This is a genomic window from Sphingomonas sp. PR090111-T3T-6A (assembly GCF_000383095.1).
Classification (GTDB): domain Bacteria; phylum Pseudomonadota; class Alphaproteobacteria; order Sphingomonadales; family Sphingomonadaceae; genus Solisphingomonas.
In genome coordinates this window covers 1-46,238 of sequence record NZ_AORL01000002.1, presented here as the reverse complement: position 1 = coordinate 46,238, position 46,238 = coordinate 1, and the positions used below count along the sequence as shown (strand labels likewise).

Annotated in this window: 35 protein-coding genes; 19 read left to right on the top strand and 16 right to left on the bottom strand. The window is 67.2% G+C overall.

What is annotated here, in order from left to right; genetic code table 11:
• The first annotated feature begins 361 nt into the window (after nucleotides 1–361).
• The 3 genes from ST3T6A_RS21740 (at nucleotide 362) to ST3T6A_RS0100440 (ending at nucleotide 1,128) form a co-directional block, all read left to right on the top strand.
• A complete protein-coding gene (locus ST3T6A_RS21740; protein WP_019830915.1) occupies nucleotides 362–508 on the top strand; it encodes a hypothetical protein in 147 nt (48 codons plus the stop codon).
• Nucleotides 505–735: a hypothetical protein gene (locus tag ST3T6A_RS0100445; RefSeq protein WP_019830914.1), complete on the top strand. Its 231-nt coding sequence runs from the start codon at nucleotides 505–507 to the stop codon at nucleotides 733–735. Before ST3T6A_RS21740 ends, ST3T6A_RS0100445 begins: the two co-directional genes overlap by 4 nt.
• 105 nt (nucleotides 736–840) lie before the next feature.
• Entirely contained in the window at nucleotides 841–1,128 is a 288-nt protein-coding gene (locus ST3T6A_RS0100440) for a DUF1488 family protein (protein ID WP_019830913.1), read from the top strand.
• 8 nt (nucleotides 1,129–1,136) lie between these two features.
• Here the strand turns inward: ST3T6A_RS0100440 and ST3T6A_RS21300 are convergent, their stop codons facing one another.
• Nucleotides 1,137–1,274 (bottom strand): hypothetical protein, encoded by a 138-nt coding sequence (locus ST3T6A_RS21300; RefSeq protein ID WP_019830912.1) that lies wholly within the window; start codon nucleotides 1,272–1,274, stop codon nucleotides 1,137–1,139.
• A 133-nt stretch (nucleotides 1,275–1,407) separates the two neighbouring features.
• The gene (locus ST3T6A_RS0100430; RefSeq protein WP_019830911.1) at nucleotides 1,408–1,863 is read right to left on the bottom strand and encodes a MarR family winged helix-turn-helix transcriptional regulator; all 456 of its coding nucleotides are present in this window, start codon (nucleotides 1,861–1,863) and stop codon (nucleotides 1,408–1,410) included.
• A gap of 95 nt (nucleotides 1,864–1,958) precedes the next feature.
• Here ST3T6A_RS0100430 and ST3T6A_RS0100425 point away from each other — a divergent pair, with 95 nt between their 5' ends.
• The 3 genes from ST3T6A_RS0100425 to ST3T6A_RS0100415 are packed head-to-tail and all read left to right on the top strand — an operon-like array spanning nucleotide 1,959 to nucleotide 6,093.
• Nucleotides 1,959–3,095, top strand: coding sequence for an HlyD family secretion protein (locus ST3T6A_RS0100425; protein WP_019830910.1), 1,137 nt, complete (start codon nucleotides 1,959–1,961; stop codon nucleotides 3,093–3,095).
• Nucleotides 3,092–4,651 carry an MDR family MFS transporter gene (locus ST3T6A_RS0100420; RefSeq protein ID WP_019830909.1) on the top strand — a complete coding sequence of 520 codons (1,560 nt, stop codon included), beginning with the start codon at nucleotides 3,092–3,094 and terminating at the stop codon, nucleotides 4,649–4,651. The genes ST3T6A_RS0100425 and ST3T6A_RS0100420 overlap by 4 nt, the downstream gene beginning before the upstream one ends.
• 8 nt (nucleotides 4,652–4,659) lie before the next feature.
• Nucleotides 4,660–6,093 carry an efflux transporter outer membrane subunit gene (locus ST3T6A_RS0100415; RefSeq protein ID WP_019830908.1) on the top strand — a complete coding sequence of 478 codons (1,434 nt, stop codon included), beginning with the start codon at nucleotides 4,660–4,662 and terminating at the stop codon, nucleotides 6,091–6,093.
• A 28-nt stretch (nucleotides 6,094–6,121) separates the two neighbouring features.
• On the opposite strand, the gene ST3T6A_RS0100410 is transcribed toward ST3T6A_RS0100415, so the two are convergent.
• On the bottom strand, nucleotides 6,122–7,183 hold the full coding sequence (locus tag ST3T6A_RS0100410) for a Glu/Leu/Phe/Val dehydrogenase family protein (RefSeq protein WP_019830907.1): 1,062 nt from the start codon (nucleotides 7,181–7,183) through the stop codon (nucleotides 6,122–6,124).
• A 127-nt stretch (nucleotides 7,184–7,310) separates the two neighbouring features.
• Between ST3T6A_RS0100410 and ST3T6A_RS0100405 the strand changes: the two genes are divergently transcribed.
• Nucleotides 7,311–7,775: an Lrp/AsnC family transcriptional regulator gene (locus tag ST3T6A_RS0100405; RefSeq protein WP_019830906.1), complete on the top strand. Its 465-nt coding sequence runs from the start codon at nucleotides 7,311–7,313 to the stop codon at nucleotides 7,773–7,775.
• A gap of 9 nt (nucleotides 7,776–7,784) precedes the next feature.
• On the opposite strand, the gene ST3T6A_RS0100400 is transcribed toward ST3T6A_RS0100405, so the two are convergent.
• The gene (locus tag ST3T6A_RS0100400) at nucleotides 7,785–9,818 is read right to left on the bottom strand and encodes an elongation factor G (protein WP_026359299.1); all 2,034 of its coding nucleotides are present in this window, start codon (nucleotides 9,816–9,818) and stop codon (nucleotides 7,785–7,787) included.
• A 289-nt stretch (nucleotides 9,819–10,107) separates the two neighbouring features.
• Between ST3T6A_RS0100400 and ST3T6A_RS0100395 the strand changes: the two genes are divergently transcribed.
• A complete protein-coding gene (locus ST3T6A_RS0100395; RefSeq protein ID WP_037537313.1) occupies nucleotides 10,108–12,537 on the top strand; it encodes a heavy metal translocating P-type ATPase in 2,430 nt (809 codons plus the stop codon).
• A gap of 62 nt (nucleotides 12,538–12,599) precedes the next feature.
• Nucleotides 12,600–13,049, top strand: coding sequence for a Cu(I)-responsive transcriptional regulator (gene cueR, locus ST3T6A_RS0100390; RefSeq protein ID WP_019830903.1), 450 nt, complete (start codon nucleotides 12,600–12,602; stop codon nucleotides 13,047–13,049).
• Here cueR and ST3T6A_RS22100 read toward each other — a convergent pair.
• The 3 genes from ST3T6A_RS22100 to ST3T6A_RS0100375 form a co-directional block, all read right to left on the bottom strand.
• Complete coding sequence (locus ST3T6A_RS22100) at nucleotides 13,046–13,171, bottom strand: hypothetical protein (protein WP_019830902.1); 126 nt, start codon at nucleotides 13,169–13,171, stop codon at nucleotides 13,046–13,048. The genes cueR and ST3T6A_RS22100 overlap by 4 nt on opposite strands.
• 129 nt (nucleotides 13,172–13,300) lie before the next feature.
• Entirely contained in the window at nucleotides 13,301–16,279 is a 2,979-nt protein-coding gene (locus ST3T6A_RS0100380) for a TonB-dependent receptor domain-containing protein (protein WP_019830901.1), read from the bottom strand.
• 34 nt (nucleotides 16,280–16,313) lie between these two features.
• The gene (locus tag ST3T6A_RS0100375) at nucleotides 16,314–19,307 is read right to left on the bottom strand and encodes a glycosyl hydrolase family 28-related protein (protein WP_026359296.1); all 2,994 of its coding nucleotides are present in this window, start codon (nucleotides 19,305–19,307) and stop codon (nucleotides 16,314–16,316) included.
• Nucleotides 19,308–19,547: 240 nt separating this feature from the next.
• Here ST3T6A_RS0100375 and ST3T6A_RS0100370 point away from each other — a divergent pair, with 240 nt between their 5' ends.
• Nucleotides 19,548–20,096 carry a gluconokinase gene (locus tag ST3T6A_RS0100370; protein ID WP_019830899.1) on the top strand — a complete coding sequence of 183 codons (549 nt, stop codon included), beginning with the start codon at nucleotides 19,548–19,550 and terminating at the stop codon, nucleotides 20,094–20,096.
• A 31-nt stretch (nucleotides 20,097–20,127) separates the two neighbouring features.
• On the top strand, nucleotides 20,128–20,997 hold the full coding sequence (locus ST3T6A_RS0100365; RefSeq protein WP_019830898.1) for an alpha/beta hydrolase: 870 nt from the start codon (nucleotides 20,128–20,130) through the stop codon (nucleotides 20,995–20,997).
• A gap of 45 nt (nucleotides 20,998–21,042) precedes the next feature.
• On the opposite strand, the gene ST3T6A_RS0100360 is transcribed toward ST3T6A_RS0100365, so the two are convergent.
• The 3 genes from ST3T6A_RS0100360 to ST3T6A_RS0100350 all read right to left on the bottom strand — a co-directional run bounded on the left by ST3T6A_RS0100360 (nucleotide 21,043) and on the right by ST3T6A_RS0100350 (nucleotide 26,163).
• Nucleotides 21,043–24,057 (bottom strand): glycosyl hydrolase family 28-related protein, encoded by a 3,015-nt coding sequence (locus tag ST3T6A_RS0100360; RefSeq protein WP_019830897.1) that lies wholly within the window; start codon nucleotides 24,055–24,057, stop codon nucleotides 21,043–21,045.
• Nucleotides 24,058–24,136: 79 nt separating this feature from the next.
• A complete protein-coding gene (locus tag ST3T6A_RS0100355; RefSeq protein ID WP_019830896.1) occupies nucleotides 24,137–24,814 on the bottom strand; it encodes a FadR/GntR family transcriptional regulator in 678 nt (225 codons plus the stop codon).
• Complete coding sequence (locus tag ST3T6A_RS0100350) at nucleotides 24,811–26,163, bottom strand: GntP family permease (RefSeq protein ID WP_019830895.1); 1,353 nt, start codon at nucleotides 26,161–26,163, stop codon at nucleotides 24,811–24,813. The genes ST3T6A_RS0100355 and ST3T6A_RS0100350 overlap by 4 nt, the downstream gene beginning before the upstream one ends.
• A gap of 315 nt (nucleotides 26,164–26,478) precedes the next feature.
• On the opposite strand from ST3T6A_RS0100350, the gene ST3T6A_RS18975 reads away from it, so the two are divergent.
• Complete coding sequence (locus ST3T6A_RS18975; RefSeq protein WP_019830894.1) at nucleotides 26,479–26,754, top strand: helix-turn-helix domain-containing protein; 276 nt, start codon at nucleotides 26,479–26,481, stop codon at nucleotides 26,752–26,754.
• A 25-nt stretch (nucleotides 26,755–26,779) separates the two neighbouring features.
• On the opposite strand, the gene ST3T6A_RS18970 is transcribed toward ST3T6A_RS18975, so the two are convergent.
• On the bottom strand, nucleotides 26,780–27,349 hold the full coding sequence (locus tag ST3T6A_RS18970; RefSeq protein WP_019830893.1) for a 3'-5' exonuclease: 570 nt from the start codon (nucleotides 27,347–27,349) through the stop codon (nucleotides 26,780–26,782).
• Between the two features lie 208 nt (nucleotides 27,350–27,557).
• On the opposite strand from ST3T6A_RS18970, the gene ST3T6A_RS0100335 reads away from it, so the two are divergent.
• Nucleotides 27,558–28,409: an RMD1 family protein gene (locus ST3T6A_RS0100335; RefSeq protein ID WP_019830892.1), complete on the top strand. Its 852-nt coding sequence runs from the start codon at nucleotides 27,558–27,560 to the stop codon at nucleotides 28,407–28,409.
• A 7-nt stretch (nucleotides 28,410–28,416) separates the two neighbouring features.
• Here ST3T6A_RS0100335 and ST3T6A_RS0100330 read toward each other — a convergent pair whose 3' ends face one another.
• Nucleotides 28,417–29,832: an aldehyde dehydrogenase family protein gene (locus tag ST3T6A_RS0100330; protein ID WP_019830891.1), complete on the bottom strand. Its 1,416-nt coding sequence runs from the start codon at nucleotides 29,830–29,832 to the stop codon at nucleotides 28,417–28,419.
• 162 nt (nucleotides 29,833–29,994) lie between these two features.
• Here ST3T6A_RS0100330 and ST3T6A_RS0100325 point away from each other — a divergent pair, with 162 nt between their 5' ends.
• A complete protein-coding gene (locus ST3T6A_RS0100325; RefSeq protein WP_019830890.1) occupies nucleotides 29,995–31,956 on the top strand; it encodes an autotransporter domain-containing protein in 1,962 nt (653 codons plus the stop codon).
• 213 nt (nucleotides 31,957–32,169) lie between these two features.
• Nucleotides 32,170–32,511: a hypothetical protein gene (locus ST3T6A_RS0100320; protein WP_019830889.1), complete on the top strand. Its 342-nt coding sequence runs from the start codon at nucleotides 32,170–32,172 to the stop codon at nucleotides 32,509–32,511.
• 22 nt (nucleotides 32,512–32,533) lie between these two features.
• Here the strand turns inward: ST3T6A_RS0100320 and ST3T6A_RS18965 are convergent, their stop codons facing one another.
• The 4 genes from ST3T6A_RS18965 to ST3T6A_RS20665 form a co-directional block, all read right to left on the bottom strand.
• Complete coding sequence (locus tag ST3T6A_RS18965) at nucleotides 32,534–34,207, bottom strand: sensor histidine kinase (RefSeq protein ID WP_019830888.1); 1,674 nt, start codon at nucleotides 34,205–34,207, stop codon at nucleotides 32,534–32,536.
• A 1-nt stretch (nucleotide 34,208) separates the two neighbouring features.
• Complete coding sequence (locus ST3T6A_RS18960) at nucleotides 34,209–34,562, bottom strand: response regulator transcription factor (RefSeq protein WP_268869711.1); 354 nt, start codon at nucleotides 34,560–34,562, stop codon at nucleotides 34,209–34,211.
• A gap of 109 nt (nucleotides 34,563–34,671) precedes the next feature.
• On the bottom strand, nucleotides 34,672–35,316 hold the full coding sequence (locus ST3T6A_RS0100305) for a response regulator transcription factor (protein WP_202804552.1): 645 nt from the start codon (nucleotides 35,314–35,316) through the stop codon (nucleotides 34,672–34,674).
• A 78-nt stretch (nucleotides 35,317–35,394) separates the two neighbouring features.
• Entirely contained in the window at nucleotides 35,395–35,868 is a 474-nt protein-coding gene (locus ST3T6A_RS20665; RefSeq protein ID WP_157602233.1) for a hypothetical protein, read from the bottom strand.
• A 74-nt stretch (nucleotides 35,869–35,942) separates the two neighbouring features.
• Here ST3T6A_RS20665 and ST3T6A_RS0100295 point away from each other — a divergent pair, with 74 nt between their 5' ends.
• From ST3T6A_RS0100295 to ST3T6A_RS0100280, 4 genes are all read left to right on the top strand, one after another.
• Nucleotides 35,943–39,005: a sensor histidine kinase gene (locus tag ST3T6A_RS0100295; protein ID WP_037537299.1), complete on the top strand. Its 3,063-nt coding sequence runs from the start codon at nucleotides 35,943–35,945 to the stop codon at nucleotides 39,003–39,005.
• The gene (locus ST3T6A_RS0100290; RefSeq protein WP_019830883.1) at nucleotides 38,998–39,627 is read left to right on the top strand and encodes a response regulator; all 630 of its coding nucleotides are present in this window, start codon (nucleotides 38,998–39,000) and stop codon (nucleotides 39,625–39,627) included. Before ST3T6A_RS0100295 ends, ST3T6A_RS0100290 begins: the two co-directional genes overlap by 8 nt.
• A gap of 190 nt (nucleotides 39,628–39,817) precedes the next feature.
• Nucleotides 39,818–40,732: an MBL fold metallo-hydrolase gene (locus tag ST3T6A_RS0100285; protein WP_019830882.1), complete on the top strand. Its 915-nt coding sequence runs from the start codon at nucleotides 39,818–39,820 to the stop codon at nucleotides 40,730–40,732.
• A gap of 1,260 nt (nucleotides 40,733–41,992) precedes the next feature.
• On the top strand, nucleotides 41,993–46,081 hold the full coding sequence (locus tag ST3T6A_RS0100280) for an NACHT domain-containing protein (RefSeq protein WP_019830881.1): 4,089 nt from the start codon (nucleotides 41,993–41,995) through the stop codon (nucleotides 46,079–46,081).
• Nucleotides 46,082–46,238: the final 157 nt, after the last annotated feature.

Here is a 46,238-nt window from a genome sequence, read left to right as displayed (position 1 = left end):
CCGATACTTTTCTTGCCCCGGATTTGACCTCGGGGGACCGTTTAAAACGATCTCAAAAAGTTCGTCCGGATGCGCCTTGACGCATCCGATCCTGCAGTTCGGGTCATTCCGTTAAACCACTGTAGCGGTTCGAAATTTCCCCGTTGGAACCGGCCGTTGAAGGCGTCGTCCGCTGCGGTGAGAGGCCCTCTATAGGCACTCCCGAGGGCCGTCAACGATTCGAATGAACTTTTTTCGACAATCGCAAATCAACCCTGTCACGCGTCGCATCCCACCCCCTTTCCGTCGCTCTTCGACAGCGGGCGGCCATTCCGTGATTCCCCTGCCCGCGCTATGACCGGCGGGCATCGGAGGAACATATATGACGAAACGGACTATCGCCGCGATCGGCCTGCTGCTGGCGAGCCTGGCCGCCACGGCCTGCAACACGGTCAAAGGGGCCGGCGAGGATGCGAAGTCGGTCGGCCGGGTCTTCTCGGATCATCCGAACGGCAACGCCAACAAGTGACCGCCGGCGAGTTGCGCAACCTGCTGGTGACGGTTCTCGCCAGCGCGCTTGGGGGCGGCCGGGCGCGCTGGCGCAAGGCCGTTGCCGACATCAAGGTCTATCCCCTCCACACGCATCCGCATTGCAACTGGGAAGTGCGGGCCGCCGGCAACGCCCGCGAGATCGCCGAGGTCGAACGTGCGGTGGATCGGCTACGCGCGGACCATCCCTTCGTCGAGCAAGGCTGAGCCCGCCTTCCCTGTCCCACATAGGGGCATGGCGCCCTCCTCCCCGTCTTGCGGCACATGACGGGCGGGCGCAGCCTTTCCCCTCGGGATATCCGGGGGGGCGCCTTGAGCCAGACGGGCATTCACTTCCAGCCGGGCAGCGCTCGCTGGGTCCATGAACGCAACGGCATCGTCTTCCGTGGCATCGCGGACGGAAAGGCCGTGGACTTCCTCATCACCAGCGAGGCCCTGGCCCAGCTTTCGAAAGGGCGGGCCGGCCATCTCGGCCGGGAGGATGCGCTGCGCGTCTTCCATGCCTTCGAGGCGGACATTCATCGCATGGCCGGGCGGGAATTTTCCCGGCGCAGCGCCCCCTCTCCGATGCTGTTCGGCTGGCGGGACGTCCGCGACTGATCCGCGTGTCAGATCGTGAAGAGGCTGAAACCCATCAGCAGGAACAGCGTCACGCTCGCAAAGACGAAAAGCGCCAGCACCGCATCGTCGGACACAACCGTCTCGTGCACCGCGCAATCTTCCGCTTCACCCATATAGGCCCCCATCCCTGCCTCAGCCCTCTCCCCACCGGAGAGCCGCAAGCATGGAACCGGGCGTGCGCCCGCCTCCTTACCGAGGGGTGAATCGACGCGGAGCGTCGCGACGGGACTCGACCAATGTCGGCATTCCCTTGGGGAATCAGGCTTCGGCGTCGAGTTCCAGCAGCCGCGCGTTGAGCTTGTCGAGGAGCCCCACGAGCTGATCGCGCTCCTCCATCGTCAGCACGCCGAGCGTATCGACGATGAAGCGCTGCCGTTCCGGCTCGGAGGCGCGGACGGCTGCATCCCCCGTCTCCGTGATGGAGATGCGCTTGGCGCGGCGGTCGTCGGGATCGGGATCGCGGCGGACCAGACCGTCCCGCTCCAGCCCGTCTATGCCCTCGGTCACCGTCCGCGGCGCCTGGCCGAGCGCGGCGGCGATATCGATGGAACGCGTCGGCCCCATCCGCGCGATCATGATGAGCAGCTTGTGGCGGGCGAAGGAAGTGCCCTGCACGGTCATCCGTCGTTCGACCACGCGATGCGCGCGCAGATAATAGTCCCGCAGCGCATTGGCGACCCGCTCGCAGTCGGTGAGAATATCTTGAGGTTCCACAATAAGAGGGCTTGCCATATCTTCGGCTTTTGGGCAAGTCCCACGCTGAGAAACATCGTCATCGACCTGTGCCCAAAGGGAAAAGAGCCGAATCCATGGCCGATCAAACCGAATCGCCGACCGCCAACGGCAAGCGCGCCAAGCGCATGAGCCCCGGCACGAAGCGCATCCTGCTGATCGCCCTGGGCGTGGTCGCGGTGCTGATCCTGCTGTGGCTGATCCACTATGAGACCCGCGGCAAATATGTGGAGGGCACCGACGACGCCTATATCCGCGCCGACGCGGTGACGGTGAGCCCGAAGATCTCCGGCTATGTCGAGCAGGTGTTCGTCGCCGACAACCAGGACGTGAAGGCGGGCGCCCCGCTCGTCCGCATCGATCCGCGCGACTACAAGGCGGCGACCGCCCAGTATCAGGCGCAGATCGATGTCGCGCGGGCCAATGCCGACAATGTCCGCGCCGGCATCCGCGAGCAGGAAGCCGCCATCGCCGAGGCCGAGGCGCAGCTCGCCCGTTCGCAGGCGGATGCGCAATATGCCGCCGGCGAAGTCGCCCGCTACACCCCGCTTGCCGCCAGCGGCGCCGAGACGCGCGAGAAGCTGACGACGCTGCGCAATCAGGCGACGCAGGCCGCCAACACCGTCGCCGCGCAAAAGGCCTCGCTGGAGAGTGCCCAGCGTCGCATCGGCTCGCTCGAGGCGCAGATCCGTCAGGCCGAGGCGCAGGGCGAGGCGGCGCAGGCCCAGCTCGCCGCCGCCGACGTCAATCTCGGCTCGACCGTCATCAAGGCGAGCGTCGACGGCCGCGTCGGCGACAAGAGCGTGCGCGTCGGCCAGTTCGTGCAGTCGGGCACGCGGCTGATGTCGGTTGTGCCGCTGTCGAAGATCTACATCACGGCGAACTTCAAGGAGACGCAGGTTGGCCTGATGCGCCCCGGCCAGCCGGCGCATATCGAGGTGGACGCGCTGCCCGGCGTGGACCTGAAGGGCCATGTCGAGAGCGTCTCGCCCGGCACCGGCGCCGAATTCTCGCTGCTACCGCCGCAGAACGCGACGGGCAACTTCACCAAGATCGTGCAGCGCGTGCCGATCCGTATCGCCATCGATGCCGGCCCCGATGCCCGCAAGGTGCTGGTGCCCGGCCTGTCGGTGACGGTGAACGTCGATACCTATTCGGCCAAGGGCGAGATCGGCCGGATCAAGGATCAGGAGCGGAGCCGCGGCGGCCGATGAGCGACGCCTCCGCCCCTGCCGCGCCCGCGCCGCTGGAGAAGGCCGACGCTGCCGCCTGGCTGGCGGTGGCGGCAGGCACGCTCGGCGCGCTGATGGCGACGCTGGACATCTCGATCGTCAACTCCTCGCTCCCCACCATCCAGGGCGAGATCGGCGCCAGCGGCACCGAGGGGACGTGGATCTCCACCGCCTATCTGGTCGCCGAGATCATCATCATTCCCATCTCCGGCTGGCTGGAGCGGCTGTTCGGCCTGCGCACGCTGCTGCTGATCGTGGCGAGCCTCTTCGTCGGCTTCTCGATGATGTGCGGCTTCTCGACGACGCTGGGCATGATGATCGTCGGCCGCGTGGGGCAAGGCTTCACCGGCGGCGCGCTGATCCCGACGGCGATGACCATCATCGCCACCCGCCTGCCCCGCCACCAACAGCCGATCGGCAATTCGATGTTCGGCGCGACCGCCATCCTCGGACCCGTGCTCGGCCCGGTGCTGGGCGGCTGGCTGACCGAGAATGTGAGCTGGCACTACGCCTTCTTCATCAACCTGCCGGTGGGCGCCGCGCTCATCACGCTGCTGCTCGTCGCGATGCCGCACCAGAAGCCCCGCTTCGAGCTGCTGCGCGAAGCCGACTGGCTGGGCATCCTCGGCCTCGCGATGGGGCTGGGCGGGCTCACCGTCGTGCTGGAGGAAGGTGAACGCGAGCAATGGTTCTCGTCCGGCGAGATCCGCACGCTGGCGATCGTCTCGGCGGTGGGCTTCCTGTTCCTGTTCGCGGGGCAGGTGCTGGCCAGCAAGCCGGTGATCCGGCTCAAGCTGCTGCTGGACCGGCAGTTCGGCGCCGTGGTCGTGATGGTGACGACCGTCGGCATGGTGATCTACGGCACCTCCTACGTCATCCCGCAGTTCCTCGCGACGATCTCCGGCTACAACTCGCTGCAATCGGGCGAGATCGTGCTGCTTTCGGGCGTGCCGATGATGCTGATGATGCCGTTCACGCCGTGGATGGTGCAGAATATCGACATCCGCATCTCGGTCGGCTTCGGGCTGCTGCTGCTGGCGGTGAGCGCTTATATGGAGACCGATATCACCTCGCTCTCCACCGGCACCGCCTTCGTGGATTCGCAGCTCCTGCGCGGCGTCGGCACCGTCTGCGCGATGATGTTCCTGAACCAGGCGGCGATCCGCTCCGTTTCGCCCGAGCAGGCGGCGGATGCGTCCGGCCTCTACAACACGGCGCGCAACCTCGGCGGCAGCCTCGCGCTCGCCGGCATCGCGGTGATCCAGGATCAGCGCGTCTGGCTGCACAGCCGCCGGATCGAGGAAGCGCTCCCCGCCAATTCGGTGTTCGTGCAGGATTACATGGCCGGACAGGCGCAGAGCCTCGGCGGACAGGCGGCCGCCTTCCGCTCGCTCGGCAACATCATCTCCTCCCAGGCGCTGACGATGACCTACGCCGATCTCTTCTGGCTGCTCACGGTCGGCATCGTCTGCGTCATTCCGCTCGTCCTCTTCCTGCGACCGCTTCCCAAACATGCGAAGCCGGTCGCCGCCCATTGAGTAACGCCATGCGCCCGATCGCCCCGACCCTCGCTCTGCTCGGCCTGCTCGCCGGATGCACCGTCGGCCCCAACTATGCCGGGCCGCCCAAATCCGCCACGCAGACAACGGCCTTCGCCCGCGCCGGAGACGCCGCCTCCGCCACCGCGCCCGTCGCGCGCTGGTGGGAAGCGCTGGGCGATCCGGTGCTGAACGATCTCGTCGCCCGCACGCTGGCCGCCAACCCGAACGTCGCAGCCGCGCAGGCTCGCCTGCGGCAGGCGCGCGCGGCGCTGCGCGTGGAGCGGGCAAACGAGCTCCCCAACATCAGCGGCACCGGCTCCTATGCCCACGCCCATCTGCCGGGCATCGATTTCGGCAGCTCGGATAATGGCGGCTCGGGCAATTCCGGCGGCGGCTCGACCGATCTCGACGTCTACAATGTCGGCTTCGACGCGAGCTGGGAGATCGACATTTTCGGCGGCCAGCGCCGCGCCATCCAGGCCGCGCGCGCCACCGCCGAAGTGGCCGAGGCCAACATCGCCGATACGCAGGTGAGCCTCTCGGCCGAAGTGGTGCAGGCCTATGTGAACCTGCGCGACCGGCAGCGGCGGATCAACCTCGGCAACAATTCGATCGCGATGCAGGAGCAGATGCTGGAGCTGACGCGCCAGCGCCTCGGCCGCGGCACCGCCTCGCAGCTCGACGTGACGCGGCTGGAAAACCAGCTCGACAATTCGCGCGCCGAGATCACCCCGCTCCACGCCGAGGCCGAAGCCTATCTCGACGAGCTGGCGACGCTGACCGGACAGGCGCCGGGCGCGCTCGACGCGACGCTGACCCCGGTGAAGCCGCTTCCCCTGCCCCCGGCCGAGGTGGCGGTGGGCGACCCGGCCGCCCTCCTCCAGCGCCGGCCCGACATCCGCGCCGCCGAGCGCACGCTCGCCGCCGACACCGCGAAGATCGGGCAGGCCGAGGCCGCGCGCTTCCCGAAGGTGAGCTTCATGGGCCTCATCGGGGTCGGCGGGTCGGATATCTCCGATCTCACCAAGCTCGACGATTTCGTGGCGCTGGTGGCGCCGCAGATCAGTTGGGATTTCCTCGATTTCGGCCGCAACGCCGCCAAGGTCCGTCAGGCCGAGGGCGTGCGCGACGAGGCGGAGGCGAAATATCGCGCCACCGTGCTGGCGGCGCTGCGCGATGCGGAGGATTCCCTCTCCCGCTTCCGCTACGGCCGCATCACCGTCGCCACCCGGGCCCGCGCCAAGGCGGAAGCGGACCTCGCGCTCCAGCTTTCCGAGCAGCGCTATCGCGCCGGCACCACCACGCTGATCGACCTGCTCGACGCCCGCCGTCAGCAGATCGCCGCCGAACAGAATCTCTCGATCGCGGAAGCCGGCCTCACCGGCGATTTCGTCGCGATCCAGAAGGCGCTGGGCCTCGGCTGGGCACCGCCCGCCTGAACGCTTCAGGCGGGCGGCGCGCGCCGGGTCAGGCCGCGTCGCGCTCCAGCGCCGGGCCACCCGCGACGATGCTGCGGGCGAGCTGATCGGCAGCGAGGTTGGTCGGCAGGCCCTCCGCCGCGGCGAGGTCGAGCACGCGGCCGAGCCGCTCGCCCGTCGCCTCGACGCGGGCCACCGCGTCCGCCGTGGACCAGCCCAGATATTCCGCCGCGACGTTGATGATGCCGCCGCCGTTCACGACATAGTCCGGCGCATAGAGCACGCCCTTGTCGGCCAGCCGCGCGCCGTCCTCCGCCGTGGCGAGCTGGTTGTTCGCAGCCCCGCAGACCACGCGGGCCTTCAGCGAGCCGATCGTCTCCGCCGACAGGATCGCGCCGAGCGCACAGGGTGCGAACACGTCGGCCTCCACCGACAGGATGTCTTCGACCGGCACCGCCCGCGCGCCCGTCGCCGCGACGACCCGATCCACCGAGGCGGAGGCGACATCGGCCACCACCAGCTTCGCGCCCGCCGCGTGCAGCATCATCGCCAGCGCCTCGCCGACATGGCCGACGCCCTGCACCGCCACGGTCACGTCCTTGAGCGCGCGGCCGAGATACCGCTCCACGGCGACCTGCATCGACAGGAAGGTACCCCGCGCCGTCCAGGGCGACGGATCGCCGCCGGGGCGACCGTCCTGCGGAGGAAGCCCGGCAACGTGACGCGTCGCCTCCGCCACCGCGCGCATGTCGTCCACCGACGTGCCGACATCCTCGGCGGTGACGTAGGAGCCCTTCAGCTCCTCCACCGCCGCGCCGAAGGCCCGGAAGAAACGCCTCCGGTCGAACGCGCCTTCCGGCCGTCGCAGCACCGACTTGCCGCCGCCGAGCGGCAGGCCCGCCAGCGCATTCTTGTAGGTCATGCCCTCGGCGAGGCGGAAGGCGTCCGCCGCCATCGCGTCGGCCGAATCATAGCTCCAGACGCGGCAGCCACCCGCCGCCGGCCCGAGCGCGGTCGAGTGGAGCACGATGATGCCCTCGAGCCCCGCCGCCTCGTCGCGCACCAGATGCGCCTGCCCGGCCGAGGCCCACTCGCTCACGCTCAGAACCATGTTTCCACTCCCTTGGATCAAACTCACCTGAACATCGCCCGTTCTGGGAGAATTTTCTCACCTCATTCACCGGATATGCGCTAGGATAAGGATGGATTTTCCTCCCATCGACTATTTTCAGGTTTTTATGTCCGACGATCTCGACGAATTCGAACGCAAGATCCTGCGCGAGCTGCAACGCGATGCGAGCCAGACCACGGCCGAGATCGCGGAGAAGGTGGGGCTGTCGCCCTCCCCCTGCTGGCGGCGGATCGATCGGCTGGAGCGCGAGGGCTATATCACCCGGCGCGTGGCGATCGTGGATCGGCGCAAGGTCGGCCTCAACGCGCACATCTTCGCGCAGGTGAAGCTCAACGCGCACGGGCGCGCCAATCTGGACGAGTTCGGCAAGACGATCCGCGCCTTCCCCGAGGTGCTCGACGCCTATGTGCTCATGGGCACGGTGGACTTCATGCTGCGCATCGTGGCCCGCGACATCGAGGCTTATGAGCGCTTCTTCTTCGACAAGCTCAGCCAGCTTCCGGGCGTGCAGGAAATCAACTCCACCGTCGCCCTGTCGGAGATCAAGTCGACGGTGGCGTTGCCGATCTAAACGCCCGCTCTAGGCGATCGCCGCGCGCTGGCGGATCACCTCGCCGGTGAGCTTGGGCGAGACCTCGGCGAAACGCTCGAAGTGCGCCTCATATTGCCCCATGCCCTGCGTCAGCGAGCGGAGCTCAGCCTCCAGCCCGTGCAGCTCCGCCTCGGGGATCAGCGCCTCGATCATGTCCCAGTGCGACCAGCCGTCCTTGCCCGCCATTCCCAGCATCTGCCCGCGCCGGCTCGCCACCGCCGATCCGACCCGCGAGGTGGCGCTGCCCGGCGCGCTGATCGTCACATGGTCGACCGGTTCCAGCAGATAGGGCACGGCCGCCGCCAGCCCCTCGCTCATCGCCATCCGCCCCGCGGTGCGGAAGGCCAGCTCGGAGCTGTCCACGCTGTGGAAGCTGCCATCGACCAGCGCCACCGCCACATCCACCACCGGAAAGCCGAGCGGCCCCGCCGCCATCGCGTCGCGCACGCCCTGCTCGACGGCGGGAATCCATTGGCGGGGGATAGCCCCTCCGGTGATCCTGTCCTCGAAGCGGAAGCCCTCGCCCCGCTCCAACGGCCGGATCTCGATCACCACATCGCCGAACTGGCCATGGCCGCCGGACTGCTTCTTGTGCCGGCCACGCTGGCTGACCGGTTTGCGGATCGACTCCCGATAGGCGACGCCCGGCCGGTGCGAGGAGACGGTCACGCCGTAGCGGCGTTGCAGCCGGTCGAGCGTCACCGCCAGATGCTCGTCGTTGATCGCGTGGAGCAATGTCTCGCGCGATCCCTCGTCATGGCTCCAGCGCAGGCCGGCATCCTCCTCGGCCAGCCGGTTGAGCGCGACGGAGAGGCGCACCTCGTCCTTCTGGTCCTTCGCGGCGATGGCGAGCGCGCAATTGGCGATCACGGGCTCCGCCTCCGCGCAGCCCGCCCCGGCGCAGCGACTGCCGACACCGACGATCTCCCCCGCGATCAGGCCTTCCGCCTTGGCGATGCCGACGATATCCCCGGCCTCGATCGCGCCCACCTTGGTGGTGCCGGCGCCCTGCATCGTGGAGAGCGCGCCGGCCCGCGTCCCCGGCCCGTCGGAGCGGACCAGCTCGGCCCCTTCGGTCAGGCGGCCGCCGAACATCCGCGCGATCGCCAGCCGCCCGATCGTGCTGCCGTAGGAGACCTTGAGCACGCGAAGACCCGCCCCCTCGATCCCGAGCCGCGCGGCGGTGGCGGCGGCCTGCGGGGTGTCGTGGCGCAGCATCTTGAGCAGCCGGCGAATGCCGAAATCATTGAGCGCCGAGCCGAACAGCACGGGCACCACCAGCCCGTCGCCCGTCTCCCGGTTCAGATCGCCGAACAGGGTTTCGAGGCTGGGCGCTTCATCCGAGATGAGCTGTTCGAGCAGCGCATCGTCATGATCGGCGAGTTGCTCGAGCATGTGGAAACGCGCACTTTCCTCCTCGCCGCGCAGGCTGTCGGCGACCGGGATCTGCTTCGACGGCTTGCCCTGCTCGTAATGATAGGCCCGCTCCAGCGCGAGATCGACGAAGCCGGTGACATGCCCGCCCTCGCGGATCGGCAACTGGCGCGCGACCAGCGCCGCGCCGCTCATCGGCTGAAGCGCTTCGAGCAGTTCGGGGATGGAGCCTCGCGCCTGATCGATCTTGTTGACGAAGAGGGCGTGCGGAACGCCCATCGTCTCCAGCCGGCGCAAGATCGGTTCGACCAGCGGCGCGCGGACCGGATCGGGATCGACCACGACCAGCGCGAGATCCGCCGCGGGGAGCGCGCTCGCCGCGTCCGCCGCGAAGCCCGGCGATCCGGGTGTGTCCAGCAAAGCGAAAGGACTGTCGAGATAGGTGAACCGCATCAGGTTCATCTCGGTGGAGCCGCCTCGGGCGCGGGCCTCGGGGCTCGCATCGCCCACGCAATTGCCTTCGCTCACCGCGCCGGGTCGCTGCACCGCGCCCGCCGCATAAAGTAACGCCTCCGCGAGGCTGGTCTTTCCCGCGCCCGCGGGTCCGACGAGGGCCACGACCCTCGGGGCGCAACCGTTGCCTTCCATGATCGCTCTCCCGGTCTTCCCATTGAAACTGTTTGGCAGATCACGAGTCGCGAGAGTCCGCGCATGTTGGCTTCATGGCAAGCCCGGCCGCGCATCGCGGCCATCGCCAAAGGTTTTACGCTTTCCGGATCACCCGCGCCCGGTCCGTGATCGCCTCCCGCCGGGCGGATCGCAGCCATGCTCCCTATCATCGGGAAAGGCCTCAAAAAAATACGCGGCCCGATGCTTGACCTTCCCAATATGGGAAGCCCCATCTGAAACGGCAGTGAAGGACGACGGGATCAATTCGATGGGTTCGAGCACTGCCAGCGCCAGCCTGCGTATCGAGGGCATGTCCTGCGCCTCCTGTGTCGGACGGGTCGAACGGGCGATCCGCGCCGTGCCGGGCGTCGCGGAAGCCTCGGTCAACCTCGCCACGGAGCGGGCGGATGTCCGTTTCCATGCGGACGCCCAGCCGATCGCCGTGGTCGAGGCGATCCGGGATGCGGGTTATGCGACGACCGAGGAAACGCAGGAGTTTGCCGTCGAGGGCATGACCTGCGCGTCGTGCGTGAGGCGGGTGGAGCGGGCGCTGAAGGCGGTGCCGGGCGTCACGGATGCCGGCGTCAATCTCGCGACCGGATGGGCGACGGTCCGCCATATCGCCGGCATCGCCGACGCGACCGCCATCGAGGCCGCCATCGAAAGCGCCGGCTATGCGGCCCGGCCACTGTCTTCCGGCGACGACAGCGCCGATCGCGAGACGGAGACGCGCGATCGAGAGTTCGCCAGCCTGCGCCGCGCGCTGATCGCCGCATCCCTGCTCACCCTTCCCGTCTTCTTGATCGCGATGGTGCCGGGCTTCGGGAGCCATCCGCTGATCGAGTTCGCGCTGGCGACGCTGGTGCTGTTCGGGCCGGGCCTGCGCTTCTACCGCAAGGGCATCCCCGCCCTGCTGCGCCGCGCGCCGGACATGAACTCGCTGGTCGTGCTGGGGACGGCCGCGGCGTGGGGCTATTCGGTCGTCGCGACCTTCCTGCCGCGCGTGCTGCCGACGGGCACCGCGCACCTCTATTACGAGGCCTCGTCGGTCATCGTCACGCTGATCCTGCTCGGCCGCACGCTGGAAGCCCGCGCCAGGGGGCGGACCTCGCAGGCGATCAGGCGCCTTGTCGGCCTTCGCCCGAAAACCGCGCGCGTATTGCGGGACGGCGAGGCGCGCGACGTGCCGCTGGACGAGGTGGCGTCGGGCGATCTGGTGCAGGTGCGCCCCGGCGAACGCGTGCCCGTCGACGGCGCGGTGATGGAGGGCAGTTCGCTGGTCGACGAGGCGATGATCTCGGGCGAGCCGCTGCCCGTCCGCAAGGAGCCCGGCGCCGAAGTGACCGGCGGCACGATCAACAAGACCGGCAGCTTCACCGTCCGCGTCAGCCGCACCGGCGCCGACACGCTGCTCGCGCAGATCATCCGGATGGTCGAGCAGGCGCAGGGCTCCAAGCTGCCGATCCAGGCGCTGGTCGACAGGGTGACGGCGTGGTTCGTGCCGGCGGTGATGGCGGCCGCCTTCGCCACCTTCGCGATCTGGATGGTGTTCGGGCCCCGCCCGGCGCTGGGCTTCGCGCTGGTCAACGCGGTGGCGGTGCTCATCATCGCCTGCCCCTGCGCCATGGGGCTGGCGACGCCGACCTCGATCATGGTCGGCACCGGCCGCGCCGCCGAATGGGGCCTGCTGTTCCGCAAGGGCGAGGCGTTGCAGGCGCTGCGCGATGTCGGCGTGGTGGCGCTCGACAAGACGGGCACGCTCACCGTCGGTCGGCCGGAGCTGACCGATCTGGTCGCCGCCGAAGGCTTTGAGGTCGACGACGTGCTGGCGCTGGTCGCTGCGGTGGAAGCGCGATCGGAGCACCCCATCGCCACCGCCATCGTCGAGGCGGCGGACGCCAAGGGTCTCGCCCGTGACGGGGTGAGCGGCTTCGAGGCGCTGCCGGGCTATGGCGTCACCGCGACGGTGGACGGCCGCAAGGTCGTGGTCGGTGCCGACCGCCTGATGGCAAGGCACGGGATCGGCCTCCTCCCCTTCGCAGAGGCCGCAGCCCGGCTCGGCGAGGAGGGCAAGAGCCCGCTCTATGCCGCCATCGACGGCCGGCTCGCGGCCATCCTCGCTGTCGCCGATCCGATCAAGGGGACGAGCCCCCAAGCCATCGCCGCGCTCCATGCGCTGGGTCTGCGGGTGGCGATGATCACCGGCGACAACCGCCGGACCGCCGAGGCGATCGCCCGGACGCTCGGCATCGACGAGGTGGCGGCGGAGGTGCTCCCCGCCGGCAAGGTGGAGGCGCTCCGCTCGCTGCGCGGCGAGGATCGCCGCATCGCCTTCGTCGGCGACGGCATCAACGACGCGCCTGCGCTGGCCGAGGCGGATGTCGGCATCGCGATCGGCACCGGCACGGATATCGCCATCGAGAGCGCGGACGTGATCCTGATGTCCGGCGACGTGCGCGGCGTGCCCAACGCGATCGGATTGAGCCGGGCGACGATCCGCAACATCCACCAGAATCTGTTCTGGGCCTTCGCCTACAATGTGCTGCTGATCCCGGTGGCGGCGGGCGTGCTCTATCCGGTTTCGGGGACGTTGCTCTCGCCGATGCTCGCGGCGGGCGCGATGGCGATGTCGAGCCTGTTCGTGCTGGGCAACGCACTGAGGCTGCGGCGCGTCGCCCCGGCGCTGGCGCTCGGCTGACGCCCTTGCGGGCCGCCCCGCCTCCGCCGATATCCTCCCCTCGCAGGACACAGGATCGCCAGATGAATATCGGACAGGCCGCCAAAGCCAGCGGCGTCTCGGCCAAGATGATCCGCTATTATGAGTCGATCGGCCTCATGCCCGCCGCCGAGCGGACCGAGGCGGGCTATCGCTCCTATGGCGAGCGGGACGTGCATACGCTGCGCTTCATCCGCCGCGCGCGCGATCTCGGCTTCTCGGCCGATCAGATGACCGAGCTGGTCGCGCTGTGGAGCGACCGGGGCCGCGCCAGCGCCGACGTGAAGGCGATCGCGCTTCGCCACGTAGCGGAACTGGAACGCAAGGCGCATGAGCTTCGGGAGATGAGCGAGACGCTCAAGCACCTGGCGGCGACCTGCCATGGCGACGGCCGGCCCGATTGCCCGATCATCGAATCCCTCGCCGGCGAAGGCGTGCTCGACGACGCCCCGCGCGCGCCGCGCGGCTTCGGCCGGATCAGGGCTATCCGTTAGAGGCGCCTGGCCGCGCGAAGGCTGCGCCGGCTCTGCGCCAGCCTGCGCAGCCGGGCGCGGATGGCGACGGGGCTCTCGACGTCGGCGGCGGTGAGCGCGGGAATGATGTGGCGCGGCGGCATGTCCTTCCTCTGCCGGAAGGTGCGGGGCCTCGCCAATGAAGCCTGTCACTCGCTGAAATCGGCCACACCGATCTGTCGCGGAACAGGCGAAGGCCGCCCTCGGCTGGCGAGGGCGGCCTGTCGTCCCGATCAGAAGTTGTAGCGCACGCCGACGCGGAACATGCGGCCCAGCACGTCATAGAGCTGCGGGTTGATGTCCACGCCGGTGTTGGTCTGCGGCGAGGGGGTGGGATCGCGGTTGAACAGGTTGTCGACCTTGAAATAGACCTGCCACAGCTTGGTGACGTTGTAGGAACCGCCCACGTCGAAATAGAAGGCGCCCTTCATCTTGTTATAATCGATGGTCGGATTGTTGTTGGTCGAGACCGGGCAATTTCCGGCACCGCAGACGATGTACTGGGTTCCGAACACGCCGTCGCTGAACCAGCGCTGGGTGAGCGTGATGCTGAACTTGTCGGTGTCGTAGCTCTCGACCCCCAGCAGCTTCCACTTCGGCGTCGCGCCGCTGTTCACGCCCGCCTGCTGGATCGGGATCGCGCCCGGCAGGCCGTTGTTGGTGATATAGTTGCGCACGTTGGTCGCCAGACCGCGGATCGACAGATTGCCGTCGAGGCCCAGCGGCCGCTCCCACCGATAGCTCGCCTCGATATCGAAGCCGTCGGTGAAGATCGAGGCGAGGTTGAACGGCTGGACGTTGACGTAATTGCCCGTGTTGTCCGGCGAATCCAGGAAGAAGGAGCCACAGAGCTGGGTCACGCCGGCATGGCAGTAGTTGATCTGGTCCTGCGCCGAGAGCGACGAGATCGCGCCCTTGATCTTGATCCGGTAATAATCGAACGAGAAGCTAAAACCGGGCAGCCAATGCGGCCGCGACAGGGTGAAGCCCGCCTCGGTGTTGCGCGCGATTTCCGGCTTCAGGTTCGGATTGCCGACCGTGTTCTGCGACACGTTGACCGAGCGGTTGTTGAACGGATCGAAGACGTTCGGCACGTTGACCGAAATCGGCGCCGCGAACAGCTCGGACAGGTTGGGCGCACGCACGTCGCGCGAGGTCACCGCGCGCAGGCGGACGCCGTCCAGCGGCGTATCCCAGGTGCCGCCGATCTTCCACGTATAGACGGTGCCCGACGTGCTGTAGTCCGTCCAGCGGCCGGCCATGTTGAGGTTGGCCTTGCCGATCGCGTGCGAATCGAACAGCGGCACGTTCAGTTCGAGGAAGGCTTCCTTGACGTTATAGGTGCCGCGGCCGTCATGATAATTGCCGGCATACCAGTTGCCGCCGGCGCTGTTCAGCAGCGGATCGGCGGGATAGTCGGTGTCATAGACATTGTCGCCGGTGACGCCGTTGCCATAGACGTCGCCGTTCACCTTATAATGTTCACGCCGATATTCCGCGCCCAACGCGACCGAGAGCGGCCCCGCCCAGAGCGACACGGGCTGGCCGTTGAGGCTGAAGCTGGCGGCGTCCTGCGACTGGCGCGTGTGCTGGAACGGGCCGTGGCCAGGCTGGATATAGGCAAGCTGCTCGGCGCTGAGCGGGGCACCGCCGATGATGTTGATCGGCACGCAGCCATTGGCGCGCGCCACCGGGTCCGCGCACACGATCTGGCCGTTGAGGCTGATCGCCTGGATCGCCGCGTTGTAGCGCGGCACCAGCGTCATGTTCTGCACGCGGATGTCGGTGACATTCTCGCCATGCTCGTAATAGGCGTCGTAGCTCCAGTCGCTGCCGAGCGCGGTGAACTTGCCGTCCGCCCCGCCGACGAAGCGATACTGGGTACGCTCGGGGCTCACCTTGATGTTGGGCAGGATCGCGTTGCTCACGCCATATTGGAAGCTGGTGATCCCGTCCGCCGCGCAATCGGCCTGGATTTCAGCCGGCACGAAGGGATTGTCGCATTGCAGCGTGATGCCCGATCGCGCCATGCCCGGATTGGGCTGGTTCGACGTCCGCACCCGCGCGACGTTGACGGTGGCATAGATCTCGTTCTCGGGCGCGATGTCGAAGCCGATCCGGCCATAGCCGTTGAGGCGCTGGAGCCGCGACTGGAGCGAGGTGCCGATGCCGACATTGCCCGACAGATCGCCGCCCTGGCAGAAATTGTAGCAGCCCGCCACGGTGCCGGCCGCATTCTTCGCCGGCACGCCGTTCGAGCCGTATTGATAGGCGAAGGGATTGCCGTTGAAGTCGAAGGCGGTGCCCTGGAGCGGCCCAGCGGTAATCAGGCCATATTTGCCATATTGATAGGCCTGCGCATGTTCGCGGTAGAGATATTGCGGCGAGCCGTCATTGGTGACGCCGCGGTTGAGGAGCGTGGCCGTCGTATACCAGTCGCGCCCGCCCGGCGCGTCCTCGCCGAAGCCGCCGGCCGGCACGCCGTCCTCATGGTCATATTCGCCGCTCACCTCGACATGCAGGCGCCCGTCGAGGAAGCTCTTTCCGGCCGCCGCCTGGAAGAGATACTGGCCGTCGTCGCCATAGGTGGTCACGCCGCTCTGGACGTTGGCCTTGAAGCCCTCGAAATGCTTGTCGGTGACGAAGTTGACGACGCCACCCACCGCGTCCGAGCCCCAGGAGGCCGAGGCGCCACCCGTCACCACATCGACGCGCTTGATGAGGAGCTGGGGCATCAGGCTGATGTCCGGCACGCCGGTGACGTTGGCGCCGACGATGCGCTGGCCGTCGAGCAGCGTCAGCGTGCGGATCGTGCCGAGGCCGCGCAGCGAGAAGGAGCTCAGGCCCTGCGTGCCGCTCGACGTGCTGTTGGTGCCCGTCGTGACGCCGGTGGAGCCCTGCAGCGAGGGCAGCTCGGCGATGGTGTTGAAGATGTTGGGCTGGGCCTGCTTGGCGATGTCCGCCGTGCCGAGCACCTGCGTCGGCGTCGGCGCGGAGAAGCCGCTGGCGGTGATGCGCGAACCGGTGACGATGATCTGCTGCGGCTGGGCCTCGTCCTGCGCCGGCTGGGAGGCGCTGGGGGCCGGAGCCGGCGCGCTCGTGTCCTGCGCGTGCGCGGGGGCGATCAGCGCGAAACCGGCGATGGTGGCGCTCGCCAGCAACATCGCGCGGCGCCTCAGCGCTGCCGGAATGCGGGGCGTCGTGTCGATCATGATATCCTCCCTTTATGTTTTGATGTTGCGTCGATCAGGGCTTGGCCGCGTACAGAGCGCGGTGCGTGAGAATGAAGAGCGTGCGGCCGTCCGCGCCGCCGAACAGGATCTGGATGGGCCGTTCGGGCACCATGATCCGGCCCAGCGCCTTGCCGTCCGCCGCGTAGACGAAGACCTCGCCGTTCAGCACATAGACGCGGCCGTCCGAGCCTTGGGCAACGCCCTCGCCGCCACGGCTGGCGAACGGCTTGAGATCGGTGATCTGCCCGGCCGCGCCGACGAGGCCGCTGTAGGTGCGATTCTCCGAACCATTGACCACGAACACCCGCTCGCCCGGCTTCGCCGTCACGAAGCCGTAGCTGTCCAGCGTGTCGGACCAGCGCCAGCCGAGATGGTTGGTCGGCCCCTGCGTCAGCACCCGATAGGCGGGCAGCGCGAGGCTGCCGTCCGGCGAAACATATTCGCGGGCCTTCGCCGTGCCCGCATCTCGGACATACATGTCGTGCAGCGTGGTGAAATGCATGGTCTTGGGATCGAACTGATCCTTGAACTCGCCGTTCACCCAGGTGTTGACCGGCAGTGCGATGCTGCCCCCCGGATGCTGGCCCACCGGCGTCGGCTGGATCAGCGTTATCGGATCGGTGGTGCCCGGCTTGAAGCTGTAGACCGTTCCTTCCGGCCCGTCCGAGGACAGCACGATCAGATTGCCGGACTTGTCGAAGGTGAGGTTGACCGGATCAAGCGGCGCATCGCGCTCAATCGAGAGGCCTTCCTTCTCGCTCCAGCCATAGATGCGCTGGAAGCGGTGATCGACGAAGTAGAGCTTGCCCGAAGCATCCACGGCCGCGCCGGAGATCGAGTAGAAGCCATCCTCCAGCTTCTCCACTGGCGCCAGCGAGGCCGGAGCCGCCGCCACCGGATCGGCCGGCACGTCCAGCGTCGCGAACTCGCGCTGACGCACCGCCAGCTTGTGGGTCATGTCGAGAATAGCGTTCTCGAACGGGAATTTGCTCGCGCGCAGATAGGTGGCGCAGCCATTGGCATCGCAGGTGGCGAAACCGCTTTCGGCGTTCACATGGACGTTGCGGAAGCGGATGTCGGACGAGTTGAACAGCCGCACCGCCGTCAGCGCCGGCTTGATCGTCCGGGTGACGCGATAGCCATGATAGTTGGCGAACAGGATGTTGCGCGAGTTGCGCACCTCCAGCGACACCGTGTCGACGCCGTCGCGCACCTCCTGCTCGGTCTGGGGGGCGAGGAACTCCCAGTTCTCCACGCCGTCGAGCACGATCTCGTTGCGGACATGATGCTCGTTGGAAAGCTCATAGACATGGCCTGGCGTCTTCGTGTTGGTGACGACGAAACCCGCCTGCGCGAAGGTGTTGGGCGACCAGACATCCGCGAAGGTGCCGCCGCCGCCATCGGTCACCCAGATGCTCGGATGCTGCCCGTCCCAGCGATAGGCGGGCTTCGACATGTCGAGATGCTTGCCGTCGGCCATCAGCGTGCCGCCGCCGCCCTGGATCTTGACGTCATCGACGAGCGAGCTTTCGCCGGCCTTCCAGATCAGCGCGCTCGCCCGCGGGTTCACGCCGCCCGTGAACAGGCCGAGGCCGGTGACGATGTTGGTGCCGCCCTGCGGCGACTCCACCAGCGCCTTGGCCGGGCCGACGCCTGCATAAGCGGGGGCATTGTCCGGCAGGACGATCTGGGCCCGGCTCGGGTGCAGGCCGATCAAGACGGTGTCGGGCCTCAGCTTCAGCGTGTCGCTGACGACGTAATGGCCCATCGGGAAGTACAGCACCCGATGGCTGGCGATCGCCTGCTGGATCGCGGCCGTATCGTCGGTCGAGCCGTCGCCCTTCGCGCCCAAGCCCTTGACGCTGGTCCATTCGGACACCGGCGGCAGGTCGCGGATTGCAGGCGACCGAGCGGCCGGAAGCGAGGAAAGCGGCTCCGCTTCCATCTTCGTCGCGAACTGCCCCGCATCGCCGAAGCCGGAGAGCGCGAGGCCGTAGTTGAACGCCTTGACCCGATAGGCCGCCCCGGAACCGGCGACCGCCTTTCCGCTATCGCGGAAGCGCGCGAAGGTCGGCGTCTTGCTCGCGATCGCATTCTCGAAGCCAATCTGGGTGTAGGCGTTGCCCTCGTTCGAGATGATGACGCCGGCTTTGGCGACATTCTCGAAGCAGACGTCCTTGCCCCACAGCCAATCACCATAGCCCTGATCGATATCGATCCCGACCGGCACATCCGAGATACGGACGTTGACCAGGGTCAGCCCCGCCTCATGCTCGCGGATCGCCGCCTCGCGCTGGCCATCGAACGAGGAGTCGATCAGCGTGAACTGCCACGCCGGAGAGGTCTTCTCGGTCAGGATGCCATAGCGGCCGCCATGGAAATGCACGTCCTCCATGACGTTGCCGACCTGATAGGCCCCCGCGAGGCCCGACCCGATGCGCATATCGACATGCCGCAGGAAACCATGCTGCGCGACGCGGAAGCGCACGCCCGTCGCCGCCGGATTGCCTGCGCCGATCTCGATGTCGACATTGCTCAACGCCGAATAGAAGGTGCTCGACGTCGCATCCTGGATCTTGCGGTCGAACGGCACGCTGGTGGTCGGCGGGAAGGCGACGGTGCCGATCTGATACTGATCCTCGCCGGTGAAGCTCAGCATCGTCTTCACGCCGGTGGCGAAGCCGGGGGTGCGGTCCCCCAGAACGATCACCGGCCGCGTCGGCCCGACCCCGAAGACCCGCACCGCCGAGCGGACGAAGACCGTGCGCGTGATGCGGTAGCGCCCCGACGGCAGGAAGACGATACCGCCCTTGCCCTTCGCGAAGGCGGTGTCGATCGCCTGCTGGATCGCCGCGCTGTCGTCGGCCTTGCCGTCGCCCACGCCGTGGACCGTCACGGCACCGCCGTCCGCCGGCGCCACGGGGAGCGCGGAAGGCACGGCCAGCACCGCCGTCATGGGAGCGATAACAGCACCGAGAGCAGCCGCCGCCATCCAACGCGATTTCATGCGATCCCCGCTTGTTGTTCCAGAAGCCACAAGGCGGGTGCGCCGACGCGTCGCCGCGTGCCTCCCGCATGGAATTTGATCGGGCCTAATCGCTCTTCACGGGTGAAACAGCCGCGACCAAGGTCGTAATTGGCAAGCGTGTCGAATCCGCTTGATAACGTTGTCGGTTTTCCCCGACTGGCGGCCTGGCGAAAGCTGGGCCGCATTTTTTCGGGGCCAGCAAACACAAAGGGAAGAGACGTGCAGACGCAATCCGACACGGCCGGTTTCGGGCCGAGGGCGATCATCGTCATGGGCGTCAGCGGCAGTGGGAAGTCGACGCTCGGAGCGGAGCTGGCGCGCGCGCTGGGCTGCCGCTTCCTGGAAGGCGACTCGTTCCACGACGCAGCGGCCGTCGCCAAGATGCGCGCCGGCATACCTCTCGACGACGCCGATCGCTGGCCATGGCTGGACCGGCTGGGCGCGGGCATCCGCGAGGCGGTGCTGGCGGACGGGGTGGCGGTGGCGGCCTGCTCGGCGCTCAAGCAAAGCTATCGCGAGCGGCTGGCCGGCGCGACCGGGCTGCCGGTCGCCTTCATCCTCCCCGAGGCGAGCCGTGAGGAACTGGTCCACCGGATGAACAACCGGCCGGGCCATTACATGCCCGCGAGCTTGCTCGACAGCCAGCTCGCGACATTGGAACAGCCGGAGGCGGGGGAACCCGTCCTCGTGCTCGACGGTGCCCGCCCGCTCGACGAACTGCGCGAGGCCAGCCTCGACTGGCTGCGCCGGACCGATACGCCGCGCTGACATCCGCCGCCATCCGACAGGGAGCCCGCCCATGACCTTCCGCCGTCCCCTCCTCGCCCTTCTGCTGGCCTGTGCGGGGCCGGTGTTCGCGGCCCCCGCGCCCGAGGACGCCGCCATCCCGATCTGGCCCCACGGCGCCCCCGGATCGGAGCGCCACGCCGGCGAGGCGGAGCGGCTGGAGGACGGCGCCTATGTCCACAATGTCCACAACCCCTCGCTAACCGTCTTCCGTGCCGACGCGAAGCACGCCAATGGCGCGGCGATCATCGTCATCCCCGGCGGCGGGCACCGGATGCTCGTCTTCCAGAACGAGGGCGTGGTGCCGGCCAAGGCACTCAACCGGTTCGGCGTCACGACCTTCGTGCTGAAATACCGCCTCGCACGCGAGCCCGGCTCGACCTACACGATCGAGGGCGATGCCGCCGCCGACGCGCGCCGCGCCGTCCGCTGGGTGCGCGCGCACGCCGCCGACTATGGCGTCGATCCGCACCGGATCGGGATCATGGGCTTCTCGGCGGGCGGCGAGCTAGTGTCGCTGGTGACGGACAACCTCGCCCCCGCCACGCCCGCCGCCGCCGATGCGATCGATCGCGAGAGCGCGCGGCCCGACTTTCAGGTGCTGATCTATCCCGGCCCGCTCGGCATTCCGGGCAAGGCGGTGGCCAGCGCGCCGCCCGCCTTCATCGCGGCGGGCTCGATCGACCCATGCTGCGCGACGCCCGCGCTCGCGCTCTACGACCAGCTCCGCAAGGCGGGCGTGTCGGCGGAACTCCACATGTTCGCGGACACCGATCACGGCTTCAACCTGGCGATGCATTCCGAACGCCTCTCGATCCAGCACTGGCCGGACCGGCTGGACGACTGGCTAAACGACGAGGGCTGGCTGATCCCGCGGCGATAAAGGCCGGGCCGGGCCAAAGGCCGCCGGCCCGGCACACGGCCCGGATCAGGGCCTGGCCGCGTAGAGCGCGTGGTGGGTCAGGATGAAGAGGGTCTTGCCCTCCGCGCCGCCGAACAGGATCTGGGTGGGCCGCTCGGGCACGCGGATCTGGCCGAGTTCCTTGCCGTCGGCCGCATAGACGAAGACCTCGCCGTTCAGCACATAGACGCGGCCATCCGGCCCCTTGGTGACGCCCTCCCCGCCACGCTCGGCAAAGGGCCTGAGATCGGTGAGCTGCCCGGCCGTGCCGACAAGGGCACTGTAGGTACGGTCCTCCGAGCCGTTGACGACATAGACCCGCTCACCCGCCTTCGCCGCGACGAAACCATAGCTGTCCAGCGTGTCGGAGAAGCGCCAGCCGAGATGGTTGCCCGGCCCCTGCTGGAAGACCCGGAAGGCCGGGAGCACGAGGCTGCCATCCGCCGAGACATATTCACGCGCCTTCGCCGTGCCCGCATCTCGAACATACATCTCGTGGAGCGTGGTGAAGCGCATGGTCTTGGGATCGAGCTGATCCTTGAACTCGCCGTTCACCCATGTGTTGACCGGGAGAGCGATGCTCGCTCCCGGATGCTGGCCGGTAGGCGTGGGCTGGATCAGCGTGATCGGATCGGTGGTCCCAGGCTTGAAGCTGTAGACCGTCGCCTCGGGGCCGTCCGAGGACAACACAATCAGGTTACCCGACCTGTCGAAGGCGAGGTTCACCGGATCGAGCGGGGCATCGCGCTCGATCGAGAGGCCTTCCTTCTCGCTCCACCCATAGATGCGCTGGAAGCGGTGATCGACGAAGTAGAGCTTGCCGGACGCGTCCACCGCCGCGCCGGAGATCGAGTAGAAGCCGTCCTCCAGCTTCTCGACCGGCGCCAGTGAGGCCGGTGCCGCCGCCACCGGGTCGGCCGGCACATCCAGCGTCGCGAACTCGCGCTGACGCACCGCCAGCTTGTGCGTCATGTCGAGGATCGTGTTCTCGTAGGGGAACTTGCTGACCCGCAGATAGGTCCCACAGCCATTGGCGTCGCAGGTGGAGAAACCGCTTTCGGCGTTCACATGGACATTGCGGAAGCGGATGTCCGACGAGTTGAACAACCGCGCCGCCGTCAGCGCCGGCTTCACGCTGCGCGTCACGCGATAGGCGTGGTAATTGGCGAACAGGATGTTGCGCGAGTTGCGCACCTCGATCGACACGGTGTCCTGGCTTTCGCCGGACTCCTCCTCGGTCTGGGGGGCGAGGAACTCCCAATTCTCCACGCCGTCGAGCACGATCTCGTTGCGGACATGATGCTCGGCCGACAGCTCATAGACATGGCCGGGCGTCCTGGTATTCGAAACCAGCATACCCGACTGGGCATAGGTGTCCGGGGTCCAGACATTGACGAAGGTGCCGCCGCCGCCATCGGTCACCCAGATGCTCGGATGCTGGCCGTCCCAGCGCTTGGCCGGGTCTGCGTCGGCCGAGTGGGTGGCGTCATAAGGATCGAAGCGATGGCCGTCGGCGGTGATCGTGCCGTGGCCGCCCTCGATCTTGACGTCATCGACCAGCGAGCTTTCGCCCGCCTTCCAGATCAGCGCACTCGCCCGCGGGTTCACGCCGCCGGTGAACAGGCCAAGGCCGGTGACGATATTGGTGCCGCCCTGCGGCGACTCGACCAGCGCCTTGGCCGGGCCGACACCGGCGTAGGCCGGCGTCTTCTCGGCCAGCACGATCTGGGTGCGGCTCGGATGGAGGCCGATCAGGACGGTGTCGGGCTTCAGCTTCAGCGTGTCGCTAACGACATAATGGCCCATCGGGAAATAGAGCACGCGATGGCTCTCGATCGCCTGCTGGATCGCGGCGGTATCGTCGGTCGAGCCATCACCCTTCGCACGCAAGTCCTTGACGCTGGTCCATTCGGACACTGGCGGCAGGTCGCGGATCGCAGCCTCACGCTCAGCCGGAAGCGAGGAAAGCGGCTCCGCTTCCATCTTCGTCGCGAACTGCCCCGCATCGCCGAAGCCGGAGAGCGCGAGGCCGTAGTTGAACGCCTTGACCCGATAAGCCGCCCCGGAACCGGCGACCGCCTTTCCGCTATCGCGGAAGCGCGCGAAGGTCGGCGTCTTGCTCGCGATCGCATTCTCGAAGCCAATCTGGGTGTAGGCGTTGCCCTCGTTCGAGATGATGACGCCGGCCCTGGCGACATTCTCGAAGCGGACGTCCTTGCCCCACAGCCAGTCGCCGTATCCCTGATCGATATCGATCCCGACCGGCACATCCGAGATGCGGACGTTCACCAAGGTCAGCCCCGCCTCATGCTCGCGGATCGCCGCCTTGCGCTGGCCGTCGAACGAGGAGTCGATCAGCGTGAACTGCCACGCCGGTGAGGTCTTCTCGGTCAGGATGCCATAGCGGCCGCCATGGAAATGGACGTCCTCCATGACGTTGCCGACCTGATAGGCCCCAGCCAGACCCGATCCGATCCGCATGTCGACATGGCTGAGATAAGCGTGCTGCGCGGCATGGAAGCGCACCGCCGTCGCCGCCGGATTGCCCGCGCCGATCTCGAAATCGACATTGCTCAGCGCGCCGTAGAAGGAGCCCGAATTGGCATCCGACACCTTGTCGCTGAACGGCACGCTGCCGAGCGGCGGAACCGCCACCTTGTGCCCCGGCAGGAAGCCCGGCCCGCCGGTGAACATCATCATGGTGCCGATGCCCTTGCCGAAGCCCGGCGTGCGGTCACCCAGGAAGATCACCGGCCGCGTCGCGCCGACGCCAAAGATGCGCACCGCCGGCGGCACGAGCAGGCTGCGCGTGATGCGATAGCGGCCGGACGGCAGGAAGACGATCCCGCCCGCTCCCTTGTTGGCCGCCGTATCGATCGCCTTCTGGATCGCGGCGCTGTCATCGGCCTTGCCGTCGCCGACGCCCTGCACGGTGACCGCACCCGGCTCGGCCGGCGCCACCGCGAAGGCCGAGGGCGAGGCCGCCAGCGCGGCCGTCGAGGTGGAGAGAAGCAACGCGGCCGCGACCAGCTTGAGGTTCATGCTTTGCGCCTTATCAAGGGGATGGTGGGGCGATAATCAGGATCGCAAGCCCGAACAGCCGCGACCAAAGTCGTAAAGCTCAGGGCATCAACCGCTTGCGCCCCTGCGAGAGGTGCCAGCGCATCGCCAGCGCCGCCCCTTCCGCATCCTGCGCGCGGATCGCATCGACGATCATCTCATGCTCGGAGATCATCGCCTCGATGGCGGCCGGCGGACGCGAGCGGGAGATGTCGACGCCGGCCTTGAGGATGCGGTCCACATCGTCGTGGAGATGATCGAAGGTCGCCAGGAAGGCGGGGTTGGACGTGGCGAGCGCGATCGCGCGGTGGAGCGCCCAGTCCTCGTCATGCGCCGGGCCGCTGGAGAGGAGCGCCGTCCGCAACCCGGCCAGCGCGTGCTCGATCTCGCCCATCTGCTCGGACGAGCGGCGCATCGCCGCCAGCCGCGCCGCCTCCGCCTCCAGCACGAAGCGCACCTCATAGGTGCCGAGCGTGGCCGAGAGATCGGACATCGGCATGTGCGCGCCCAGCCGCTCGGACGGGCGGCGCTTCACATAGGAACCAGCGCCGCGCCGCGCCTCGGTGATCCCGTCCGACGCCAGCCGGACGAGCGCCTCGCGCACCACCGTGCGCGATATGCCGAACGTCTGGGCGAGCTGCGCCTCCGAGGGCAGGCGGTCGCCGATCTGGAGGCCGTCCTCGTTGATGATCGCGACGATGCGCGTATAGGCCCGGTCGGCCAGCCGCCCCTCGCTCATGCCAGCACCTGGCTCACGATCAGGATGAAGATCAGGCCCAGCACCGACACCGCCGTCTCCATCACCGACCAGGTGCGGAAGGTGTCCGCCGTGCTGGTGCCGACATAGCTCTTCACCAGCCAGAAGCCCGGATCGTTGACGTGCGAGAAGAAGATCGAGCCCGCGCCGATCGCCAGCACCAGCCATTCGGGTGAGACGCCGGTGGTCGCCGCGACGCCGGACATGATGCCCGCCGTCGTGATCGTCGCCACCGTCGCCGAGCCGGTCGCGAGACGCACGCCGACCGCCACCAGCCACGCCAGCAGGATCGGCGAGAGCCCCCCCGTCTCCGCCCAGCGGGCGAGCAGCGTCGAGAGGCCGGCGGTGACCAGCACCTGCTTCAGCGCCCCGCCCGCGCCGATGGCGAGCAGGATCGCGCCGGCGGGCTTCATCGTCTCGGTCCAGATCCGCTCCTGCACGGACGCCACCATCATCCGCCGCCCGAACAGCAGCGGCAGCGCGAGCAGATTGGTGACGAGCAGCGCCAGCACGGGATGGCCCCAGGCACTGAGCCCGCCCAGCCGCGCGCTGAGCGAGGCCGGCAGCAGCGGCAGCACCTGCGCGCTCGCGATCAGCACCACCGGCATCAGCAGCACCAGCAGCGAGAGCCAGAGATTGGGCGCGGTCGCCTCGGTCTCGGGCGCCTCGATGACGGCGTCGGAGAGCGTGATGCCGCGCGTCGTGAAGCGACTCAGGACGGGGCCGGAGAGGATTGCGGTCGGGATCGCCACGATCAGCCCATAGAGGATCGTCCGGCCGAGATCGGCGCCCAGCGTGTTGACCGCCAGCAGCGGGCCGGGATGCGGCGGCACCAGCGCGTGGAGCACCGAAAGGCCCGCCAGCGCCGGCATGACCAGCCGCAGCTTCGCCGCATCGCGCGAGCGCGCGGCTTCCGGCAGGCTCGCGGCCACCGCCATCGTGATCGGCAGGAGCAGCACCAGCCCCGTCTCGAAGAAAAGCGGCAGGCCGATCACCATCGCCGCGAGCAGGCTCAGCCAGGGTGCGCCGCGATCCCCGGTCAGGCGCAGCACGGCATGGGCCAGCGACGAGGCGCCGTTGGAGAGTTGCAGCATGGCACCAAGCGACAAGCCGAGCGCCACCACGAGGCCGGTCCCGCCGAGGATGTCTCCGACGCCCTTCTCCACCGCCTTGGCGGCATCGACGGTCGGTATTCCGGCGAGCAGGCCGACGGTGAAGGCGCCGCAAAGCAGGCCGACGAAGGGATGCAACCGCCCCTTGACGATCAGACCGACCGCCAGCGCGATACCGAGAACGGCGGAAACGACCAGGCGCGCGTCCTCGGCCGTCATCGACGCGCCTCCGCGCCGTGCCGGCCCTTCCCTGCCGCGCCGTTCCGCATGCCCCTCATCGCCCTCTCCAGACCTGCGCGGGTGATTTTCCCCGCATTCTTGATCGCCAATACCTGTATGACAGCTTTTCCGGTTGTCGCCACACCAAAATGGCGGATTGACGGGATACCCTTTTCGAACATAGCCTAAACCTGTCCAACCGATTCAGCCCCTGAAGGTGAGAATCGGATGCAGGAAGAGGCCGGACAACGGCTCAAGGATCAAGGCGCGGCTCGCCAGCGAGGCCGGATCGCCAAGGGAAGATGAGAGGGTGTCATGGACAGGATCGCCAACGGGCAGAATCACGCCGCAGAACCGGACGAGACCGCCGTCAGGCTGACGCCGACGCAGTTCAAGGTGATGCAGGGCGTCCATTCCGGCCTGCTCAACAAGCAGATCGCCTTCGATCTCGGCATCGCCGAGGCGACGGTGAAGGCGCACATGACCGCGCTGATGCGCAAGCTCAACGTCCGCAACCGCACCCAGCTCGCCATCGTCGCGCAGGCCTTCCGGCAGGGCGATCGGGAACCCCGCCCCGCACTGATGGCCTGAGGGACGGCGGCGAGTCGCCCCAGTTTCAGGCGGCGTTTTGCAGGGCGGGCTTGCCGGGCGCGGCATCCGCCCACCGGAACGCCGGACGGACGGCCCGCCGGTCCACACCCAGCGCCCCGACGAGATGCGCAAGCCAGAGTGCGTCAGGCTCCGCGCGATGGCGGCGGAGCACACCCCGATCCGCCCCCTCGACCGCACGCTCCAGCACATCGGCCGAGGGCCGCCATTCATCGAGCAATTCCGCCACATGACGGATGCGGAAAGCAGGCCGGATACCGGCCGCTTCCGACAGGGTCGCCAGCCAGACGCGGTCCAGATCATGATCGGCGATCACGTCGCGGCCGGCGAGGCAGGCGTTCAGCTCGGCCATCACCAGCTTGGCGGGCAGACCTTCGCGGTCGAGCTGATCGCGCTCGATCCCGTGCAGGGCCTGCGCCTCCGCCCTCCACGTCCAGCCGCGCCATTCGGCCTCCGGCCGGATCAGCCAGGCGCGCGACCAGCCCGCCATGTCGGCGATGCCCACCTCGATCGGATAGCTCCGGCCGTCACGCGGCAGGCAGGAGGCTTCGAAATCGATCGTGACGAGCGAGGACATCCCCAAACCTCCATGTTCCGAGACAGGGGCGGAAGGCCGACACTATACTCACTGGATGCGCCCCTTTTGACGAGCGACCGCGACTCCCTCATGACAGGCGGGCATCGTGCCGTCCCGTCCCCGGCCCATTTTGTCCTGCGTTGGGATTGTCATGACCTTCGCGCAAGGAGAGCGACGATGACACGCTCCGCCCGAAACGAAGCCGGCCATGGCTGACCCGTCCCGCCCCGCCACCGCGGCGACGCGGCCCGGAATCGGCGCGCGCGAGGTGCTGGGCGTCTCCCTGTCGGGCGGCGAGCGGACGGCGGACGTGCGCGCGCTGCTGCTCGGCACACGCATCGACACGCGCAACCTGCGGCAGTTCGTCGAGCCCGAGACGCTGACGCTGTCGGGCATCGGGGCGGCTTATGTGTTCCGCTACGGCGTCCTCGTGCTGTTCGGCGCGTCGAGCGAGATCGAGGCGGAGCTGATCGCCCGCCTGTCCGATCATGTGATCGAGCCCGTCTCCTCGCCGGAGATCGAGACGGCGTGGATCGAAATCCGCCCCGGCGGGGAGGAGCTGGTCAGCGCCGACGGCCATATCCGCCTGCGCGAGGCGACGCCCGAGCGGCTGCTGCTCACCGCCACGGTGCTCGCCCGCAGCGTCGTGCTGGCGCGCGACGAAAGCCGCATCGCCGAGGCGTTCGACCGGATCGAGCCGCTGGTCAACGAGCTGCGCACGCAGGGCCGCGCCGGCCTGCCGATCCGCCGCGTGATGCAGCATATCGGCGACGTGCTCTCGACCCAGCACCGCGTCGTCGGCCGCGCGCAGATCGGCGAGAAGCCCGACCTGCTATGGGATCATCCCGAGCTGGACCGCCTCTACGGCCGCCTCGAAGCCGAGTTCGAGCTGGGCGACCGCGCCCGCGCCATCGAGCGCAAGCTGGAGGTGATCGGCGACGCCGCCGACGTGCTGCTCGATCTGGTGCAGGACAAGCGATCCTACCGGCTGGAGATCGCCGTCATCCTGCTGATCGCCTTCGAGGTGGTGCTCAACCTCTTCGAATTCTGGCGCCACTAAGGAGCGATCAGAGCGCCGCGTTGATGATGCGGGCCTGGGTGAACTCCTCCAGCCCCTCGATCCCCTGCTGGCGGCCGATGCCGGACTGCTTCACGCCGCCGACCGGAATGTCGAAGGGCAGGTCGATCGCCTTGTTGACCCAGACCGTCCCGCTCTCGATCCGCGCCGCCACCGCAAGCCCAAGCCCGACATCGCGGGTCCAGACCGAGCCGCCGAGGCCATAGTCGCTGGCGTTGATGCGGGCGATGGCGTCGTCGAGATCGTCATAGCCGAGCACCGGCAGGATCGGCCCGAACTGCTCCTCGCGGACCAGCCGTGCCTCGTCGGGGAGGTCGCGCACGATGGTCGGCGCGATGAAATAGCCCTCGCCCGCCAGCACCTCGCCCCCTGTGACGATCCGGCCTTCGTGGCGCGTCTCGTCGAGCAGGGCGCGCAGCCGGTCGAACTGGGCGCGGTTCTGGACGGGGCCGAGCGTGGTGCCCGCCGCCATGCCGTCGCCGACCACCGCGCTCTCCGCCCGCCGGGCCAGCGCCGCGCACAGCGGATCGACCAGCGCGCGCGGCGCATAGACCCGCTTGATCGCGAAGCAGACCTGCCCGGCGTTCGCCATCGCGCTGCCGAAGATCTGCTCCGCCGCCGCTTCCACATCGGCATCGTCGAGCAGCAGCGCGGCGTCGTTGCCGCCCAGCTCCAGCACCAGCCGCTTGAGGTTGCCGGCGGCGGCGGCCATCACCTTGCGGCCGGTCGCGGTCGATCCGGTGAGGCTGACATGGTCGATATCGGGATGGGCGGCGAGCAGCGGGCCGAGATCGCCTCCGTCCGTCAATATCTGGAACACGCCCGGCGGCACCATCTCCGCCATCATCTCGCCCAGCTTCAGCGTGGCGAGCGGCGTGGTCGGTGCGGGCTTGGCGATCAGCACATTGCCCGCCAGCAGCGCGGGCGCCAGCTTCAGCGCCAGCATCAGCAGCGGATAGTTCCACGGCACGATCGCCGCGACGACGCCCAGCGGATGGCGATATTCCACGATTCGCTCGCTCGCCGTGTCGCGCAGCACGCGGGGAGGAAGCTCCAGCGTGGCGAAGTGGCGGAAGGCCGCGATCACGCCCTCCATCTCGAAGCGCGATTCCGCGAGCGTCTTGCCTTGCTCCCGCGTCAGCAGGGTCGCGAACGCCTCGATCCGAGCGGCCAGCCTGTCGGCGATCGCCACGAGCAGCGCCTGCCGCTCGTCCCACTCGGATCGTGCCCAGCGGGGGAAGGCCCGCCGCGCTGACGCTACGGCTTCCTCCATCTGCGCGGCATCGGCGCGGGGGGCGACGGCAAAGGGACGACCCGTCGCGGGGTTCACGACGTCGATCGTGGCCGCGCCCTCCACCAGCGCGCCGTCGATGAGAAGCCGATAGGGATGGGGCGATTCCTGCATGGGAGCGCCCTTTACCAGAGGCGGACGGAATCGGAACGGGGCGTGTCGCCGCGCCGCCACAGCCGCGCCGGGAAGCGCCCAACCCGGCCTCACCTGCGCTTGACGGACAGGAGCGGGCTGAACCAGCATCGCCCCCAGATAAAAGATAGAGAGGACACGGGGATGCTGAGGGGGCTGATGGCGACCAGCGCGTTGGTCGGGATGATCGCGTTTGCAGGCGCGGCGCAGGCGGCGGGGCCGTTCACGGGCGCCACCGCGTTCGGCGACAGCCTGAGCGACAGCGGCAACTATGCCGCCGGATTGGGCCTGCCGGCCCCGCTGCGCTTCACCACCAACCCCGGCCACACCGCGATCGAGGATGTGGCGAGCTTCTACGGCCTCCCGCTCAGCGCATCGGCCACCGGGGGCACCAACTATGCGGTCGGCTCGGCCGGCGTCGTCACCAACGGGCCGGGCGCGCCCGCCTTCGTGCAGACCGAGACGCAACAGATCGGCAGCTATCTCGCGGCCAATCCGAAGCTCGATCCGAACCGGCTCTATTCGGTGTTCGGCGGCGCCAACGACATCTTCTATCACGCCACCTCGGTGGGCGCGGCGGCGACGGCGGCCCAACTGATCGCGGCCGCCACCGCCGGCCTTCCCGCGCAGCAGGCGGCGGCGGTCGCGGCGCAGATCACGGCGGCAGTCCAGCAGCAGGCGGGCGTCTCCGCGCTGGAAACGCCGACGCAGGCCGGCCTCGCGATCAACGCGGCGGGCGCGCAGGAGGCGCGGCTGGTCGGCCAGATGCTCGACGCCGGCGCGCGCTATGTCGTCGTCTTCGCGCTGCCCGACATCGGCCGCACCCCGCAGGCGGCAGCGCAGGATGCCGCCGCCCCCGGCACCGCCGCCGCGCTTACCCAGCTCTCCACGGCGTTCAACCAGGCGCTCGATTCCAACCTGAGCGGCCGCACCGGGATCATTCCGGTCAACACCTTCGCCTTCCTGAACGAGGTGCTGGCCAGCCCCTCGCAATATGGCTTCGTCAACACGACGACGCCCGCCTGCACCACGTCCAGCTCGCTGACCTGCACGCCCGCGACGCTGGTCAGCGCGACGGCCGCGACCGACTATCTCTTCGCCGACGGCGTCCATCCGACGACCGCCGCCCACGCCCTCTTCGCGCAGGTGATCGAAAGCGAGATCACCGCCTCGCAACAGGCGGGCCTGCTCGCCGAGCAGCCGCTGGTGACACTCGAATCCGAGCGCAACGCCGTCTCGCAGCAATTGCTGTTCGAGCAGATGTCGCCCTCGCCGCACGCGCGCGTCTTCCTGACGGGCGGTTTCGCCCACGAGAATTTCCGGCGCGAGGCGATCCGTCCGGCCGATCATGACGACTGGCTCGTCACCGGCGGCGTGCTCGGCACGCTGATGCCCGGCCTCACCGTCGGCGCCGAGCTGACCGCCGGCCGCTCGCACCAGAACGCCGACACGCAGCTCAGCCATTTCCGCACGGGCACCCTGATGGGCACCGTCTTCGCGCAATATACGCTCGGCCACGCCTATCTGAGCGCGGAGGGCGGCGGCGGCAAACTCTGGTATGACGACATCCGGCGTACCATCGCGATCGGCCCGGCGACACGCATCGAGAATGGCCGGACGCATGGCGGCATCATCTCGGCCAATGCGACGGCGGGCTATTGGTTCGGCGGCGACGCGCTGCGCTTCGGCCCCTTCGCGCGCGGCATCTTCGAGCGGGTGACCGTCAACCGCTACAGCGAGCGGAGCGGCGACAGCACCGCGATGGTGTTCGAGGGCCAGAACCGCAAATCCTTCATCGGCGAGGCGGGTCTGCGCCTTCAGGGGACGATGGAGGCGGCGAGCGCCACGATCCATCCCTATGCCGAGATCGCCTATGCCCATGACGGCAACGCGCACCAGCGGGCGGTGCTGGTCGGCCTCACCACGATGAACGGCGAGTTCGCCGTCCCCGGCTATGTGCCCGATCGCAACTGGGGCGAGGCGCAGGCCGGCCTCAGCATGAACTTCACGCCGCGCCTGTCCGCCTCGATCGGCTATCAGGGCCGCTTCGCCGGCCATTCGAGCGCCTATAACGGAGCGAATGCGAGCCTCGCCGTGGCGTTCTGATGCCCATGGGGGTGCGCCGGAACGAAGAGGCGTGCGGCCGGGCGGCTTAAAAAAGCGAAACCGCGCGCATCCGTGATGACTATGGCAATGGGATTCGGTAGTCCGATCATGCCTTCGCTGCCCGGCGCAAGGCATTCGTCGCCCCTAGCCTGTGAGTGACCCATGCCCGCCCAGCTCGCCATGGCAAATCTCTAGAGATCGGCAGCGAGCTTCGTGCTTTTCCTGCTGGCCGCCCAACTCGCCGCTCCGCTCGCCTCGCCATCGGCGAGCAGCTCGGATCAGGACCGGGTCACCGCCGCCGAGGTGCTGGCTTACGCGCAATGGCGCAACTGCGTGCTGAAGGTGACGCACCACAAGTCGCGAAGCATCAAGGACCATGAGGCGGTGGCGGACGCCGCGATCGCCGGATGCGAGGCAAGGGAGGCGGACTACCGCTCGTCCCTCAAGGAGCTGGCCCAGCTCTATCGGCTGAAGGACCCCGACACCTTCGCGACGCGCACATCCGAGCAGGCGCGAAAGACGCTTCGCGACATGGCGCTGAAAGAGTTGAAGTAGGCGCGATCCGCCACAAGCACATCTAGCGGGAGGCCGGCAGCGAGAACCAGAAGCGGGCCCCGCCGTCGGGCTCGCTGGAGGCGCCGATCGTCCCTCCATGCGCGACGATGATCGAGTGGCAGATCGCCAGCCCGATCCCCATTCCCTCGTCCTTGGTCGTGAAGAAGCTCTGGAACAGGCGGCTCATGTCGGCCTCGGCGATACCCGGCCCATCGTCGCGGATGGTGAAGGTGACCGCGCCGCGCTCGTCCAGATCGGTGGCAAGCCTGATCGCCCCGCACGGGCTGCCCGTGGACTGGATGGCCTGGACCGCGTTGATCAGGAGGTTCACGATCACCTGCTGAAGCTGCACCCTGTCCCCGCAGATCTTCGGAAGCTCGCGGCCCAGCCGGACGGTCAGCGCGATGGAGCGCGTCTCGGTCTCGTGCCGAACGAAATGGAGCGCCTCGTCCACGATCTCGTTCAGGTCCAGGGAGACGGTGCGCGGCACATGCCGGGCGGTCATGCCGCGGATGCGCTGGACGATCTCGGCGGCGCGGCGGGCGCTGTCGGAAATGCGCGTGGTAAGCTGCGCGACCTTCTCCAGGTTGGCATCATCCCGCGAAAGCCACCTCAGGCTGGTTTCGGCATAGGTGAGAATGGCCGAGAGAGGCTGGTTGACCTCATGCGCGATCGAGGAGGCCAGCTCCCCGAGCATCGAGATGCGCGCGGCGCGCGTATAGTCCGACTGCAACTGGCGGAGCTGCGCCTCGGTGCGCAGGCGCTCGGTGATGTCCTCGAGCATGATCAGGGTGATGTCGAGCTGCTCGGGGCGCGTCGGATAGGTGACCGACAACGATACGTCGAGGAGGCGCCCGTCCAGCGTCCAGAGCTTGATGACCTCGGAATAGCTGCGATGGCCCTCGAAATGATGGATCATCACGCGCTTGGCGGTCTCCGGCGAGGCCGAGAAAAGCGGATCGACCGGCCCGATCAACTCGCTGGCGTCCCGTGCGCCGAACAGCTGCACGGCGCTTTCGTTGACGTCGGTGATCCTGACGATCTCGCAGGCGCGCAGGATGTCCGTCGGATTCGTGTCGAGATAGGCCTCCACGTTCCGCAGCCCCTTTCGGCGCATATCGTCGAAGATGTCGGCCTGGGCTCTCGAATCGACCTCGAGGAACGCGAAGGGGAGGTGGTGGATCAGGTTGTTGTACCGCGCCTCGCTGACCCGCAGCGCCCAGAAGGAGCGCTCGTCGACCGGGTCCGCGGTAACCGCCAGCAGCATGATGTCGGCGAGATCCGGATGATCGCACATCCGTGCCGTGAACAGGGTTTGACGCAGCACCAGCGATTTCATCCTGAGTTTGCGGGTATGGGGCCGGGGATGCGACGTGACGGCCGTGACGATGAGGTCGGCCAGGATGGGCCATCCCTCTCTCGGCCAGAAGCCGAGGATCGATTGCCCCAGCATTCGACGGCGGCCTGCATAAGAGCCGAAGAGGTGGACGGCATTCGCGTTCGCCTCGACGACCACCATGTTTGACAGCAGGGCCTCGATCCACCCCTCGGGGCTTTGGCCCGCCGCTACGGACTCGATGAGCGTGCGGGCCCGCGCAATGTCGAATGCCCAGCAGGCGCTATCGTGCCGGCGCATCTCCGCCTCGAACCGTTGCAGTTCGATCGGGAGCGCCGCCGCTGGAATATCGACGGTCATCTCAGCAACGCCCCGGCACACCGAGCGCGACCCGAAGCGCACGGACGAACTCGGTCGTCGCGAGCGGCTTGGTGAGATAGGCAGCCGCGCCCTCTGCTCTGGCCTGAACCATCGTCGCGGCATCCTCGGCCGACGTGACGAATATGACGGGAATATCCGAGCCCATCGTCCGAAGGCAGCATTGCAGCTCCAGCCCGCTTATGCCCGGCATCTGGACATCCGTGACCAGGCACGCGAAGGCGCGCGACGAAAAATCGTTCAGGAAGGCACCGGCGCTGGCATAGCCCTCCGCGGAAAGGCCCTCGACCTGGAGCAGGTTCAGGAGAGCGTCACGCATCGCTTCGTTATCGTCCACGACCGCGATGAGAGGCGTTTCGGGCAAAAGATGGGCCCCTTACCGGCGCCACTTGCAAGGCGCCGGTAAATCTCGCGGAATTGCTGGGGCATTGTAACCATACTATGGTCTAGGCCGCTGCTTGACGGAGCGTGCCGGGAAGCAGGTTCCAGGCGCCGATCAGCTCCCCGAGAGAGGTCGCCTGCATCTTCCGCATGACGCTGCTGCGGTGCAGCTTCACCGTCACTTCGCTGATGCCCAGATCATAGCCGATCTGCTTGTTGAGCCGCCCACGGGTCACCTCGCGCAGCACTTCGCGCTCGCGGGTGGTGAGCGTCGCATATCGTTCGGCCTGCCGGCGCACGCGCTCCGCCTCCACGCGCTGCGCGCGATCGAGTTCGATCCCCATCGACACCGCATCCAGCAGCGCCTGATCGCGGAACGGCTTGGTCAGGAAGTCGATCGCGCCCGCCTTCATGGCCTGCACCGACATGGGGATGTCGCCATGCCCGGTGACGAAGATGATCGGCTTCGCATTGCCGCTGGCGGCAAGCTGGTTCTGAAGATCGAGCCCGCTATACCCCGGCATCCGCACGTCGAGGATCAGGCAACCGGGCCGCTCGGACAGCGGAGCCGTCATCAGTTCGTGCGTCGACGCGAAGCCCACCGCATCGATCCCCACCGACTGCATGAGTTCTTCGATCGAATTCCGGACTTCGGCATCGTCGTCGACGATCAGCACCAACGGACGATCCAATTGTGCTGTCTGTTTCATCCTGCTTTCCCCGGGAGGTTGCGGCTGGAGGCGAACAAGTCTTTCATGGCGCATCACGCGGCGAAATCCCGAAACGGGTTACGCCCCGGCTCCCCGATCCGGGGTGCGCGGCTCCAGACGGATGACGCGGCGGCCATAGCGATGCGCATCGATCGAATAGGCGCCGGGCCCTTGCAGGACGAGCGCACCGGCGCTGCCGGCGGCCACCAGCAACAGCGCGCGATCCCCCTTCGCGGCGAACAGCACGGCGGCGAGCGCGACCGTCAGCAGCAACCCCATGACCCGCGTGCCGAGACCGATCGCGAGCGCGAGCGCGAGCCCACCGGCGGAAGCGATGGCCGCCGGCGCGCCGCCATCGGGCCCGGACCATAAGGACACGAGCGCGGGGAAAGCCGCCACCGCGCAGGAAAAGCGCAGCAACAGCAGGGCGATACCGGTGATGCCATCCGGATAACGGGAGATAAGTTTCACCACGTCATGCTGATAGCTGCGTCGCCAGCCGGCGACAGCCTGTATCCGGGGATGTTCCGATCCCCTGTTCGGGGGTAGCATCCTTCCCCGCTCCCGGCGATGGGACGCATGGACGAACGTCGTGGCGGAGCCTCATCGGAATTGCGGGAACGTCGATGCAATTGATCAGGGCGTTGTTCGTCGCGATGCTGCTGCTGCCCTGCGCCGCCTTCGCCGCCGCCCCGGAACGATTGCTCGCGCATTATACGCACCAGCGCTGGAGCGACGAGAGCGACGCTCCGCGGCCGGTCTCCGCACTCGCGCAGGATCATCGCGGCTACCTGTGGGTGGCGGCCGCCAGCGGCCTGTACCGGTTCGACGGCATGCGCTTCGAATGCGTGAGCACGGGCGTGGACATGATCGCAAACGGCGCGCCATCAGCGATCCTCGTGCGCCGGAACGGCGATGTCTGGACCAATTTCGAGCGTTCCGGACGCTTCGCGGTCTATCGAAACGGCCGGCTGAGCTTCCTGCGGGCGCCGGCGGCGCCGCACCGCGTGATCGCGATGCACGAAACCGGTGACGGGACGGTCTGGGTGCTGACCGAACGGGTCGGCATCCCGCTCCTGCGCTATCGCGACAATCGTTGGACCGCGTTCGGGGGCCAAGCGGGTGCGCCGCTCGACAACCCGTACAGCATGGCGGTGACGCGCGACGGCACCGTCTGGGTCTCCTTCACAGGATCGGTCGCGCGGCTGGCGCCCAACGGCGAGCATTTCGAGATCGTCAGGCGCGAGCGGCGGGCGATGGGGCGGCTGTCGCTCGATCCGCAGGAACGGGTCTGGCTGACCGACCGCCACGGCAGCTATCCGATCACCGGTCCGGCCGGGCAAGGCGATCCTCCGCCGCTGCGCCATGCCTATGCGACCGATCTCGCGCGAATCCGGGGGCGTCCCACGTTCGATCGCGAGGGCAATCTGTGGGTCCCGACTTATTATGACGGGCTACAGCGCGTGGCCCATCCCGATCCGCGCGGCGCGGCCTCCGCGGCCGAGGCGGTGGCGCAGGTCGAGCGCTTCACCACGCGCGACGGCCTCTCCTCCAACACCACGAGTCAGGCCTTCCAGGATGCCGAAGGCAATATTTGGGTCGCGACGGACAATGGGATGGACCGCTTCTGGCCCGCGACGCTGCGCTTCGAGCCGAAACTCACCGAGTCGGCGACCTACGGCGACCTCCTGCTCCGCGCCTCCGACGGCACAGTTTATATCGGCGAGGAGACCACCGTCTATCGCGTACGCCCCGGCGGCCGCCCCGAACCGATCTTTCACACCGACAAGGAACCGCGCACCCTGTGCGAAGCCCCCGACCACTCGATCTGGATCGGCCTGCACAAGGACAAGCAGGTGGTGATCTGGCGAAACGGCCACATCCGGTCGCTGCCGCACAATGTGCCGCTGGCCTATACCGCCTATGACTGCGCGTTCGATGCGCAGGGCGACTTCTGGGTCACGGCGTCCTTCGGCGGCATGGCGCGCCTTCATGCGGGCCGCTGGGAAAAGATGTTCGGCGCGCCCGGCCCTGCCTTCCTGCCCAAGGGGATGATCACCGATGCGCAAGGCCGGCTGATCGTCCAATGGAACAACGACATGATCAGCCGGATCGAGGGCACGACACGGCGTTCGATCCGGATACCGCGCGATGGCTATGCGCCGGATGATGTGACGCTGTACCTGGCCGCCCCCGATACCGTCTATGTCGCAGGCCGGTTCGGGCTGGGGCGCATCCGCAACGGACGTTTCGCCAGCATCTCCGCCCGGCGCGTCCCGCAGTTCAGCGGCGTGAACGGGATCGTCCGCACGCCCACCGGCGACACCTGGCTCGCCAGCCCGGCCGGGATATTGCGCGTCCGCACCGACGCTCTGGAGCGCGCTTTCGGCGACCCCGGCATGATCCCGCCGATGCTGGCGTTAGGCTCCATCGACGGGTTGCGCAGCCGGCCGCATTCGCACAGCCGCCAGGCCATCGTGCAGGGTGGAGACGGACGGCTGTGGATCGCCACGCAGAGCGGGACCTTGTGGCTCGATCCGAACCAGATCACACGCAGCCGGATCGCGCCGGCGGTGGCGATCAGCGCGCTCGTCGCCGACCGCACCTATCGCGACCCGACGATGGTCACGCTGCCGGCGGGCACGACCAACCTCCATATCGATTTCGCGGTGCTCAGCTTCTCGAACCCGCGCACGACCCATGTCCGCTACCGGCTGGAGGGGCTCGATACGGATTGGGTGGAGGCGGGAACCCGCCGCCAGGGCTTCTACACCAATCTCGCGCCGGGCACATATCGCTTCCACCTGATCGCCGCCAACGACAACGGCGTCTGGAACCAGCAAGGGGCGACGGTCGACTTCGTCATCCCCCCCACCTTCGTGCAGTCGCGTTGGTTCACCCTCTTATGGGTGCTGGTCGTTGGACTGCTGCTCTGGCTCGCCTACTGGGTGCGGATGGGGCAGGTCGCGCGCGATATCCACAGCCGGCTGGAGGAGCGGCTTGGCGAGCGGGAGCGGATCGCGCGCGAACTCCACGATACTTTGTTGCAGGGTGTGCAGGGGCTGGTGCTGCGCTTTCAGTCGGTCGCCAACAAGATGCCCGCCGAAGAGGCGACGCGCGCGAAGCTGGAGACCGCGCTTCGGCGCGCCGACGAGATCATGGTGGAGGCGCGCAGCCGCGTACAGAATCTGCGAACCGCCGAAGCCTCGGGCGATCTCCCCGAACTGCTCCGCGACCGGGCGGTCGAGGCGGCGTTCGATCCGCCGATCCCGATCCGGATCGTCGCGGAGGGCAAGCCGCGACTAATCGACCGGCTCGTCTCGGTCGAACTCAGCCGGATCGTGGACGAGGCTTTGCTCAACGTGGCCCATCATGCGAAAGCCGGTTCCATCGACATCATCGTCCGCTTCGGCCTGCGCCATCTCGGCGTGGAAATACGCGACGACGGCGTGGGCTTCGAGCGCGCCATCCTCGAACAGGGGCACAAGCCGGGACATTTCGGCCTGGTCGGGATGCGCGAGCGCGCCGAACGGATCGGCGGGGATCTTGAAATCGATTCCCATCCCGGCATGGGCTCCACGGTGACGATCACGCTGCCCGCGCGGCTGGCCTACGCCGATACCGCGCCGCGCCGGCAGCGCCTGTTCTCCTGGCTCTTCCGCGAAAGGACGGAATCGGACCATGCCTGATCCATCGCCGATCCGTATCCTCCTGGTCGATGACCATCCCGTGCTGCGCGAGGGCGTCGCGTCGATCCTGGAGGACCGCACCGACATGATCGTCGTCGGCGAGGCCGGTGACGGGGCGGAAGGGATCGCCCGCTTCCGCGAACTCCGGCCCGACGTGACGTTGATGGACCTTCAGATGCCGGGCACGGGCGGGCTCGAGGCGATCATCGCCATCCGCGCCGACTTCCCCGATGCGCGCATCCTGGTGCTGACCACCTATGCCGGCGACGTGCAGGCGGTGCGCGCGCTCAAGGCCGGCGCGACGGGCTATCTGCTCAAGAGCAGCCTGCGGACCGAGATGCTGGACGCTATCCTGAACGTCCATCGCGGCCGGCGGCATGTGCAGGGAGAGGTCGCCACCGGGATCGCGCACCATATCGCCGACGAGCAGTTGAGCGAACGCGAGATCGCCGTCCTGCGCCTTGTCGCGGAGGGCAAGGCCAACAAGGAGATCGCCCAGGCCCTGTCGCTCTCGGAGGAAACCGTGAAAGCGCACCTCAAGAACCTGTTCGCCAAGCTCGACGTCAGCGACCGCACCCATGCCGTCACTATCGCGGTGCGGCGCGGCATCATCGAGCTTTGATCCGCGGGATCGAGGAATGCTTGCCGCCGTCCCTGACCTTCACTCCGGGTATCGGGACGCCCCGCAAACGGAATGACAGGACCTATCCCCTGGTATGGTCCACCCATCCCTCGACCCAAATCGACCGCTGACACGCCTCAACCTAGCCTGCCGATGCGGTGATGAAGCCTGCGGTTGAGAGGACAGGGTTATGAAGCTGGACAATATCCCACATACCGATGGTTCGGGGGTCGAGGAGCTGGTTCCGTCGCGCTACGCGCTGCGGATCGGCGAGATCGACGTGCTCGTGGTCAGCGATGGCGTGCTGCCTCTGCCAACCGAGACGATGTCCACCAACGTCGACCCGGCCACCCGCGTGGCCTGGTTCAAGGACCAGTTCCTGGGGCCGGACGCCTTCGACTGGGCGCTGAACGTGCTCGTGGTGCGCAGCGGCGAGCAGGTCATCCTCGTGGACGCCGGTCTGGGCGGGCAGTTCCCCGGCTTCCCGCGAGCCGGGATGTTCCCCAGGCGGCTGGCGGCGGCCGGCATCGATCTCGCGTCGGTGACCGACATCGTCATCACGCACATGCATATGGACCATATCGGCGGGCTGCTCGTCGACGAGGTGAAGAACCGGCTGAACCCGGACGTGCGTATCCATGTCGCGGCCACCGAGGTGGCGTTCTGGGAGTCGCCGGATTTCTCGCACACCGAGATGCCGTCGCCGGTGCCGGACGTGCTGCGGACCACCGCCGCGCAGTTCATGGACGCCTATCGCGGCCAGGTGCGGACGTTCGACGAGGACTATGAGGTTGCGCCGGGCGTGCTCGCCTGGCGTACCGGGGGCCACACCCCCGGACACAGCGTGGTCCGCCTGACGTCGGGCGGCGAGCGGCTGACCTTCGCGGGCGACGCCATCTTCCCGGTCGGCTTCGACCACCCCGACTGGCACAATGGCTTTGAACATGACCCAGAGGAGTCCGTTCGCGTCCGTATCCGTCTTCTGCGAGAGGCGGCAGAGACGCGTGAACTGTTCGTGGCCACGCACCTGCCGTTCCCGTCGGTCGGCCGGATCGCGGTGGACGGCGATGCCTTCCGCTGGGTTGCCGGCTTCTGGGACTATTGAGACCCTTCCGGATTAAGACCGATCTGGGGCGTGTATTCATAGCAGTTGCGAGCCGCGCCCCAGTTCGTGCCAGGGAATCGATCCCGATCAGAAAAACGAACTTTTCAATCGCCTTTTCCTGACCAAGTAGAGGAAGGAGAAGGAAATGTACGACTTCGATTTGATAGCTGGTTGATGTGCCGATGGATTTTAGCGGCGCTCACACCTGACGACGATTGCGTATCAAGATTGAGCATGGCGGGAACGCAAATCGCTCCCATCCCGACATCCGATAGCTAGATCACCTCGAAACGCTTGGCCAAAGCTCCCATGCGTGACCCACGTTTACGCGCTTCCGCTGGGAAGCGTCGTGGGTCTTTGCCAAAGATGTCTTGGGATTATGGTGCGCCTACAGGACAATTTAAAATAAAAAAACGCATTGATTAGATTATATATCAATATAATTCTGCATAATTCAGTTACGCATTGTCGCACAAGCCTCCACTTTTGCTACCTAATTCTATACCGCCGACGCCCGAATATGTCCATACCCGTCGCTGTTTTGCGCATTATCTGCCGATCATGCTCCAAGGCTTTACCAATATGGAATTGTGGGATGCCGAAGGAAGAAACCTCCTAATCGGTGGAAGCGATCGGGCGTTCATAGACGAACCGCTCTAGGCGTTCCCGCCGGACCGCCCGCCGCCAGGCGCAGGGATAAGCCGCCTCGTCGAGGTCGCGTGGCGATCGAGGATCCGACCTTAGACCGGTGACTTATGGCCGGTAAGCGACTGGCAGGTTCCGGGCGAGAGACCCAACGATCGGCCCTTCATTTAGGTCAGCAACTGCCATCGGGCATCCGACTGCTAATCGGACGGCTGCTGACTGCGGGTGGCCGGTTCCGGCCTTGCGGGTTTGCGATGACTTAGGAAAGAAAGCGGCCGGTCACATTAAGAAGACCCGAGAGTCCACAGGGTCAAAGGGCACCCACCCGCGATCCCTAGTTTCGTGACCCGCGCGGCCTTTGCACGCCGTCGCCAGTACATATATTGCCGCGAAAAGGGTGATGAATGACGACAGTATTTGACCAGGTGCGGGGACTGATCGAGCGGCTGTCATCGGAGCCGGTGTGCGAATAGTGCATCGCCGAGCGGCTGCGCCTTTCGGCAACAAGCTAAGCCATCATCAAGGCGCGCGAGTTGGCCGGCGCGCACGGGCAGGCATTGGAGGTCTGTTCGCTGTGGGGTGGCTCCCGCACGCTGATCCCGCGGGTAGCCTGACATGGCGACCGTGACCGCATCGGCCCCGGCAGCCGATCTGGCCGACAACGCCAGTCCTTGGCCAACGTCCGCCTATTTCCCGCGCCGGCTCGCGATCAGCGAGGAGCATATGTTCGACAACCGCGTCGACGAAGTCGGGCTGCTCGCGCTGGGCGGCAACAAGATCGTGCTCGGTGAACCAGGCATGGGCAAGAGCGAGCTGATGCGCGAGATCGGGCGGCGGCTTGGGAGCGAGCCAGTCACGGCGATCCGCTTTATAAACGCTAGGAATCCGGTCAAGCTGGTGCCTGCGGGCAAGCCATTGCTGATCGACGGTCTCGATGAAGCAATGTCGCGGCGTGAAGGCGACGCTATCGACGCGATTCTGGCGCAGCTCGAAGAAGCGGGCTCACCGCCGTTTGTCCTCTCGTGCCGATCGCGCGAATGGCAGGCACGCAGCGTGACAAATTTGCGCCAGCTCTACGGAGTCGAGCCACGCATCCTGACGCTTGAACCATTCGATCGCAACGAAGCTCGCGCGTTCCTCCTCGCGCAGCATCCGAACGTGGATGCCGATCACGTGCTCGATCACCTCGCGCGTCACAGCCTCCAAGACCTTTACCGCAACCCACTGACGCTTGGCTTGATGGGACGGGTTGGGGAAACCGACACGCAATTACCGGCGACGCGCGCAGCATTGTTCGAGCGCGTCTGCACTTTGATCTGGCCCGAACATGATCCTGATCGGCAGGACGAGGGCCTCGCCCAATTAACGCAGGACGAAGCCCTCGACGCCGCCGGCGCAATCGCCGCCGGACTGCTGTTCGATGGTGCCGAGGCCGCCACCGCCGCGGGCGCTGCGCATGTGCAGCAAGGCGATGCCCGGCTCGCCGATCTGGAGGTCTTGCCTAGCGCTAAGGCCGCGCGGGCAATCTTTTCCTCCAAGCTGTTTCACAGTGTCGGACCGTCGCGCGCCAAGCCGATCCACAAAGTCATCGCCGAATATCTCGGTGCGCGATGGCTCGCACGTCAGGCGGCGACACCGCGCGCGCAACGGCGCGTGCTCGCTCAACTGCATGGCAGCGGCGGCGTTCCGGCGAGTCTGCGTGGGCTCCATGCCTGGCTCGCCTTTCATAGCCCGGCGATGGCCGAGCGGGTCATCGCCGAAGACCCCTATGGCGTGCTGCGCTACGGCGAGGCTGCGGCGCTGACCCCTCATCTCGCGGATTGCCTATTCGAGGCGCTATGTCGGCTCGCCGAGGACGATCCCTATTTCCGAGCGGCGGACTGGGACAGCAAGACCGCGGCTGGGTTAATGATCCCAACGCTCAAACGCAAGATAGAGGCGATCATTGCCTCGGCGGCGAGCAGCGCGCACCTGCGCTCCCTGCTGATCGAAGGGCTCCAAGGCACGCACCTCGCGGCCGAACTTGCCGATACGTTGGAAGCGATCGTGCTCGCGCCTGAGCGCTTTTATCGCGAGCGCGATGATGCGGCCGAGGCCTTACTGCCGCACCGTGATCGGACTTGGTGGCAAGCGACGATCGCAGCGCTCACCAATCAGGCCGGCGAGGATGCGCCGCGGCTTGCGCGCCAGTTAATCCAGCAGATCGATGCCGACGTCTCGGACGACCTCCTTGTCGCGACGCTGTTCGCCGAAATGGGGGTGACCAGTTCTCCGCTGCCCCGCCGAACGGGGCGACGCGTACATACCGCCCGCAGCTACAAGCGACTGTTCGCAGTGATCCCGTTGACACGTCTGGTCGGGGTCATCGACTTGATCGTCGCTTATGCCGAGCTGCTGCGCGATGACGACTGGGAACATGCCAGCGAGGTTGCCGATATCGTCGCCGAACTCATCATTCGTGGGATCGATGAAGGCGTGATCGGCGTAGCTCAAGCGCCGTTGCTGTGGCGCTGGCTCGGCAGAGTCGAGCGGGCGCATCACTATCACCGCGACGTCCAGCAGACGCTCGCCGCACGGCTGGGGGCACAGGCTGCACTGCGCCACGCAGTCCAAGCGCACGCGCTGGCGAACGATCATCGCACGGACAGCCTATGGATGACTGAATTGTATCTGCAGCGCCGCCGCCTACAACTGGCTGGGCGACCTGAGGACATCATCATCGTGTTCGACCGGCTTGCCCAAGGCAACAACAAAGATCCCGCACTGCGCCAGGATTGGCAAGATCTGGTACGCATCGCCTGGGGGGCCGAAGGGCTCGATCCCGACGTGCGCGCGGCGGCGGAACGGTTCCGCCGTGGCGACAAACCGCTCGGCGATTTCCTGCGTAAGCTCGAAAATCCCAAAAAGCCCGGGTGGAAGGTCCGGCAGGAGAAGGAAGCGGCTAAGCGCGAGCGCAAGCGCAAGGTGGCCTTTGAGGAGGCGCGCCGCTCATTTGGCAAGGTGCGCGACGATCTGCGCGCCGGTAAGCTGGACGCGATCTTGCAGCCGGCGCAAGCCTATCTCGATCGATTCCACGAACTACCGAGCGATTTGCCGGCGGGAGAGCGGCTCGCGATCTGGCTCGGGCCGGGCCTATGCAATGATGCGCTGCTCGGATTTGAGGCCGTATTGCACCGCTCCGACCTGCCGACGCCCGTTGAGATTGCCGACGGCTTCGCGCGCGGCACGATCTACAATTACGGCTTTCCGATCATGGCCGGGTTTTATGAGCGCATGCGCCGTGGCAAGGGCTTTGCCGACCTGTCCGCGCCGCTCAAGCAGGCGGCGTTGCTGCTCAGTCACGACGATCATGGTTGGAATCTCGACAAGGAAAAGGACGCGCTGCGCGCGGCGCTGGAAGCCGAAGTCATCCCCACGGCCGAAGCCCGCCAGGCGTTCGCGCGGCTCTGGATCGAGCCCGCGCTCAGTGTGGGCAAAGAGCATGTCGCCGGGCTTTATCAACTCGCCCACGATCCGGAATGGCAGGCGACCGGGACAGCACTCGGTGCCGACTGGCTGACCATGTTCCCCAACGTGCCGGAGTCCGTCGAGGCGGGTCTGGTCGACTGTCTGACTTATGGCGGCGCGCTCGACGCGCTCCGCGATGTCGCCAAAGCGCGCGCCGAGAGGGTGTTCCGCAATTTCGACCATATGCTGTCGTGGTTGGCGATCGATGTACTCGTCCGGTTCGATGCTGTGAGACTCGATCTTGCCGGGATCGGCGCGGACTATCCCGACTTCATCTGGTTCCTACGCAACCGCCTACAGTTCGAGCGGGGCGGCAGGATGATGCCACTGACGGTCGTGCAGGCCGAATGGATCATCACTGAATTTCGCGAGCAACGTCCGCATGCAGTGCTCGAGGGCTCCGGATCAGGCAACACAAACGACTATGACGCGACCGACTTTCTGCGCTGGCTGATCAGCCGGATCGCCGACGACACGAGCATCGAGGCCGCCGAATCGATGGCGCGGCTCGTCGCCGGGCCCAACGACAGCTATGCCGCGCTGATCCGCCACATGGCGGCCGAACAGCGGCAGAAGCGCGCCGAAGGGGATTTTTCAGCGCTCGCCCCGGCTGATCTAACCGCGCTGCTCGACGATGGCCCTCCGGGCAATATCGAGGATTTGAAGGCGCTAGTGCGCGAAGAGATGGCCGTCGCGCAACGCAAGCTCATCGGCGACGATTTGGATTCGGTCGTTGAATTCTGGACCGACGCAGGCATCCCGCGCGACGAGAACCGGTGCCGCGACCGGCTGGCAGCGATGATCGGCCCCGAGCTCGCCCGCTACGATATCCAGCGGATCACCGAGGCAGACATGCCGCAGACCAAGCGCGCGGACCTGGCATTCGCGCGTGGGGCGATGCAGTTGCCAGTCGAGGTCAAAGGCCAATGGCATGGCGAGGTCTGGGATGCCGCGACCAGCCAGCTCGACGTGCAATATCTGATCGATTGGCGCTCCGAGCAACGCGGCATCTATTGCGTGTTGTGGTTCGGCGATCTGCCGTCGGCAACTAACCGGCGGTTGAAGGCACATCCAGACGGGCTTCTCGCGCCGGCGAGCGCCGACGCTATGCGTACCATGCTGATCGAGCGGATTCCCCAGGCCCGCCGCGCGCTGATCGAAGTCGTGGTCATCGACCTCTCCGCCGGCAAACCGTGACGCCGCCCCGCGAGCACCCGCGCTCGCGATCGTCTCAGGTCGTGTGATAATGCAGCCGCGATTGCTCCTGGTTTGTGACTATTCTTGGTATGGTGCGTGATTACTTCGAGCTTCCGCCATGGCGTGCGATTTCGGCGCGCCTCCAACCGGCATCCCT

What these genes read in the sequence shown, in the direction of transcription:
- ST3T6A_RS0100285 (WP_019830882.1), top strand. Translation starts at nt 39,818, where the DNA reads ATGAAGCTGGACAATATCCCACATACCGATGGTTCGGGGGTCGAGGAG.
- ST3T6A_RS0100420 (WP_019830909.1), top strand. Translation starts at nt 3,092, where the DNA reads ATGAGCGACGCCTCCGCCCCTGCCGCGCCCGCGCCGCTGGAGAAGGCC.
- ST3T6A_RS0100415 (WP_019830908.1), top strand. Translation starts at nt 4,660, where the DNA reads ATGCGCCCGATCGCCCCGACCCTCGCTCTGCTCGGCCTGCTCGCCGGA.
- ST3T6A_RS0100375 (WP_026359296.1), bottom strand. Translation starts at nt 19,307, where the DNA reads ATGAAATCGCGTTGGATGGCGGCGGCTGCTCTCGGTGCTGTTATCGCT.
- ST3T6A_RS0100280 (WP_019830881.1), top strand. Translation starts at nt 41,993, where the DNA reads ATGGCGACCGTGACCGCATCGGCCCCGGCAGCCGATCTGGCCGACAAC.
- ST3T6A_RS18975 (WP_019830894.1), top strand. Translation starts at nt 26,479, where the DNA reads ATGGACAGGATCGCCAACGGGCAGAATCACGCCGCAGAACCGGACGAG.
- ST3T6A_RS0100365 (WP_019830898.1), top strand. Translation starts at nt 20,128, where the DNA reads ATGACCTTCCGCCGTCCCCTCCTCGCCCTTCTGCTGGCCTGTGCGGGG.
- ST3T6A_RS0100350 (WP_019830895.1), bottom strand. Translation starts at nt 26,163, where the DNA reads ATGACGGCCGAGGACGCGCGCCTGGTCGTTTCCGCCGTTCTCGGTATC.
- ST3T6A_RS0100360 (WP_019830897.1), bottom strand. Translation starts at nt 24,057, where the DNA reads ATGAACCTCAAGCTGGTCGCGGCCGCGTTGCTTCTCTCCACCTCGACG.
- ST3T6A_RS0100295 (WP_037537299.1), top strand. Translation starts at nt 35,943, where the DNA reads ATGCAATTGATCAGGGCGTTGTTCGTCGCGATGCTGCTGCTGCCCTGC.
- ST3T6A_RS0100405 (WP_019830906.1), top strand. Translation starts at nt 7,311, where the DNA reads ATGTCCGACGATCTCGACGAATTCGAACGCAAGATCCTGCGCGAGCTG.
- ST3T6A_RS0100290 (WP_019830883.1), top strand. Translation starts at nt 38,998, where the DNA reads ATGCCTGATCCATCGCCGATCCGTATCCTCCTGGTCGATGACCATCCC.
- ST3T6A_RS0100335 (WP_019830892.1), top strand. Translation starts at nt 27,558, where the DNA reads ATGGCTGACCCGTCCCGCCCCGCCACCGCGGCGACGCGGCCCGGAATC.
- ST3T6A_RS0100395 (WP_037537313.1), top strand. Translation starts at nt 10,108, where the DNA reads ATGGGTTCGAGCACTGCCAGCGCCAGCCTGCGTATCGAGGGCATGTCC.
- cueR (WP_019830903.1), top strand. Translation starts at nt 12,600, where the DNA reads ATGAATATCGGACAGGCCGCCAAAGCCAGCGGCGTCTCGGCCAAGATG.
- ST3T6A_RS0100330 (WP_019830891.1), bottom strand. Translation starts at nt 29,832, where the DNA reads ATGCAGGAATCGCCCCATCCCTATCGGCTTCTCATCGACGGCGCGCTG.
- ST3T6A_RS0100400 (WP_026359299.1), bottom strand. Translation starts at nt 9,818, where the DNA reads ATGGAAGGCAACGGTTGCGCCCCGAGGGTCGTGGCCCTCGTCGGACCC.
- ST3T6A_RS20665 (WP_157602233.1), bottom strand. Translation starts at nt 35,868, where the DNA reads ATGCTACCCCCGAACAGGGGATCGGAACATCCCCGGATACAGGCTGTC.
- ST3T6A_RS21740 (WP_019830915.1), top strand. Translation starts at nt 362, where the DNA reads ATGACGAAACGGACTATCGCCGCGATCGGCCTGCTGCTGGCGAGCCTG.
- ST3T6A_RS0100380 (WP_019830901.1), bottom strand. Translation starts at nt 16,279, where the DNA reads ATGATCGACACGACGCCCCGCATTCCGGCAGCGCTGAGGCGCCGCGCG.
- ST3T6A_RS0100355 (WP_019830896.1), bottom strand. Translation starts at nt 24,814, where the DNA reads ATGAGCGAGGGGCGGCTGGCCGACCGGGCCTATACGCGCATCGTCGCG.
- ST3T6A_RS0100410 (WP_019830907.1), bottom strand. Translation starts at nt 7,183, where the DNA reads ATGGTTCTGAGCGTGAGCGAGTGGGCCTCGGCCGGGCAGGCGCATCTG.
- ST3T6A_RS21300 (WP_019830912.1), bottom strand. Translation starts at nt 1,274, where the DNA reads ATGGGGGCCTATATGGGTGAAGCGGAAGATTGCGCGGTGCACGAGACG.
- ST3T6A_RS0100305 (WP_202804552.1), bottom strand. Translation starts at nt 35,316, where the DNA reads ATGAAACAGACAGCACAATTGGATCGTCCGTTGGTGCTGATCGTCGAC.
- ST3T6A_RS0100325 (WP_019830890.1), top strand. Translation starts at nt 29,995, where the DNA reads ATGCTGAGGGGGCTGATGGCGACCAGCGCGTTGGTCGGGATGATCGCG.
- ST3T6A_RS0100425 (WP_019830910.1), top strand. Translation starts at nt 1,959, where the DNA reads ATGGCCGATCAAACCGAATCGCCGACCGCCAACGGCAAGCGCGCCAAG.
- ST3T6A_RS18965 (WP_019830888.1), bottom strand. Translation starts at nt 34,207, where the DNA reads ATGACCGTCGATATTCCAGCGGCGGCGCTCCCGATCGAACTGCAACGG.
- ST3T6A_RS18970 (WP_019830893.1), bottom strand. Translation starts at nt 27,349, where the DNA reads ATGTCCTCGCTCGTCACGATCGATTTCGAAGCCTCCTGCCTGCCGCGT.
- ST3T6A_RS22100 (WP_019830902.1), bottom strand. Translation starts at nt 13,171, where the DNA reads ATGCCGCCGCGCCACATCATTCCCGCGCTCACCGCCGCCGACGTCGAG.